The organism is uncultured Streptomyces sp. (assembly GCF_947488945.1).
Lineage (GTDB): Bacteria > Actinomycetota > Actinomycetes > Streptomycetales > Streptomycetaceae > Streptomyces.
In genome coordinates, this window is the sequence record NZ_CANLBS010000005.1 from 288,358 (window position 1) to 345,297 (window position 56,940).

At 73.4% G+C, this 56,940-nt stretch carries 50 protein-coding genes and 1 pseudogene (2 of these 51 cut by a window edge); 28 read left to right on the forward strand and 23 right to left on the reverse strand.

All coding sequences use genetic code 11. The features are described 5' to 3' along the window. A protein-coding gene (locus tag Q0994_RS10005; RefSeq protein ID WP_299531783.1) for an alkene reductase crosses the window boundary here: on the reverse strand, positions 1 to 778 show its 5' portion. The gene continues 326 nt to the left of window position 1, outside the view; 778 of the gene's 1,104 nt are visible here — the first part of the coding sequence; its start codon is at positions 776 to 778; the stop codon falls past the left edge of the window. A 118-nt stretch (positions 779 to 896) separates the two neighbouring features. On the opposite strand from Q0994_RS10005, the gene Q0994_RS10010 reads away from it, so the two are divergent. The 7 genes from Q0994_RS10010 (at position 897) to Q0994_RS10040 (ending at position 5,943) form a co-directional block, all read left to right on the forward strand. Further along, positions 897 to 1,277: a helix-turn-helix transcriptional regulator gene (locus tag Q0994_RS10010; protein ID WP_299531785.1), complete on the forward strand. Its 381-nt coding sequence runs from the start codon at positions 897 to 899 to the stop codon at positions 1,275 to 1,277. A 68-nt stretch (positions 1,278 to 1,345) separates the two neighbouring features. Then, entirely contained in the window at positions 1,346 to 2,110 is a 765-nt protein-coding gene (locus Q0994_RS10015) for a helix-turn-helix domain-containing protein (RefSeq protein ID WP_299531787.1), read from the forward strand. Positions 2,111 to 2,142: 32 nt separating this feature from the next. Next, complete coding sequence (locus tag Q0994_RS10020; protein WP_299531790.1) at positions 2,143 to 2,613, forward strand: DUF3291 domain-containing protein; 471 nt, start codon at positions 2,143 to 2,145, stop codon at positions 2,611 to 2,613. A 226-nt stretch (positions 2,614 to 2,839) separates the two neighbouring features. Continuing rightward, a complete protein-coding gene (locus tag Q0994_RS10025; protein WP_299531792.1) occupies positions 2,840 to 3,568 on the forward strand; it encodes a hypothetical protein in 729 nt (242 codons plus the stop codon). Between the two features lie 12 nt (positions 3,569 to 3,580). After that, a complete protein-coding gene (locus Q0994_RS10030; RefSeq protein WP_299531795.1) occupies positions 3,581 to 4,069 on the forward strand; it encodes a phage holin family protein in 489 nt (162 codons plus the stop codon). After that, entirely contained in the window at positions 4,045 to 4,731 is a 687-nt protein-coding gene (locus tag Q0994_RS10035) for a DUF3618 domain-containing protein (RefSeq protein WP_299531797.1), read from the forward strand. Before Q0994_RS10030 ends, Q0994_RS10035 begins: the two co-directional genes overlap by 25 nt. Before the next feature lie 117 nt (positions 4,732 to 4,848). Then, positions 4,849 to 5,943, forward strand: coding sequence for a YihY/virulence factor BrkB family protein (locus Q0994_RS10040; protein ID WP_299531799.1), 1,095 nt, complete (start codon positions 4,849 to 4,851; stop codon positions 5,941 to 5,943). Positions 5,944 to 6,044: 101 nt separating this feature from the next. On the opposite strand, the gene Q0994_RS10045 is transcribed toward Q0994_RS10040, so the two are convergent. The 4 genes from Q0994_RS10045 to Q0994_RS10060 form a co-directional block, all read right to left on the reverse strand. Continuing rightward, on the reverse strand, positions 6,045 to 7,220 hold the full coding sequence (locus Q0994_RS10045) for a spore photoproduct lyase family protein (RefSeq protein ID WP_299531802.1): 1,176 nt from the start codon (positions 7,218 to 7,220) through the stop codon (positions 6,045 to 6,047). 77 nt (positions 7,221 to 7,297) lie between these two features. Beyond that, the gene (locus Q0994_RS10050; protein ID WP_299531804.1) at positions 7,298 to 8,809 is read right to left on the reverse strand and encodes a cryptochrome/photolyase family protein; all 1,512 of its coding nucleotides are present in this window, start codon (positions 8,807 to 8,809) and stop codon (positions 7,298 to 7,300) included. 258 nt (positions 8,810 to 9,067) lie between these two features. After that, positions 9,068 to 10,108 (reverse strand): NAD(P)-dependent alcohol dehydrogenase, encoded by a 1,041-nt coding sequence (locus Q0994_RS10055; protein ID WP_299531806.1) that lies wholly within the window; start codon positions 10,106 to 10,108, stop codon positions 9,068 to 9,070. 80 nt (positions 10,109 to 10,188) lie between these two features. Further along, entirely contained in the window at positions 10,189 to 11,142 is a 954-nt protein-coding gene (locus Q0994_RS10060; RefSeq protein WP_299531808.1) for a TetR/AcrR family transcriptional regulator, read from the reverse strand. A gap of 215 nt (positions 11,143 to 11,357) precedes the next feature. On the opposite strand from Q0994_RS10060, the gene Q0994_RS10065 reads away from it, so the two are divergent. Next, on the forward strand, positions 11,358 to 12,398 hold the full coding sequence (locus tag Q0994_RS10065) for a hypothetical protein (protein WP_299531810.1): 1,041 nt from the start codon (positions 11,358 to 11,360) through the stop codon (positions 12,396 to 12,398). Between the two features lie 131 nt (positions 12,399 to 12,529). On the opposite strand, the gene Q0994_RS10070 is transcribed toward Q0994_RS10065, so the two are convergent. Then, positions 12,530 to 12,766 carry a hypothetical protein gene (locus tag Q0994_RS10070; protein WP_299531812.1) on the reverse strand — a complete coding sequence of 79 codons (237 nt, stop codon included), beginning with the start codon at positions 12,764 to 12,766 and terminating at the stop codon, positions 12,530 to 12,532. Between the two features lie 106 nt (positions 12,767 to 12,872). After that, complete coding sequence (locus Q0994_RS10075) at positions 12,873 to 13,508, reverse strand: class E sortase (RefSeq protein WP_299532141.1); 636 nt, start codon at positions 13,506 to 13,508, stop codon at positions 12,873 to 12,875. Between the two features lie 665 nt (positions 13,509 to 14,173). On the opposite strand from Q0994_RS10075, the gene modA reads away from it, so the two are divergent. The 6 genes from modA to Q0994_RS10105 all read left to right on the forward strand — a co-directional run bounded on the left by modA (position 14,174) and on the right by Q0994_RS10105 (position 20,999). Beyond that, entirely contained in the window at positions 14,174 to 14,998 is an 825-nt protein-coding gene (gene modA, locus Q0994_RS10080; RefSeq protein ID WP_299531814.1) for a molybdate ABC transporter substrate-binding protein, read from the forward strand. Further along, positions 14,995 to 15,855, forward strand: a complete 861-nt coding sequence (gene modB / locus Q0994_RS10085) for a molybdate ABC transporter permease subunit (protein ID WP_299531816.1) — start codon at positions 14,995 to 14,997, stop codon at positions 15,853 to 15,855. The genes modA and modB overlap by 4 nt, the downstream gene beginning before the upstream one ends. Further along, a complete protein-coding gene (locus Q0994_RS10090) occupies positions 15,852 to 17,018 on the forward strand; it encodes an ABC transporter ATP-binding protein (protein WP_299531818.1) in 1,167 nt (388 codons plus the stop codon). The genes modB and Q0994_RS10090 overlap by 4 nt, the downstream gene beginning before the upstream one ends. A gap of 477 nt (positions 17,019 to 17,495) precedes the next feature. Continuing rightward, positions 17,496 to 18,701: a hypothetical protein gene (locus Q0994_RS10095; protein WP_299531820.1), complete on the forward strand. Its 1,206-nt coding sequence runs from the start codon at positions 17,496 to 17,498 to the stop codon at positions 18,699 to 18,701. After that, positions 18,698 to 20,263, forward strand: a complete 1,566-nt coding sequence (locus tag Q0994_RS10100; RefSeq protein WP_299531822.1) for a VWA domain-containing protein — start codon at positions 18,698 to 18,700, stop codon at positions 20,261 to 20,263. The genes Q0994_RS10095 and Q0994_RS10100 overlap by 4 nt, the downstream gene beginning before the upstream one ends. Beyond that, complete coding sequence (locus tag Q0994_RS10105) at positions 20,250 to 20,999, forward strand: hypothetical protein (protein WP_299531824.1); 750 nt, start codon at positions 20,250 to 20,252, stop codon at positions 20,997 to 20,999. The genes Q0994_RS10100 and Q0994_RS10105 overlap by 14 nt, the downstream gene beginning before the upstream one ends. A 284-nt stretch (positions 21,000 to 21,283) precedes the next feature. Here the strand turns inward: Q0994_RS10105 and Q0994_RS10110 are convergent, their stop codons facing one another. After that, a complete protein-coding gene (locus Q0994_RS10110; protein ID WP_299531826.1) occupies positions 21,284 to 23,599 on the reverse strand; it encodes a glycoside hydrolase family 9 protein in 2,316 nt (771 codons plus the stop codon). A 1,134-nt stretch (positions 23,600 to 24,733) separates the two neighbouring features. On the opposite strand from Q0994_RS10110, the gene Q0994_RS10115 reads away from it, so the two are divergent. Beyond that, positions 24,734 to 26,860, forward strand: a complete 2,127-nt coding sequence (locus tag Q0994_RS10115) for a cellulose binding domain-containing protein (RefSeq protein ID WP_299531828.1) — start codon at positions 24,734 to 24,736, stop codon at positions 26,858 to 26,860. Between the two features lie 146 nt (positions 26,861 to 27,006). Here Q0994_RS10115 and Q0994_RS10120 read toward each other — a convergent pair whose 3' ends face one another. Continuing rightward, positions 27,007 to 28,446: an NAD(P)/FAD-dependent oxidoreductase gene (locus tag Q0994_RS10120; protein WP_299531830.1), complete on the reverse strand. Its 1,440-nt coding sequence runs from the start codon at positions 28,444 to 28,446 to the stop codon at positions 27,007 to 27,009. 128 nt (positions 28,447 to 28,574) lie between these two features. Here Q0994_RS10120 and trxA point away from each other — a divergent pair, with 128 nt between their 5' ends. Beyond that, positions 28,575 to 28,997: a thioredoxin gene (gene trxA, locus Q0994_RS10125; protein ID WP_299531832.1), complete on the forward strand. Its 423-nt coding sequence runs from the start codon at positions 28,575 to 28,577 to the stop codon at positions 28,995 to 28,997. A 389-nt stretch (positions 28,998 to 29,386) separates the two neighbouring features. Here the strand turns inward: trxA and Q0994_RS10130 are convergent. Further along, positions 29,387 to 29,641, reverse strand: a pseudogene (locus Q0994_RS10130) (hypothetical protein); the annotation flags it as partial. Positions 29,642 to 29,836: 195 nt separating this feature from the next. After that, entirely contained in the window at positions 29,837 to 30,859 is a 1,023-nt protein-coding gene (locus Q0994_RS10135; RefSeq protein ID WP_299531834.1) for a LacI family DNA-binding transcriptional regulator, read from the reverse strand. Between the two features lie 367 nt (positions 30,860 to 31,226). Here Q0994_RS10135 and Q0994_RS10140 point away from each other — a divergent pair, with 367 nt between their 5' ends. Then, positions 31,227 to 31,694, forward strand: coding sequence for a type II toxin-antitoxin system PemK/MazF family toxin (locus Q0994_RS10140; protein WP_299531836.1), 468 nt, complete (start codon positions 31,227 to 31,229; stop codon positions 31,692 to 31,694). On the opposite strand, the gene Q0994_RS10145 is transcribed toward Q0994_RS10140, so the two are convergent. Next, a complete protein-coding gene (locus tag Q0994_RS10145) occupies positions 31,679 to 32,551 on the reverse strand; it encodes a TIGR02452 family protein (RefSeq protein WP_299531838.1) in 873 nt (290 codons plus the stop codon). The genes Q0994_RS10140 and Q0994_RS10145 overlap by 16 nt on opposite strands. A 145-nt stretch (positions 32,552 to 32,696) precedes the next feature. Here Q0994_RS10145 and egtA point away from each other — a divergent pair, with 145 nt between their 5' ends. From egtA to egtD, 4 genes are all read left to right on the forward strand, one after another. Then, complete coding sequence (gene egtA / locus Q0994_RS10150) at positions 32,697 to 34,031, forward strand: ergothioneine biosynthesis glutamate--cysteine ligase EgtA (RefSeq protein WP_299531840.1); 1,335 nt, start codon at positions 32,697 to 32,699, stop codon at positions 34,029 to 34,031. Next, complete coding sequence (egtB, locus tag Q0994_RS10155) at positions 34,028 to 35,371, forward strand: ergothioneine biosynthesis protein EgtB (RefSeq protein WP_299531842.1); 1,344 nt, start codon at positions 34,028 to 34,030, stop codon at positions 35,369 to 35,371. Before egtA ends, egtB begins: the two co-directional genes overlap by 4 nt. Continuing rightward, the gene (gene egtC, locus Q0994_RS10160; RefSeq protein WP_299531844.1) at positions 35,371 to 36,129 is read left to right on the forward strand and encodes an ergothioneine biosynthesis protein EgtC; all 759 of its coding nucleotides are present in this window, start codon (positions 35,371 to 35,373) and stop codon (positions 36,127 to 36,129) included. The genes egtB and egtC overlap by 1 nt, the downstream gene beginning before the upstream one ends. Before the next feature lie 103 nt (positions 36,130 to 36,232). Further along, a complete protein-coding gene (egtD, locus tag Q0994_RS10165) occupies positions 36,233 to 37,213 on the forward strand; it encodes an L-histidine N(alpha)-methyltransferase (RefSeq protein ID WP_299531846.1) in 981 nt (326 codons plus the stop codon). Between the two features lie 198 nt (positions 37,214 to 37,411). On the opposite strand, the gene Q0994_RS10170 is transcribed toward egtD, so the two are convergent. From Q0994_RS10170 to Q0994_RS10190, 5 genes are all read right to left on the reverse strand, one after another. Then, positions 37,412 to 38,392, reverse strand: a complete 981-nt coding sequence (locus tag Q0994_RS10170; protein ID WP_299531848.1) for a 1-acyl-sn-glycerol-3-phosphate acyltransferase — start codon at positions 38,390 to 38,392, stop codon at positions 37,412 to 37,414. Beyond that, positions 38,389 to 39,219, reverse strand: coding sequence for a GNAT family N-acetyltransferase (locus Q0994_RS10175; protein WP_299531851.1), 831 nt, complete (start codon positions 39,217 to 39,219; stop codon positions 38,389 to 38,391). The genes Q0994_RS10170 and Q0994_RS10175 overlap by 4 nt, the downstream gene beginning before the upstream one ends. 182 nt (positions 39,220 to 39,401) lie before the next feature. After that, entirely contained in the window at positions 39,402 to 40,436 is a 1,035-nt protein-coding gene (locus Q0994_RS10180) for a HEAT repeat domain-containing protein (RefSeq protein WP_299531853.1), read from the reverse strand. A 3-nt stretch (positions 40,437 to 40,439) separates the two neighbouring features. After that, the gene (locus Q0994_RS10185) at positions 40,440 to 41,147 is read right to left on the reverse strand and encodes a HEAT repeat domain-containing protein (RefSeq protein ID WP_299531856.1); all 708 of its coding nucleotides are present in this window, start codon (positions 41,145 to 41,147) and stop codon (positions 40,440 to 40,442) included. Positions 41,148 to 41,253: 106 nt separating this feature from the next. Further along, a complete protein-coding gene (locus Q0994_RS10190) occupies positions 41,254 to 42,519 on the reverse strand; it encodes an extracellular solute-binding protein (RefSeq protein WP_299531858.1) in 1,266 nt (421 codons plus the stop codon). 204 nt (positions 42,520 to 42,723) lie between these two features. Between Q0994_RS10190 and Q0994_RS10195 the strand changes: the two genes are divergently transcribed. After that, positions 42,724 to 42,939 (forward strand): dodecin, encoded by a 216-nt coding sequence (locus Q0994_RS10195; protein WP_299531860.1) that lies wholly within the window; start codon positions 42,724 to 42,726, stop codon positions 42,937 to 42,939. 98 nt (positions 42,940 to 43,037) lie between these two features. On the opposite strand, the gene Q0994_RS10200 is transcribed toward Q0994_RS10195, so the two are convergent. Continuing rightward, complete coding sequence (locus tag Q0994_RS10200; RefSeq protein ID WP_299531862.1) at positions 43,038 to 43,526, reverse strand: hypothetical protein; 489 nt, start codon at positions 43,524 to 43,526, stop codon at positions 43,038 to 43,040. A gap of 104 nt (positions 43,527 to 43,630) precedes the next feature. On the opposite strand from Q0994_RS10200, the gene Q0994_RS10205 reads away from it, so the two are divergent. Both Q0994_RS10205 and Q0994_RS10210 read left to right on the forward strand, forming a co-directional pair. After that, positions 43,631 to 44,662, forward strand: coding sequence for an LLM class flavin-dependent oxidoreductase (locus tag Q0994_RS10205; RefSeq protein WP_299531864.1), 1,032 nt, complete (start codon positions 43,631 to 43,633; stop codon positions 44,660 to 44,662). A 235-nt stretch (positions 44,663 to 44,897) separates the two neighbouring features. Beyond that, on the forward strand, positions 44,898 to 47,279 hold the full coding sequence (locus Q0994_RS10210) for an excinuclease ABC subunit UvrA (RefSeq protein WP_299532143.1): 2,382 nt from the start codon (positions 44,898 to 44,900) through the stop codon (positions 47,277 to 47,279). Between the two features lie 43 nt (positions 47,280 to 47,322). Here the strand turns inward: Q0994_RS10210 and Q0994_RS10215 are convergent, their stop codons facing one another. From Q0994_RS10215 to Q0994_RS10225, 3 genes are read right to left on the reverse strand one after another with little or no spacing between them, the layout of a single operon-like run. Continuing rightward, positions 47,323 to 48,069 (reverse strand): succinate dehydrogenase/fumarate reductase iron-sulfur subunit, encoded by a 747-nt coding sequence (locus Q0994_RS10215; RefSeq protein WP_299531866.1) that lies wholly within the window; start codon positions 48,067 to 48,069, stop codon positions 47,323 to 47,325. Then, positions 48,066 to 50,015 (reverse strand): fumarate reductase/succinate dehydrogenase flavoprotein subunit, encoded by a 1,950-nt coding sequence (locus Q0994_RS10220; protein ID WP_299531868.1) that lies wholly within the window; start codon positions 50,013 to 50,015, stop codon positions 48,066 to 48,068. The genes Q0994_RS10215 and Q0994_RS10220 overlap by 4 nt, the downstream gene beginning before the upstream one ends. A gap of 1 nt (position 50,016) precedes the next feature. Then, positions 50,017 to 50,721 (reverse strand): succinate dehydrogenase, encoded by a 705-nt coding sequence (locus Q0994_RS10225; RefSeq protein WP_299531870.1) that lies wholly within the window; start codon positions 50,719 to 50,721, stop codon positions 50,017 to 50,019. Between the two features lie 94 nt (positions 50,722 to 50,815). On the opposite strand from Q0994_RS10225, the gene Q0994_RS10230 reads away from it, so the two are divergent. Further along, the gene (locus Q0994_RS10230) at positions 50,816 to 51,721 is read left to right on the forward strand and encodes a LysR family transcriptional regulator (RefSeq protein ID WP_299531872.1); all 906 of its coding nucleotides are present in this window, start codon (positions 50,816 to 50,818) and stop codon (positions 51,719 to 51,721) included. 33 nt (positions 51,722 to 51,754) lie between these two features. Here the strand turns inward: Q0994_RS10230 and Q0994_RS10235 are convergent, their stop codons facing one another. Both Q0994_RS10235 and Q0994_RS10240 read right to left on the reverse strand, forming a co-directional pair. Beyond that, on the reverse strand, positions 51,755 to 53,929 hold the full coding sequence (locus tag Q0994_RS10235) for a bifunctional diguanylate cyclase/phosphodiesterase (protein ID WP_299531875.1): 2,175 nt from the start codon (positions 53,927 to 53,929) through the stop codon (positions 51,755 to 51,757). Further along, entirely contained in the window at positions 53,926 to 54,741 is an 816-nt protein-coding gene (locus Q0994_RS10240) for an SAM-dependent methyltransferase (protein ID WP_299531877.1), read from the reverse strand. The genes Q0994_RS10235 and Q0994_RS10240 overlap by 4 nt, the downstream gene beginning before the upstream one ends. Before the next feature lie 578 nt (positions 54,742 to 55,319). Here Q0994_RS10240 and Q0994_RS10245 point away from each other — a divergent pair. The 3 genes from Q0994_RS10245 to Q0994_RS10255 all read left to right on the forward strand — a co-directional run. Next, positions 55,320 to 55,910, forward strand: coding sequence for a hypothetical protein (locus Q0994_RS10245; protein ID WP_299531879.1), 591 nt, complete (start codon positions 55,320 to 55,322; stop codon positions 55,908 to 55,910). Between the two features lie 27 nt (positions 55,911 to 55,937). Next, the gene (locus Q0994_RS10250) at positions 55,938 to 56,702 is read left to right on the forward strand and encodes a DUF4239 domain-containing protein (protein ID WP_299531882.1); all 765 of its coding nucleotides are present in this window, start codon (positions 55,938 to 55,940) and stop codon (positions 56,700 to 56,702) included. Between the two features lie 170 nt (positions 56,703 to 56,872). Beyond that, positions 56,873 to 56,940, forward strand: partial view of a hypothetical protein gene (locus Q0994_RS10255; protein ID WP_299531885.1) — the 5' end (the start) only. It continues 601 nt past the right edge of the window; only the first 68 of its 669 coding nucleotides appear in the window; it begins with the start codon at positions 56,873 to 56,875; its stop codon lies off the right edge, out of view.

The following is a 56,940-nucleotide window of genomic DNA, read 5'->3' on the forward strand; positions in this document are numbered from 1 at the left end:
CGAGCAGATGACCGTACGTGGCCAGGACGTCGTCCCGGTCGGTTTCGAGGGCGTCCTGGATGTTGTGCTCCGGCGAGAGCCGCAGTCCGACCCGCCCGGCGCCCACGGCCTCCGCCACGGCGGTGACCACCTCGACGAGGAGCCGGGCCCGGTTCTCCGGGGAGCCGCCGTACTCGTCGGTGCGCCGGTTGGCGGCCGGGGAGAGGAACTCGTGCAGCAGGTATCCGTTGGCGCCGTGGACCTCCACGCCGTCCAGCCCGGCGTCGATCGCGCGACGGGCGGCGGCGACGAAGTCGTCCACCACCTCCTGCGCTTCCTTGACGGTCAGCGCCTCCGGCACCGGGTAGGGCTGCTTGCCCTTCTCGGTGTGGATCTCGCCCTCGATGGCTATCGCGCTGGGGGCGACGACACGGCGGCCGCCGTTGACGTCGGGGTGGGTGACCCGGCCGCCGTGCATGACCTGGAGCACGATCCGGCCGCCCTCCGCGTGCACGGCCCCGGCCACCCGGCGCCAGCCCTCCGCCTGCGCGTCGGTGACGATGCCCGGCTGTCCGACGAACGCCTGCGACTCGAAGCTGGGGTAGGTGCCCTCGGCGACGATGAGGCCGACACCCGCGCGCTGCCGGTAGTGCTCGACCACCAGAGCGCCCGGAATCCCGTCGGCGCCCGACCGCATCCGGGTCAGCGGCGCCATGACGACACGGTTGGCGAGGTCGATGTCCCCCAGGGACACCGGATCGAACAGGGCGTTCCCGGAGACGGGCGACACGGCAGACACAGGCGTGATTCCTTCCGACGAGGGAGATACCGGGACAAGAGGCCCACGGCTCGCTGTTCACGGTAACCCATGTACACACCATCGCGAACATGGGGCGGGCGGGCGGTACCCTGACCCCATGGCCAGCCGTACATCCTCCCCGCTGATCCACCCGGACGAAGAGGACTTCGACCTCTTCAGGATCATGAGCGCACTCACGGACCCCGTGCGGCTCGGCATCGTCACCACCCTGGCCTCGCAACCCGGCCTGGCCTGCAGCGGCTTCTACCAGGACGTCGGCGCCCGGTCGGCCCTCACCCGCCACTTCCGGATCCTGCGCGAGAGCGGCCTGATCCGGCAGCACGACGTCGGAACCCGCCGCATCAACACCCTGCGCAAAGCGGAACTCGACCACCGCTTCCCCGGCCTGCTCGACCTGGTGATCCGCGAGGCGGCCGGACGGACGGCGCCCGCGGCGGACGCCCCCGCGGATCCGACGCCCGACCCGGCGGACGCCTGAGGGCACCGCACTCCCCCACCGCGACCGCCCGTCCCGGCATCCGCGGCCCCGGCTATAGAGTCGCAACCGTGAGCAGCGAGGATGCCGCCATCGAGGCGTTGGCCGTACTGGGCGATCCGGTGCGGCGAGGACTGTACCGGCACGTCAGCGGAGCCCCGGACGAGGTGGGGCGGGAGGCGGCCGCGGAGGCGGCCGGGATCTCCCGCCCGCTGGCCGCGTTCCATCTGGACAAGCTGGTCGAGGCCGGGCTGCTGGAGGTGCGCTTCCGCCGGCCCGCCGGTCGCGGCGGCCCGGGGGCCGGACGCCCCGCGAAGATGTACCGGCGCGCCGAGCGCGAGCACACGGTGTCCGTGCCGCCCCGTTCCTACGACGCGGCCGGCCGGCTGCTCGCCGAGGTGGTCGAGCGGGCCGGCCTCGACCACGAGCTGCAGGCGGCGGCGCGGGCGGCCTGGAAGGCCGAGGCCGGCACCGGCGACGGCCCGGACGGCGAAGCCGACCCGGTCGAGGCCCTGCGGTCACGCGGTTACGAGCCGTTCCGCGACGGCGACGGAACGCTGCGGCTGAACAACTGCCCCTTCCACACGCTGGCCGACCGGTTCCCCGCGCTGGTGTGCGGGATGAACCTCGCGGGGATCGAGGGGCTGCTGTCGGGGCTGCCCGAGGGCCGGAAGTGGCGGGCGGCCATGGACCCGCTCCCGCACGGCTGCTGCGTCGCCCTGACGGCCGCGCGGGACGGGACGGAGGAGGCGGGCAGGGCCGCAGAACCGGACCCGGAACACGAGCCCGACACCGGCTCCGACACCCATCGAGTCTCTAAAAATAAAATTCATTGACTTTAGAAGGCTCACCCGGGCATGCTGCCTCCGTGAACGCCTTCCACCTCGCCCAGGTCAACGTGGGCCGCCTCCTCGCCCCGCTCGACAGCCCCCTCGTCGCCGACTTCGTCGCACAGCTCCCGGAGATCAACGCCCTCGCGGACGCCGCCCCCGGCTTCGTCTGGCGGATGGTCGACGGGGGCGGCGCCGACTCCACCGGCCTGCGCCCCGAGCGCGACGACGACCTGATGCTGATCAACTGCTCGGTCTGGGAATCGGTCGAGGCCCTGCGGGACTACACCTACCGGAGCGAGCATCTGAAGGTGCTGGCGCGCCGCCGCGAGTGGTTCGAGCGTCTCGCGGACTATCACCACGCGCTCTGGTGGGTCCCGGCCGGACACCTCCCGACCGTCGAAGAGGCGATGGACCGCGTCGCACTGATCCGCCAAGTCGGCGAAGGGCCCGAGGCGTTCACCTTCCGGGCGCCCCACCCGCCACCGGCCGCGTCACTGGCGACCTGAGCCGCCCCCGCCCCCTGCCCGGCACCACCGGCCGGGGGCGCGCCGCTGCCCCCGGAACGCCTTCGCACCGTTGAAAGCGTAATAGGTGACGATTCATACGCATGACGCAAAAAGGCCCACGAATATGAGCATTTGATACATGCGGCACGCGCGCCCATAGTGGTGGTGATGCCCCGGTTCGCTCTACTGACGCATGTCCGGGGCGCGGGACGACCGAGGAGGAACATTGAGTGACTTCGACGGTGCCGCTCGTACGGATGACGACACAGCCGCAGCGGCGAAGCAGACAGCGAGGGACAAGGCCGGCGAAGGCGTCGGACTGACGGGTGAGAAAACGTCCGAGGTCACCGACACCACCAGGGAACGCGCGGGACAGGTGGCCGGCGAAGCCGCCGCCAAAGCCCGGGACGTGACCGCCGAACTGCGCGGGCAGGTGGAGGAGCAGGCCCGGACCCAGACGCAGCGACTGGCCCGGAGCGTGCGCCAACTCGCGGACGACATGGCCGACATGGGAGAGAACGGCCGCGACGGCTCGCCCGCCGCGCACACCGTCAGGCAGGTCGCCGATCGTGGCCGGGGCGTGGCGACCAGGCTGGAGGAACGGGGCCCGCAGGGACTCGTCAGCGACCTCCAGGACTTCGCGCGACGCCGCCCGGGCGTGTTTCTGGCAGGCGCCGCTCTGGCGGGCTTCGCGACCGCCCGGCTGGCCAAGGGCGCCAAGTCCGCGGAGGACGGAACGACGTCGGGCGGGCGTGCGGAGCGCCCGGGGGCCCGCGGCATCGACGGCGGCAGCCCCGCCGCGATCACCCGGGACCGGGAGTACGGAGCCGATGAGGCCCCCGAGGCCGCGGGGCGGCTGCGGCCCACGACGCCGTCCTACGGCGGTGCCGTCTCGCCCTCCGGTCCGCTGCCGGTGACGGACCCGTACCCCGACCCCGATCCGAAACCGCTGTAAGGGGGCCATGACGTGGCCATCACCTCTTCGCACGACGCCACCACCGCCAGCCGGGGCGACGACCGGCGCGGCGAGACCCGGTACGCCTCTCACGCCGGCGACCCGCGAACCACCCCCGCCCCGTCCGACCCCTCCGTCGGCGAACTGGTGGGAGAGATCAGCAACGACCTCACCCGGCTCGTCCGCGGCGAGATCGAGCTGGCGAAGGCCGAGATCAAGCAGGAGGCGACCAAGGCGGGCAAGGCCGCGGGCATGCTCGCGGGTGCCGGATACGCGGGCCACCTGTTCCTGCTGATGGGCAGCCTGGCAGCCGTCTTCGGACTGGCGCACTGGGTCGGCCTCGCCTGGGCCGCGCTCATCGTGACCGGCGTCTGGGCACTGGTGGGCGCCGTCCTGTTCGTGACCGGCCGCAAGCGACTGCGTGCCGTGCAGGTCACACCCGAACGCACCGCGGAAACCCTCAAGGAGGATGCCCGATGGGCACGGAACCGGACGAACTGAAGGCCGAGGTGGAGGGCACCCGGGCACGGCTGGCACACGACGTCGACCGTCTCGCGGACAAGGTCGCTCCCGGCAAAGTGGCCAGGCGCAAGGCGGGTGCGGCGCAGCACCGGTTGACGGGTCTCAAGGAACGGGTGATGGGCGTGACGGACGGCACTCCGACCGCACGGGCCGGGCAGAAGGCGCAGGATCTCGCGGGGAGCGCGGGCGACGCCGCCGGGCAGGCCGGTGACGCGGCCCGGCAGACGGCCGACCAGGTCGGACAGGCGGTGCGCGAGGCGCCGGCGCAGTTGACCCGCCAGACGCAGGGCAGCCCGCTGGCCGCCGGGGTCATCGCCTTCGGTGCCGGAATGCTGGCCGCCGCACTGCTGCCGGCGTCCGAGGCCGAAGAACGGGCCGGCGCCAAGCTGCGCGAGCACTCGGACGAACTGCTCGGACCGGCCAGGCAGACGGCGCAGGACGCCGCGCAGGAGATCAAGGAAGGCATGCGGGAGCCGGCCACGGACGCCGTGGAGTCGGTGAAGAGCACGGCGCAGGAAGCCGCCCGGGCCACCGGCCGGCAGGTGCAGGACTCCGGTCGTGACGCGGCTTCGGGCCTGCGTGACGTCGGCCGGGACGCCGTCCAGGAGACGCGCGATCAGGCGGGCAGCCGCCCGCGCTGATCCGCACACCCCCGGATCCGACGGGCCACGGGTCCCGGGTCCGGGGGCGCGCCGACTCTCCGGTGCCGTACGGCGGGGCGAGCCGCCCCGCGCAGTCTCACCCGTGTGAGGTGGCCGATGAACCAGCCGATCAACCAAGCCGACAAACCTCCCGACTCCCCCACCCGCATCAGCAAAAGCTCCTGGGCGCAGGTGCTGAAGCGGACCTTGAAGGAGTTCAAACGCGACGAACTGACGGACCGGGCGGCGGGGCTGACCTATTACGCCATCCTGGCCCTGTTTCCCGCGCTGCTGGTGCTGGTGGCGCTGCTGGGCATCGCGGGCGACTCGGCCACCCAGACGGTCCTGGACAACATCCAGAAGCTCGCGCCCGGTTCGGCCCGGGACGTGATCACCAACGCGGTGACGCAACTGCAGTCCAGCGGCGGGACCAGTTCCGTGCTCGCGATCGTCGGCCTGCTGGGTGCCCTGTGGTCCGCCTCCGGGTACATCGCCGCATTCATCCGCGCCTCGAACGTCGTCTACGACGTGCCGGAGGGCCGTCCGGCGTGGAAAGTCCTGCCGGTCCGGGTGGGCCTGACCCTGGCACTCATGATCATGGCGTGCGTGAGTGCGCTGATCGTCGTGCTCACGGGCGGCATCGCCCGGCAGGTGGGTACGGCCCTGGGCGTCGGCGACACCGCCATGACCGTCTGGTCCTACGCCAAGTGGCCCGTCCTGGTGGTACTGGTGGCCGCCATGCTGGCGCTCCTGTACTGGGCGGCGCCGAACGCCAAGGGGCGGGGATTCAAGTTCATCTCCCTCGGCAGTCTCCTGGCCCTGGTGATATGGCTGGTCGCGTCGGCCGCCTTCGCCTTCTACGTCGCCAACTTCGGTTCGTACAACAAGACGTACGGAACCCTCGCCGGGATCATCATCTTCCTGGTCTGGCTCTGGATCACCAATCTGGCGATCCTCCTGGGGCTGGAGTTCGACGCGGAGATGGAACGCGAACGAGCCGTCGTCAGCGGCCGTCCGCCGGACGAGGAGCCGTACGCGCAACCTCGTGACACCCGCAAGTGGACACAGGAGGAACGCCGCGCCGCCGGGTACGGTGACCCGCCCTCCGAACCCGGGGCCGGACCGGACGCTCCGGCCGACCGGGAGGCACCGCCCGGTGAGGGGCCGCCCGATGAGGCAGCGCCCGGTGAGGGGCCGCGGCGGGACGGCTGAGGAGCGCGGTGGCCCGGCTCCGCACACACCACAGCGGCTGTGCGCGGAGCCGGGCCGCCCCGTGCCACCGCGGCCGGCCGGTGGCGTCCGGCTCAGGACGCTCAGAACGCGTACCTGACCCGCAGCCAGGGGGCGTGGGCCGCCAGCAGCTCCCGCATGCGGGCCACGGACCGCTGCTTGACCTCCACGGCGTACCGGACGTTGAGGTCCCCGTTCCCGGAGCGCTTGGCCTCCTGGACGGCGGGCTGCCACAGCACCTCCTCGGCCCGGGGGTGCCAGCCGAGGTTCACCTCGTGGAGCCGCTCGTTGTGGGTGAGCATGATGATCTCGGCGGCCGCCTGCTCCTTCACCCGGGCGGGCAGCACGTCGTCGAGCCGGGTGAGCAGCCCGGCCCAGTCGTCCTGCCAGCCGGACCGCAGGACGACGGGCGAGAGATTGAAGTGGACCTCGTAGCCCGCGTCCAGGAAGTCGGCTGCCGCCGCGATCCGTTCGGCGACCGGGCTGGTGCGGATGTCGAGCAGCCGGGAGTCGTCGGCCGGCATCAGCGAGAAGCGCACCCGGGTGCGGCCCCGCGGGTCGAGGGCGAGCAGGTCGGGGTTGACGAACTTGGTGGCGAACGAGGCCTTGGCCGTCGGCATCCCCCGGAACGCGGCGATGAGATCGGCGGTGTTGTCGCAGATCAGCGCGTCGACGGAGCAGTCCCCGTTCTCACCGATGTCGTAGACCCAGGCCTGCGGATCGCACTGGTTGGGCTGGGTCTTGGGGCCCTGGGCGCGTACGTGGCGCCGGACGTGGGCCACGATCGCCTCGATGTTGGTGAAGAGGGTGATGGGGTTGGCGAAGCCCTTGCGGCGGGGAACGTAGCAGTAGACGCAGGCCATCGCGCAGCCATTGGACGGACCGGGGGCGATCCAGTCGGCCGACCGGCCGTTGGGGCGCGTGGTGAGGGTGTGCTTGACGCCGAGGACGAGCGTCTCCTTCTTGACCCGCACCCAGCGGTCGATGTTGCCGTCGTTGCCGTGCAGCGAGGGGATGCCCCAGTGGCTGGGAACCTCGGTCACCCGCGCCCCCGGCAGCCGGGCCATGATCTGCCGGCCGCGCGGCGAGTCCAGGGCCGCCGGTTCCGCGTACACCTCCCGCACGTCGAGCATCCGGCGCGCGGCCGGGCTGTCCCGGAACGGCTGGGGCGGGGTCGACGACGGCGGGTCGTCCGGCCACCCGAAAAGCGCCTGCTGCTCCGGCTCCCCGGAACCGGGGCCCGTGGCCCGCCTCTCCATGGTGTCTCCCGTCGTCGTCCGTCCCGTCCCGCGTACGCGGCGCGTGCCGGCACCCGCCGCCCGCCGCCCGCCGGCGTTCAGTCCTCCCGGTCGCGTTCCTGTTCCAGCAGTGCGTCGAGGTCGCGGAGCCGGTCCAGTCCTCGCACGGCTTGGGACATGCGCGCGTTGTGCGCGAAGCGGTCGCGGTGCCGGTGCAGCAGGTTCCAGTATCCGGCGGTGAAGGGGCAGGCGTCCTCGCCGACCCGTACGGAGGGCCGGTAGCGGCACGGGCGGCAGAAGTCGCTCATGCGGTCGATGTAGGCGCCGCCGGAGGTGTAGGGCTTGGTGGTCATCCGGCCCCCGTCGGCGTACTGGGACATGCCCACCACGTTCGGGACCATGACCCAGTCGTAGCCGTCGACGAAGCTGCGGTGGAACCAGTCGGTGACGGCGCGGGGGTCCCAGCCCCGTTGCAGGGCGAGGCTGCCGAGGAGCATCAGGCGGGGGATGTGGTGCGTCCAGCCGGTGGTCCTCACCTGGTCCAGGACGTGGGTCAGGCAGTTCGCCCCGGTCGGGTCCGGCGCCAGTTCGGTGAACCAGCCGGGCAGCGGGGCCCGGTGGTCCAGTGCGTTGCTCGCGCGGTACTCCTGACCGAAGTACCAGTAGACGTGCCAGACGTACTCGCGCCATCCGGCGATCTGCCGCACGAACCCCTCGGCGCTGTTGAGCGGCGCGTCGCCGGACCGCCACCGCGCCTGCGCCCGTTCGACGCACTCGGCGGGGTCCAGCAGGCCGAGGTTGAGCGACGAGGAGAGCAGGCTGTGGCTCATCGTGGCGTCGCCGGCGAGCATCGCGTCCTCGTACGCGCCGAACGTCGGGAGCCGGTGCTCGACGAAGCGCCGCAGCGCGGCGAGGGCCTCCCGGCGGGTGGCGGGGAAGGCCCGCGGCCCGTCCTCGCCGACGAACCGGACGTCGCCCTCCCGCGACCAGCGGTCCAGGTCCGCGCGCACCTCGTCGTCGATGGCGCTCTCCCGCGGCCGGTACGGGGCGGGTACGCCGAGGTCGCCGGCTCCGCGCGGCGGAGGCTGCCGGTTGTCGTGGTCGAGGTTCCACCGGCCGCCCGCGGGCAGGTCGCCCTCCATCAGCAGGTCGTGCGTCCGGCGGACCCAGCGGTAGAAGTCCTCCTGGCGCAGGTGGCCCGCGCCGTGTCCGTCCGCCCAGCGCCGGAAGTCGTCGTGGCCGACGAGGAATCCCCGGGCCGGCAGCACACGCACGGAGGGCAGGGCGTCCACGAAGGCACGGGCCGCGTGGGAGGTGGGATGGTGCACGGTGACCGGGGCGTCACCGACGGCCTCCCGCAGCCCGGCACGGTAGGTGTCGGCCTTGACGTACCGCACCCGGTCGCCGAGCTCGGCGGCCCGGTGGCGCATCGCCGACAGGATCAGATGGGCCTTGGCCCGGTGGAAGCGCCGCCGCCGGAAGACGTTCCGGGACTCGATCATCAGCAGCGGGGCGTCCCGGTGCGGGCCGCCGTGCGCCGGATCGACGAAGTGCGGGCCGAGCTGGTCGCCGAACAACCAGTGGACGGTGCCGGTTCCTTCCGCCGTCATACCGCGTGCTCCCTCGACGATCCACGGTCCGCTGCCCGGCCCGCCGGACCGGGGGCCGAGGCGTCCACCTCCGGATCAAAGCGCACGGGGATGCGGGCGGCGGACCGCACACGCCGGTGACCGGCCGGCTTCACGCCCGCGAGGGCACCCGCCGGTGGTTCCGGCGCATGCCCTCGCGGGCCCGTCCGAGGCGTCCGGGGAGGGAAGCAGGGCCGGCGGGCCGGCCGACGTCCCCCGTTCAGCGGGCCGGCCGGTTCGTCAGATCGTCGCCGTGTCGATCACGAAGCGGTACCGGACGTCGCTGTTCAGCACGCGCTCGTACGCCTCGTTGATCTCGGACGCGCCGATCAGCTCGATCTCCGCCCCGAACCCGTGCTCGGCGCAGAAGTCCAGCATCTCCTGGGTCTCCGCGATGCCGCCGATCGCGGACCCCGACAGGGACTTCCGTCCGCCGATCAGGGAGAAGAGGTTGACGGAGACGGGCTCCTCCGGGGCGCCGACGTTGACCAGCGCGCCGTCCGTCTTCAGCAGCGAGAGGTAGGCGCCGAGGTCCAGCGGCGCGGACACCGTGGAGAGGATGACGTCGAACGTGCCGCGCAGTTCCTCGAAGGTCTTCGGGTCGCTGGTGGCGAAGTAGTGGTCGGCGCCGAGCTTCAGGCCGTCCTCCCGCTTGCGCAGGGACTGGGACAGGACGGTCACCTCCGCGCCGAGCGCGTGCGCGATCTTGACGCCCACGTGCCCGAGGCCGCCCATGCCGAGCACGGCGACCTTCTTGCCCGGGCCGGCGTTCCAGCGCTTCAGCGGGGAGTACGTGGTGATGCCCGCGCAGAGCAGCGGGGCGGCGACGTCCAGCGCCAGGCCGTCGGGGATGCGCAGGGTGTACTTCTCGTCCACCACGATGTGGGTGGAGTAGCCGCCGTAGGTGGGCTCGCCGTTCTTGTCGAGCGCGTTGTACGTGCCGGTGTTGCCCCGGGTGCAGTACTGCTCCAGACCGGCCTCGCAGTTCTCGCACGCGCGGCACGAGTCGACCATGCAGCCGACGCCCACCCGGTCGCCGACGGTGAACGCGGTGACGCCGGGGCCGACCTCGGCGACGATCCCGGCTATCTCGTGGCCGGGCACCATCGGGAAGATGCCTTCGCCCCAGCCGTCGCGGGCCTGGTGGATGTCCGAGTGGCAGATGCCGGCGAACTTGATGTCGATGAGTACGTCGAACTCGCCGACCGCGCGGCGCTCGATGGTCGTGCGCTCCAGCGGAGCCTTGGCGGACGGGGCTGCGTACGCGGCGACAGTGGTCATGCGGAGAACTCCTCAGAAGTGGATCATGCCCGGCGGCTTTCGGTCCGGGCACCCCTCCAGGGTGCCCCACTCCGGAGCCTTCACCCGGGTCCGGGCCCCGCGTGCGTCCGCTCGCGGGCCGCCGGGCCGTCCGGGTCGACGGGACCGGGCAGGGCGACGGCGCGTACGAACGCGTCGGCGAAGACGTCGCAGACCTCCTCGACCGGGGGGAAGCCCATCCCGGGCACGTGTTCCGCGACCGGGCGGATCAGCAGGTGCATGATCAGCGGGCTGGTCATCTGGTGCATCAGCAGGAACGGCGGCAGGTCGCGGACGCGGTGCGCGTCGATCTCGGCGGTGAGCCACTGCGTGATGTCCGCGAACGGGCGGGTGTTGAGGTACTCCAGGAAAGGGCGCACCGACGCGTCCTTGGGCCGGGCGAGGACCTCGGCCATCAGCGCCGGCACGACCCGCGGTTCGCGGCCGAGCGCGGCGGCCATGCGGCGGTAGACCTCGCCGACCGTGGTCCGCAGGTCGGCCGGGCCCGCGGCCAGTACCTCCTTGATGTCCACGATCGGGGTGTACCGGTGGAAGATGGCGCGGAGCAGGCCGTCCCGGCCGCCGAAGACGGCGTAGAGGCTGTGCACGGAGCAGTCGGCGACGGCGGCGATGCGTTCGAGGGACACGGCCGCGATCCCGTCGTCGCTGATGAGGGCGGCCCCGGCGTCGACGGCCCGTTCGCGTACGGGCTTCTGCCCGCCCGGATCGACGCCCGCGGCGCGCACCGCTTCGTCGAGGGCGTGCCGCGTCCCGCCGAGGCGGCGCAGCAGGGTACTGCGCGAGATGCCGGCCTCCTGGGCGACGGCCTGCATCGGCACGTCACCCACCTCCGCGCCGCGCGTCCGGGCCACCCGCAGGGCCGCTCGGACCAGATCGTCCGGGACGCGGACGCCGCGACCGGTCCCCTCCCCCGCGGCCGCCTGCGCCGCTCCGGCCTCCGCCGCGGTCCCGGCCGCCTCGGTTGCCTCCGCCGCACCGGGCGCAGGCCCGTTCACCGTCGCGCCGTCCGCCACGGGACCTGGTTCCGGAACACCCTTGTTTGACACACGCATCAACCTACCCTTTACTCCTGTATCAAGTTCTACGGACCACCTGCCGCGACCGCCCCGTGGCGCCCCCGCGAGTGGGCCGTCCGCCACCACTCTGCCTTTCGGCGCCGCGGCCCTCCGGCACGGGTCCGCCGACCACGCAGCTCACCAGGAAGCCCACCATGTCTCCGCACACCCCTCCGCCCGAAACTGCCGCGCCCGAAGCCGCCGGGCCCGCGGGCCCGGCCCGCAAGCTCGTCGTCCTCGTCCTGGGCCTGGCCGCCGTCGTGGTCGCCATGCTCGGTGCGTTCGCCCTGCCCGCCGTGCACAGCGGCCCGCATTCCATACCCGTCGGCGTGACCGGCCCGGCGCAAGCCGTGTCGGCGGTCACCGAGGCCCTGTCGGGGGACGAGTGGGCCGTCACCGCCTACGACGACGAGCGGACGCTGAAGTCCGCCGTGGAGGACCGGGACGTCATGGGCGGCATCGCCCTGAGTCCGGGCCACGTCACCGCCTTCGCCGCCACGGCCGGGGGCGCACAGTCCACCGCGGCTCTCACGGGCGTCGCCCACGCACTCGCCGCCCAGCAGAGTGCCGAGGTGACCGTCACCGACCTCGCCCCGTTCCCCGCCGACGACCCCAAGGGCGCGGGCTTCGCCGCGGCGGCCCTCCCCATGGTCTTCGGCGGAATGTTCCCGGCGGTACTGCTCACCCGGCTCTTCCCGGGCCACGCGGGTCTGCGCCTGCGCCTGCTCGGCGGGCTCGCCTTCGCCCTGGTCGCGGGCTTCGCCGTCACCGCCTTCCTGCAGTTCGCGACCGGTTCGATCGACGGCGGCCACCTGCTCAGCGGGCTCGGGATGTCGCTCGGCATGGCCGCCCTCGTCCTGACGCTGCTGGGGCTGGAGGCCGTCCTCGGCATGCCCGGCTTCGGGCTCGGCGCCGCCGTGGTGATGCTCCTCGGCAACCCGCTCTCCGGCCTGGCGAGCGGCCCCCACTGGCTGCCCGACGGCTGGGCGGCGTTCGGACAGCTTCTGCCGCCCGGCGCGTCGGGGAGCCTGCTGCGCGCCAACGCGTTCTTCGACGGCACCGGGGCGGGCACGCCCGCCCTCGTACTGGGCTGCTGGGCGGTGTTCGGCATCGCACTGATGCTGGTCTCCGACCGGCTCGGCCGGAAGGCCGCCGCCGCGGAGTCGGAGCCACGGTCCCTGCCTCGGCCCGCCTGAGCCCCCGGGCGATGGCGCACGACGCGCGGGGGCGCTCGTGCCCCTTGGGCCCGGTCCGCCCACGCGTGTCCGGGCCCCGCCCGCCCGAGTCCCGGGCGGGGTCGCACGCCGTGCGGCCGGGGCCGGGGGCCTCAGTGGTGGACGGCCCCCGGCCGCCGCTCGGGCATCGCCCCGTGCGACGTGTCGAACGCGGCAGCGCCCGATCCCTCGCACCTCGGGCACCCGGCGGTGTGGCACGGGCCGGGGCCCCAGTGCGGGACGTAGATTCCCAAGGTCTTGTGCCGGTCGATCACGGTCTCGACGGGCTGTTCGCAGGCCGGACAGACATGGCCGCCCTGCCTCGTGCTTCGACGCTCGGTTCTGGCCATGGTTCCACGGTAGGCCCGCAGGGGACGCCGGCCGACTCCTCCGGTCCTCCGCCTCGCCGTTTCCCGCGGCGGTCGACAGGCGGTTCCCCGGCCGTGCGCCATGTGGTCAGGACGGGCGGGTCGACACCAGCACCCCGACCCGGTCGATGCGGTGCTCCGGGTTGTCCAGGCTGTCGCGCCAGTGGTTGCCCGCGGCGTCGTCCTCCGGGGTGGCGCAGGTGGAGAGAGTGATCATAGCGCGGGTCGGCTTCTCGCCCGGCTTCCCCGGCACCTCCGCCCGCTGCTGGGCGAGGGAGCGCTCGGAGCGGAACGAGGTCGTGCGGCTCTGCGTGATCCGGTACTCGTACACCGTGCCGCCCTCCGTGACGTACACGGGGTCGCCCTCGTCCAGGGCCGGCAGGTCGTACAGCGGGCCCCCGGCGGTGATCCGGTGGGCCGTGACCAGGTAGTTCCCGATGTCGCCCGGCCCGACGCCGCCGTCCTCGCCGTACGGACTGGCGGCCACGCCCCGGTCCTGGATACGGGTCCCGGGCGCGTCGTCCGTCGTTCCCTCGTAGGGAACCACGCGCAGATCGGTGACCCCGACGGTCGGGAGCGTGAGCGCGGCGGTCTCGGTGCGCGGGTCGGTCCGGTCGGCGGGCGGCGTCCGGTCCGCGGCCGGGCCGGCGGACGCGGCGGCGACGACCGCGGGCGGCGGCGCCTGCGCGGCCGCCACGGGGGCCCCGACGGTGAGCACGGCCAGCGCGGCGGCGGCGCAGAACCGGGCGGCGCGGCCGGACCCGTCCGGCGCCCGGGTGAGGCGGGCGGAACGGGTGGGGCGGGCGGGGCGAGAAGGGTGCACGGCGGAGTCCGGATCTGGCCGGTGACGACTGGTGGGTGCGGCGAGGGAACGTGGTGCGGGAGACGGAACGCCTCCCGCACCTCCAGTACAGCACCGGCGGCGCGCCCGCGCCCCTCCGACGAGGTGCGGCCGGACGACCGGGCCGACCGTGGGCTCCACGCCCGGCGCCGCGTGCTCGGGCCCGGTCCGGCCGCCGTGAACCGTTCAACCGGCTCTCCGCCGACCCGTACCCGTACCCGTACCCGTACCGATTTCGATACGGGTGTCTCTGCCGATCCCCTGCGGGAACCGTTCTCGTAGAAACACATATGCCAGCCGATACCCTCACCGTCGCATCTTGTGCGAAGCAACCATGGGTGTATTCCTTGCATCTGCGGCAGTATCATCAAGGGTCGTTCCGGGAGTGGCGCCGGACGGCCGTACGCCCGACCGCGGAACCGACGCGCGAGCACCGTGTGGTTGGCGGTGCCGCGGTCACGTCGGCCGACCGGGGCGGCGGGGAGCGAAGTCGGTCCGCCGGGGCCGCAGGTGACGCGTCCGCGAGGACGAGAGGGAGCAGACCCGTGATGACCCGTACCGCGAGGCGTACCCGCCGCACGCTCACGATGGCCGGTGCCGGAACCGCCGTACTGCTGGCCCTGAGCGCGTGTTCGTCGTCGTCCGACGACGCGTCCGAGGCGTCGGATCCCTCCGCTTCGGCGCCTTCGGGAGAGGTCTCGGGCCCGGTGACGGTGTTCGCGGCGGCATCCCTCAAGGAGAGTTTCACCGCGCTGGGCAAGGAGTTCGAGACCGAACACCCCGGCACCGAGGTCACCTTCAGCTTCGGCGGCAGCGACTCCCTCGCGGCGAGCATCACCGGCGGCGCCCCGGCCGACGTCTTCGCCTCGGCCAGCCCGAAGACGATGAAGATCGTCACCGATGCCGGGGACGCCTCCGGCACGCCCGTCACCTTCGTCCGCAACCAGTTGGAGATCGCCACCCTGCCGGGCAACCCCGACGAGATCTCTTCCCTCAGGGACCTCACCGGGCCGGACCTGAAGGTGGTGCTGTGCGACGCGGAGGTGCCGTGCGGCGCCGCGGCACAGAAGGCCCTGGACGCCGCCGGCCTGAAAGTCACCCCCGTCTCCTACGAACAGGACGTCAAGTCCGCACTGACGAAGGTAGAACTGAAGGAGGCCGACGCGGCCGTCGTCTACACGACCGATGTGCGCGCGGCGGATGGCAAGGTGGAGGGCGTGGACTTCCCCGAATCGGCCGACGCCGTCAACGACTACCCGATCGTCCGGCTCAAGGACACCCGGAACGCCGGGGCGGCCGAGGCGTTCATCGCCCTGGTGCGGTCCGACGCGGGTCAGAAGATCCTGACCGGGGCCGGGTTCCTCAAGCCGTGAGGAAGCTCGACCGGTCCCGTGCCGCGGCCGGCTCCCTCCGGGGCGGGCCGCGGCGCCGTCGCGCCCGGAGCGGCGTGGGCCGGGGCGTGCCGTTGCCGCTCCTGGTCCCCGCGTTGCTGGGCCTGGCCTTCCTCATCGTGCCGCTGGCCGCCCTGCTCGTCCGGGCCCCGTGGACCAACCTGCCCGAACTGCTGACCAGCGCCGAGGTCTGGCAGGCGCTGCGGCTCTCGCTGGTCTGCGCCACGGCCGCCACCGCGGTGAGCCTGGTCATCGGCGTGCCGCTGGCCTGGCTGCTCGCCCGGGTGGAGTTCCCCGGGCGCGGTCTCGTACGCGCCCTGGTCACCCTGCCGCTGGTGCTGCCGCCGGTGGTGGGGGGCGTGGCGCTGCTGATGGCGCTGGGCCGCAACGGGATCGTCGGGCGGTCCCTGGACGACTGGTTCGGGATCACGCTCCCGTTCACCACGGCGGGCGTGGTGGTCGCGGAGGCGTTCGTCGCGATGCCGTTCCTCGTCATCAGCGTCGAAGGGACCCTGCGCGCCGCCGACTCACGCTTCGAGGAGGCCGCCGCGACGCTCGGTGCCTCCCGCTTCACCGCGTTCCGGCGCGTCACACTGCCGCTGATCGCGCCGGGCATCGCCGCCGGCGCCGTACTCGCCTGGGCCCGCGCCCTCGGCGAGTTCGGGGCGACGATCACCTTCGCCGGAAACTTCCCGGGCCGTACCCAGACCATGCCGCTGGCCGTGTACCTGGCTCTGCAGAGCGACCCGGAGGCGGCCATCGCGCTCAGTCTCGTCCTGCTCGCGGTGTCCGTCGCGGTACTGGCGGGACTCCGCGACCGTTGGATGACAGCAGGATGATCCCCCGCACCCCCGGCTCCGGCCGGCCCGACGACGTCCCGCCGCACGAGCCGTCCGGCGCCACGACCCTGCCAGGCGCCACCGCCCCGTCCAGCGCCCTCACCTCGTCCGGCAGCACCGCCCCGGACGGCCTCGACGCCCGGCTCGTGGTCGAGCGCGGCACGTTCCGGCTCGACGTGGCACTGACCGTGGCTCCGGGCGAGGTGGTCGCCCTGCTCGGCCCCAACGGTGCCGGGAAGACCACGGCCTTGCGCGCCCTCGCCGGGCTGGCGCCGATGACCGCCGGCCATCTGCGGCTGGACGGCCGGGCGCTGGACGCCACGCCGCCGGAGGCCCGTTCGGTCGGTGTCGTCTTCCAGGACTATCTGCTCTTCCCGCACCTCAGCGCCCTGGACAACGTGGCCTTCGGCCCGCGGTGCCACGGCGCGACCAAGGCGGCGGCCCGCGCCGAGGCCGCCGAGTGGCTGGACCGGCTCGGGCTCACGGCGTACGCGGGCGCCAAACCGCGCAGGCTCTCCGGTGGGCAGGCCCAACGGGTCGCGCTGGCGCGCGCACTGGCCACCCACCCGCGCCTGCTGCTCCTGGACGAGCCGCTGGCGGCGCTGGACGCCCGCACCCGACTGGAGGTGCGCTCGCAACTCCGCCGTCACCTGGCCGAGTTCGAGGCCGTCGCGGTGCTCGTCACGCACGATCCGCTGGACGCGATGGTGCTGGCCGACCGCCTGGTGGTGGTCGAGGACGGGCGGGTCGTCCAGGTAGGGGTGCCGACCGACATCGCCCGGCATCCGCGTACGGACTACATCGCCCGGCTCGTCGGCCTGAACCTCTACCGCGGCACCGCCGACGGCCACCTCGCGCGCCTGGACGCGGGCCCGGCGGTGACCACGACGGAGGAGCTGTCCGGTCCGGTCTTCGTGGCCTTCCCCCCGGGCGCGGTCACCCTCCACCGCGACCGTCCCACCGGGACCAGCGCCCGCAACCTCTGGCGGTGCGAGATCGCCGGCGTGGAAACCCACGGCGACCAGATCCGCGCCGACCTCATCGGCGAACTCCCCCTCACCGCCGATCTGACCACGGTCGCCGCGGCCGAACTCGACCTGCGGCCGGGAGCAGCCGTCTGGGCGACGGTGAAGGCGGCCCAGACCCACGCCTACCCCGCCTGACCTCCGCCGCCGGTGACGCCTTCGGTGACGTCGCGGGCACCCGGGTCCGCCGGGTCACCAGTCGTCACCGATGTCGAAGTTGTGGGCGAGGGGCGTCCCGTCGCAGGAGGACACCACCACGAGGTGGCCGCTCACCGCGGTCAGCCCGATGGAGAGCCGTTCCGCCAACTCCGAACTCGATGTCGCACTCGAAGCGGCGCTTGCAGCCGTCGTACGTCGCGAATCCGAGTTCTGCCACGGACACCATGGTGCGGACGGGGCACAGGCCCGCACGACACCCCCCGCTGCGCATGATCGCCCCGCCCACCGCACCACACCCACCCGCGCGCCACTCGCCGTTCAACTTCCGTACAGGGGAAGGGCGTTCAGGGTGCACCCTGAACACCGACAATCCTGGCCCGGGCTCACGGGAGAACTCCGGTGCCATGAAGGGACACTCAGGTGCCAGCGACCAGACCCGCCACGGAAGAGCCGCGATTGGCGGTCACCAGCCCGCCGCGCGGGCGCCTGCGCAGACGGCTCGCGGCGGCACTGCCGGTGCCGGTCATCGGGCTGGCGCTGCTCGTGGGCTCCGGGAACCTGCTGCTGCCCTTGCGGCAGGTGGTGACGATCGAGGCGAAAATGGCCTCGAAGCGGGACTTCTTCCAGGATCCCGTGGTCGAACGGTTGTTGATGAAGCACGGATTCCGCGTGCACGTCACCAACATGGGATCGCGTGAGATCGCCCAGCAAAGCTACGCGGGCTACGACGTCGTCTTCCCCTCCGGCCAGCCGGCCGCCGACCTGATCAGCCGCGAACGGGCCCGCGCGAATCGTCCGGTGATGCTGTACCGCCCGTTCGTCAGCCCCATCGTCCTGGCGACCTACCGCAACTACGCGGAGACGCTCACGGCGGAGGGCGTCGCGGAGCGCCTGCCGGGCTCCGGCGACCGGCCGATGTACTACACCCTCGACATGCGGAAGTTCCTCGATCTCGCGCGCGGCAAGAGACGAGGCGTCCAACGGAACCCCGCGGACGGCTACCGCTGGGACGAGATCGACCGGGACGACCACGTGCGCAACGGCAACAAGATCCTGGCCCAGACCTCGGACATCTGCGAGTCCAACTCCGCCGGCACCTACCTCGGCCTGGTCGCCTTCGTCGAGCACGGCAACGACGCTCCGGACAACACGGCCGAGGCCGAGCGCCTCGCCCGGCAGATCAAGCCGCTCCTCGTCGAGCAGGGATTGCCGTCCTCCGAACGGGCCGAGACGTACCTGTCCCCCGAGGGACCGAGCATCGCGCCGGTCGTGGTGATCTACGAGCACCAGTTCCTCGCCCACCAGATCGAGCACGCGGCCGAGAAGGGGGCGCCCGACGACCAGCGCGTCCTGCTCTACCCCTCCACACGGTTCGTCACCGAACCGCAGCTCGTCGCCCTCACCGGCAACGGCGCCCGGCTCGGCGAGCTGATCAGCGAGGACCGCGAACTACAGGCCCGTGCCGTCGAGTTGGGATTCCGTCCGCGGAACGGCACGGACGGGACGGCGAGTGACGCGCTCACCCGGTTCCTCACCGAGCGGCAGGTGCCGGCGCCCACCACCTCCTCCGACGACACGCGTGCGATCCTGCCCACGCTGTCCTTGCTGGAGGACATGATCGAGATCGTCGGAGACTGCCGGGCCCGGACGGGCAGCCCGTGAAGCGCCGTACGGGTCTGCCCGCCCTCTGCCTCGCGCTCGTCACCACACTGCTCACCGCCTGCTCGGGCGGCGGGACCGACGACACGGTCCGGCTCCGGGTGCTCGCCGCTCCCGACCTCGCCGTGCTCGCCCCACTCCTGGACGACCTCCGGGACGAGACCGGCGTCGACCTGCGCCTGGAGCCCCGGGCCGACGCCGAAACGGCGCCCCTGGACCGTGACGCCTACGACCTCGCGTGGCTGTCCTCCGACCGCTATCTGCGGCTGACGGACAGAACCGCGACCCGGGGAATGCTGCGCACCCCCACCATGTCGTCCCCGGTGGTCGTCGGCATGGAGCCCGAGGTGGCACGGAAGCTTCGCGCCGGCGTGCCGGGAGGCCGGCTCAGCTGGGCGGACATCGCGGACGCCGCCGCCGGCGGCACCGTCCGTTTCGGCATGGCCGACCCGCGGCACGCCGGCAGCGGGCTCGCCGCCCTCGTGGGCGTCGCCACCGCCGCGGCCGGGACCGGAGCGGCGCTGCGCCCCGAGGACGTCTCCTGCGACCGGCTGCGCGGCTTCCGGTCCGGCCAGACCCTGACCGCCGAGACCGGACCTGCCCTCGTCGAGGCGTACGCCGACCACCGGGACGAGGCCGACGCCCTGATCACGTACGAGTCCGACCTGCTCACGCTGGACGCCGGCGACCGCCCCGACGAGGGACTGGAGATCGTCCGCCCCCAGGACGGCACGATCCTGGCGGACTTCCCGCTGCTCCTGCTCGACCCGGCGCACCGCTCCGCGTACGACAAGGTCACGCGGTGGCTGCGGCGCGACCCGGTCCAGCGGCGGATCATGGAGCAGACGCTGCGCCGTCCGGTGAACCCGGCGGTCGCCCGGAACGGGCGGTTGCGCGAGCCGGTCGGCAACGCGCTCTACTACCCCGAGCAACCCGCCGTCCTGACCGCACTGCTGGCGGACTACGGCGACCCCGGCCGCCGCAGCACGCACCAGGTGGTCTTCCTGCTGGACTTCTCCGGTTCGATGCGCGGCGCCCGGATGGCGGCCCTGCGCGAGGCGTTCGCCGGGCTCAGTGGAGCGGACCCTTCCGCCTCCGGCAAGTTCACGCGCTTCTACCGGGGCGAGCGGCTGACCGTCGTCCGGTTCGGCGGCCGCGTGCTGGAGGACACGTCCGTCACCGTCGCCGGCCCCGAGGACCTGGCCACCCTCGCCGAGGTCGTGGCCGAGGGCGGCTACGGCGACGCCACCGCCGTGTGGTCCGCCCTCGACCACGGTTACCGCACCGCGGCCCGCGAGCTGGCCGCCGACCCCGACCGCTCCGTCTCGTTGGTCCTGATGACGGACGGTGAGAACAACGCGGGTCTCACGTACCCGGAGTTCGCCCGGCGTCACGAGGCGCTGCCCGCGGCCGTGCGCACCGCGGTCCACACCTACCCGATCCATTTCGGCGAAGCCGACGCCGGGGAACTCGGGCGCGTCGCGGCGCGGACCGGCGGGCGGATGGTGGACGCCGCCGGCTCATCCCTTTCCGAGGCCTTCAAGGAGATCCGTGGCTGTCACTGACGCTTTGTGGTGGAGTCTCTGGTGGCCGTGGATGACGGTCTGGCTGGCGACCGCCGCCGGTTCGGTGGTGCTCGTGGCGGTCCTGGTGCGCCACGGCCGGGAGCGCCGCCGGTACATGCGGCGCTGGCAGTCGGCGTACAGCATGTGCCTGTACCTCGACGAGCAGGCGGTCATGGACCTGTACGAGCTGGGCAACTACCGGTCCGCGCTGGAGGAGGCCGTCGAGCTGCGGACGAAGGTCGACACGAGTGTCGGCCTCTGGAGCCGGATGCTGACCTGGGTCTTCCGCTTCCGGCTGAAGAGGGACGTCAGCCAGGAGACCTTCCGCAAGTTCGTGCGCAAGGACAAGCCGATCAACGTGATCGGAGTGGTCCTGGACGCCTTCGACCGGGCCGACGCCATCGTGCACGCCGACCTGATCACCCGCACGGTCGTGCCGAACCGCAATCTCGCCGACAACCTCGACGCGGGCCGCGCGGTGACCCTGAGCCGGGTCGGCGAGTTCGTCTCGGTCAAAGGCGTGTTCAGCCTGGTGCCGGGGGTCGCGGAGGGCTTCGTCCTGCGGGCCGACTACGGCGTCGAGGGACCTCCGGTGTACATGCGCGTGGTGGCCCCGGGCGACGCCCGCCGCGCCATCCCGGCCGGAACGTTCACGGCCCGTTGCCTCGGCAAGATGACCGGCTGGCGCGAGGACACCTCCGAAGTGACGCTGGAGGCGATCGCGATCTTCTGGTGAGCCCCGGCGCGCGGTCCGCGCGGTGGACATTCCCCGACCACCGATCCGACGGCCTCCACGGCCCCGGGCCCAGGGCCCAGGGCCCTGGGCCCAGGGGTGTCGTCGCGGCGGGGTCCTGCGCCGCGCAACGGCGGTGACAACCAGAGGTGGCAGGCCTGCAACGGTGGCTTGCGCGACCCGCCTCCGGCGTTCTTCGCAGGCCGCGGTCCATTACCTCGACACGCCCCCGGCCCCGACTCGGTCGAGCCGGGACCGGGGGCGTGCCCTGGAGGAGTCCCCTCTTTTCAGGTGCAGGGAACGCCGTTCAGGGCGAAAGCGGTGGGGGCCGCCCCGGGCACGCCGGAACCCTGGAATCCGAAGGACGTCGAACCGCCCGGCGGGATCGCCTTGTTGTGGCCGCCGTCGGTGGCGGTCACGGTCGCGCCGGTCTGGGTCGCGGTCGCGTTCCACGCGCTGGTCACCTTCTCGGCACCGGAGAAACTCCAGGCGAGGCGCCAACCGTTCACCGCGGTGGTGCCGGTGTTGCGGACGGTGACGTCGGCGGTGAAGCCACTGCCCCAGGAGGAGCCGACCTTGTAGACGACGGAGCAGGCGGCCCCCGGAAGGGGCGTCGGGGTCGCAGTGGGTGTCGGCGTCGGGCTCGGAGAGGGAGTCGGCGTGGGAGTCGGAGTGGGCGTAGGAGTCGGGGTGGGCGTCGGACCGGATCCGTCAGGCAGCGCTCCCCACTGACGTACGTCCCCGTCCAGCAGCACCAGGTTCGGCGCGTCCACCGGGGTGGCGCCCGGCGTGCTGGGCAGGCCCTGGACGGACCAGTCGTCGGACGGGTCCCAGGCGCCCCGGGAACTGATGCGGAACTGGACCTCCTTGCGGTACGCCGACTGCCCGGCCGGCGCGATCACCGTGTTCGAGCAGTCCACGCTCACGTAGTACACGTCGCCCGCGTACCGCACGGGGCCGCTCGCGGTGCCGCACTGGTTGTAGTTGGTGGTGACCGTGATGTCCGTCGGAGAGACTCCCGGTTCCAGCGTGAAGTAGTACCGCAGGGATGCCTTCGTCAGGGATCGGGCGGGCCAGGCCGACTTGTTCACCAGGTACGCCTTGATCTCGGTGAAGTTGCTCCCGGAGGCGTTCACCGACGCCTGCGCCAGCACCTGCGGCCCGTCCGGTTGATCGGCAGGCGGGAAGGCGGTGAGCGGGGCGCCGCCGTACTCGGCGTAGAGGCGGGCGAGAGCGCCGGTGAACGCGGCGTTGTAGTCGGTGGCGACCTCGTTGTTGGTGTAGTTCTGCCGGTCGTCGCTGTAGGCGTCGTCGGGTGCGCTCGGTCCGCCGACGAGGGCGCCGTAGAGGATGTGGCGGCTTTCGACGGGGCTGGTGATCTGGTCGGTCCACGAGCCGTGCGAGGTGCGGTGGTGCGGTTTGGTGGGAGGCGTGTTGCCGAAACCGACGACGTAGCTCGCCCTGCGCGGGTTGTCGCCGAGCGCGTAGTCGATCTGGCGCACAGCGAAGTCGTGGTAACGCGCCTTGCGGGTCGCGTCGCCCGTCAGCCAGTCGCTGTAGGAGAGCGCGGCGAACGCGGTGTTGGCCGCGTACCGCAGGGAGCCCCACGAGTCCAGCACGGCCTGGCCACCGGGAGAGTAACGGACCTTCGCGCCGTTCACCCCGGACGTCCACCAGTCCAGCCATCGGTTGGTGTCGTCGATGTACTTCTGCTTCCCGGTGAGCTTGGCGAGCAGCACGTAGGAGCCGTAGGAGGTGTCGTCCCAGGAGAGCGTCCACCGGTAGGAGCGGGTGGTGGTCTGCGGCTCGGTGGAGAGGCCGTCGTAGTACTGCTCGGCCTTGGCGAGATAGGTGGCGTCACCGGTGGCCCGGTAGAGCCAGACGGCACCCCACACCAGCTCGTCCTGGTACCCGCTCCAGGAGTTGTAGTACGACTTCGCGTCGGTGATGCAGTCGCTGTACTTGCCCCGGTAGGTGTCGGCGAACGTGTACAACTGCTTCGCGTGGGTGACCAGTTTCGCTGCGTAAGCCGGGTCGTCGTCGGAGAACAACATCGACGAGGCGGCCATCGCGGCGGCCGTCTGCCCGGCGAGGTCCGTGCCGGGGCAGGAGGCGTCGATCCGGTAGGCGGGCCGGGCCATCGGCATCACCTCGGCCGGACCCCACCACTTGTGGTCGTCGGCGCCGTTGCCCACCTGGCCGTACAGCACGTGGGGAGACGGGTGCGCCCTGACGAAGTAGTCGTTGACGAAGCGCAGGTTCCCCTTGAGGTACTCCAACTGCCCCGACGCGGCGTACGCGGCCTTCTGCTCCACGCCGCCCCAGGCCAGGACGGTGGCACTGTAGGCCATGGGGAGGCCGAACTTCACGTGGTCGCCGGCGTCGTACCAGCCGCCGGTCAGGTCCAGACCGACGTCCTTGCCGTCGTCCAGACCCGAGTCGCCGCGCCAGGAGACCCGGTTGTCGTCGGGCAGGCGGCCGGAGCGCTGGGCCTCGTAGAAGAAGAGCGACTTCTGCAGCGCCTCGCCGTAGGCGAACGCGGGGGCGGCCTCGGCCGGGGCGGCGGCGAGCGGTGTGAGGGTGGCGGCGAGCAGGGCGGTCACACCGGCGAGGACGACGCCCCAGCGGGAACGACGGGCGTGCGGGACGCGGCCCCGGGACGAGGGTGGGAGGTGTGTACGGGGCGGGTGCGAGAAAGCTGGTAGACGCAACGGATCGTCTTTCCATGGGTGGGCGGCGGGGTCTTCGTGGCTGAGCGGTGTACCGGGCGGTGCGGTGTACCGGGCGGTGCGGTGTACCGGGCGGTGCGGTGTACCGGGCGGTGCGGTGTACCGGGCGGTGCGGCCGGCGGCCCCGTCCTGCTCAGCCCGGGTCTCCCCCGGTTCTCCCCCGGTTCTCCCCCGGTCTCTTGGAGCGGTGCGGCTGCGCCGACAGGCCTCGCCCGTGGACCGGACGACCTCCTGCGGCGACGTCAGCTTCGGCTGCGCCCGCCGTCCGGCGGGCTGTCCCGCGGGGCCGGAAACACAGCGCTCCCGCCGAGCGTCGGACCGCGCCGTGGGCGCGCGTGATCCGTTTCATTGCATGAGCCTGACAAGCCATGATGTCGCCTTTCCCTGGAGAACGTAGGCCGTGGGCGCGGCGGCGTGCATCGCGATGGGAGCGCTCCCGCGCTTCAGATTGCCGCGCCGCGAAACGAAGCGGCAATGTGCGAACACGCCACTTCCGCCGTGTGGCTGAAAGTACGCGCTCGCCAGTAGGCCCCCTGCCCGGCGGCGCCGCGCGGTCGGCCGCCGAAGGGCCGGGGCGGGGCAGCCGGCGCCGCTCTTCTCCCCCGCGCCCGGTGGCCGCCCCGGCGCGGCCGGGCCTGCCCTTCGGGAATCCCCGGCCTCCCTCCGGTGGGCGCGCGAGGGCGACCGGGAGCGCCCGACCAGGGCTCGTGGGAGCCGGGCCGAGTCGTCGCAGGAAACCCGAAATCGCTTTTGCTGCACGGGCGTTGACAGCACGTTACGGTCCTCTCACTATGGGAGCGCTCCCACACGTCGGATCCAGCTGCCCACCCGCTTGTGCCTCGCCCGCAACGCGCTCACGTCTCGCCTTCCGCGCGGGCCCGCGCGGGACGTTCCGCCGCCCGGTCGACTCCTCGCCCGCCACGCCGGTCGTTCGCCTGCCCAGCTTCACGGCCCGACATCCACCGACCCGCCCCGCCCGTGACGACGGACCACCCAGTGAGGACTCCCATGCCAGCACCGCACGGACCCGGCCGCCCGGCCGCCACCGGCATACGCCCCTTCGCGCGGGGCGCGGCCGTTCTGGCCGTGGCCACAGCCCTGCTGACGTCGCTGGTCGGCGTTGCGCCCGCCGCGTCACCGACGACCGACGTCGCGGACGCGGAGGTGCAGGTCAACGCCCAGGCGTCGCTGGGCCGCCTGTCCGACACCGCCCGCGGCGTCAACACCGCCGTGTGGGACTCGCACATGAACGATCCCGAGGTCGCCGACCTGATGAAGGCGGCCGACGTGGGCGCGATGCGCTACCCGGGTGGGTCGTACGCGGACATCTACCACTGGGAGACGCACACGGCGCCCGGAGGCTATGTCGCCCCGGGTACCGGCTTCGACGCCTTCATGGGCACCGTCCGCGCCACCGGCGCACAGCCGATCCTCATCGCCAACTACGGGTCGGGCACGCCCGAGGAGGCGGCCGGCTGGGTCAGGTACGCGAACATCACCAAGGCGTACGGCGCGAAGTACTGGGAGATCGGCAACGAGATCTACGGCAACGGCCACTACGGCAGCGGCTGGGAGCACGACGACCACCAGGACAAGAGCCCTCGGGAGTACGCCCGCCAGGTGCGTGCCTACGCCGCGGCCATGAAGGCCGTCGACCCGACCGTCAAGATCGGCGCGGTCCTCACCTCTCCGGGCGAATGGCCGGACGGCGTGGTGGGCGAGGGGGACCCGGGTGACTGGAACAACACCGTGCTCCCCGCAGTGGCCGACGTCATCGACTTCGTGAGCGTCCACTGGTACGCGGGTGGATCCGACACCACCGCCGCGGACGCCTCGGCCAGACTGGCCAGGCTGCCCGGTGGACTGCGGGAGGTGCGCAGCCAGCTCGACCGGTACGCGGGCGCAGACTCACCGGACATCGGCATCGCCCTCACCGAGATCAACACCAACACGGGTGGCGCCCGGCTCACCGCCCGTCCCAACGGACTGTTCGCCGCCGACGCGTTCATGACGGCTCTGGAGAACGGCGTGTTCACCGTCGACTGGTGGAACACCCACAACGGCATCGACCGGATCACGACCGTCGACGGCGAGACGGACTACGGCGACATGGGGATGCTCTCCAGCGGCGCTTGCAGCGGTGACGTGTGCGAGCCGGCTCCGAACACGCCCTTCCACCCCTACTACGGCATGAAGATGACCAGCCGACTGGGCGTCGAGGGCGACACCATGGTCGCTGCCTCGTCCTCCGCGCAGGACGTCACGGCACACGCGGTGCTCCGTCGCGACGGGCGGCTGAGCCTCATGCTCATCAACAAGAACCCGGACGCCGCCCGGACCGTGGACCTCGCGTACGCGGGCTTCACGCCGTCCGCCACCACGCCCGAGGCCAGCCGCTACGCACGGGGCGACAGCGACATCACCGCGCTCGCCGCCGGGGAGGCGTCCGCCTCCCGGGTCACCGTGCCACCGTACGCACTGCTCACCCTCACCCTCGAACCGCGAGCCGGCACCGGTCCGGGTTCCTCGGCCGCCGGAACCCCGGGCACCCCGAGGCTGGACGGGGTGAGCGCCACCACCGCGCGCCTGTCCTGGACGAGCGCGACGGGCGCGGCCCGCTACCTCGTCCAGGAGCGCGACGGCTCGCACACCCGCCTGGTCGGCGAGGCCACCGGCACGTCCGTGACCCTGCGGAACCTGCCCCCGGGCAGCACCCACACGGTCCACGTGCTGGCGGCCGATGCCTCGGGGCGGCTCTCCGCCCCGTCCTCCCCCCTGACCTTCACCACCGGCGTTCCGTCGGACGCGGCCTGCACCGTGACGTACCGCCGGGACACGAGCTGGGGCAACGGTTTCGTGTCCACGGTCACCGTCCGGAACCTCTCCGACACGCCGATCACCGGCTGGACCGTCGACTGGGACTGGCCGACCGTGAGTCAGACGGTGTCCTCCGGCTGGAACGCCACGTTCCACCAAACCGGCTCACACGTGCGCGTGACCGCACCCGATGGCGCGGGGCCGCTGGCCCCGGGTGGTGGTTCGACGGCCTCCTTCGGATTCGTCGGCGCCAACGACGGGCCCAATCCGGACCCGACGGCCTTCCGCCTCAACGGCGCCGTCTGCTCGAGCGGCTGACGCCCGGTCCGCCGGGGACCGGGCCGCCGGGGCCACCCCCTCCCGGGCGAACCCCGGGAGGGCGAGCCGAGGGTTCCGTTCCCGCAGCCCTGACTGCGGTAAGCCTGACTGCGGTAAGCCTGACTGCGGTAGGGACGGTCGTGGCTTCAACCCCGGTAGGTCTCCAGCAACCGCAGCCACACCTCGCTGATGGTCGGGTAGGCCGGGACCGCGTGCCACAGGCGGGAGAGGGGGATCTCCGCGGCGATCGCCACGGTGGCCGAGTGCAGGAGTTCGCCGACGCCGGGGCCGACGAAGGTGACGCCGAGCACGGTCTCCCGGTCGAGGTCCACGACCATCCTCGCCCGGCCCTCGTAGCCGTCGGCGTACAGACCGGCCCCGGCCACCGAGGCGAGGTCGTAGTCGACGGCGCGGACGCGGCGGCCCGAACGCTCGGCCTCGGCGAGGGTCAGGCCGGCGGACGCGGCCTCCGGGTCGGTGAAGACGACCTGGGGGACGGCGTCGTGGTCGGCGGTGGCGGCGTGCGCGCCCCAGCGGTCGGTCTCCAGCAGGGGGACGCCCTGCGCGCGCGCGGCGATGGAGTCCCCGGCGATCCGGGCCTGGTACTTGCCCTGATGGGTGAGGAGAGCCCGGTGGTTGACGTCTCCGACCGCGTAGAGCCAGTCGCTGCCCTCGACGCGGAGGGTGTCGTCGACGGTGAGCCAGTCGCCGGGGGTGAGGCCGGCCGTCTCCAGGCCGAGGTCGTCGGTGCGCGGGGCCCGGCCGGTGGCGAAGAGGATCTCGTCGGCCTCGACGGGGTCGCCGTCGTCGAGTTCCACGGTGACCGGGGCGTCGGGCCCGGGGCGTCGGAGGCCGGTGACGTTCACGCCGTACCGGATGCGGGCGCCGGCCGCGGTGAGGGAGCGGGCGACCAGTTCACCGGCGAACGGTTCCATCTTCGGCAGCAGGCCCCCGCCCCGGACGAGGAGGGTGACCTCGGCCCCCAGGCCCTGCCAGGCGGTCGCCATCTCGACGCCGACCACGCCGCCGCCCACCACGACGAGCCGGCGCGGCACCTCCTTGGCGCTGGTGGCTTCCCGGCTGGTCCAGGGGCGGGCCGCGTCGATGCCGGGCAGGTCGGGGAGGACGGCCCGGCTGCCGGTGCACACGGCGACGGCGTGGCGGGCGGTGAGCCGGCGGACGGAGCCGTCGGGGGCGGTGACCGAGACCTCCCGCCGTCCGGTCAGCCGGCCGGTGCCGCGCAGCACGGCCGCGCCGATGCCCTCCAGCCACTCGACCTGGCCGTCGTCCTTCCAGTGGGCCGCTTCCTCGTCCCGCCGGGCGAGGACGGCGGCGGCGTCGAGCGGACCGCGGACCGCGTCCCCGAGTCCGGGCGTCCTGCGTGCGTCCGCACGGGCGACGACCGGGCGGAGCAGGGCCTTGCTGGGCATGCAGGCCCAGTAGGAGCATTCGCCGCCGACCAGCTCGGACTCCACCACGGCGGTGCTCAGCCCGGCGGCACGGGTCCGGTCCGCGACGTTCTCCCCGACGGGTCCCGCGCCGATCACCACGACGTCGTATTCGGCAGTGTTCACAGCTTCAGTCATGCGGACAGTCTCCTCGGGGGTATGGGACTCGGCCACCAGGGCAGGCGGAATACGGATCCCGCCGTCATGGTTGTGGCGGACAGGTTCGAACCGGCACGTCACACGGGTACGAGAAGAGGGAGCCGAGCATGAGCACCGTAGAGCTGACCAAGGACAACTTCGACCAGGTGGTCAGTGACAACGACTTCGTGCTGATCGATTTCTGGGCTTCCTGGTGCGGTCCGTGCCGGCAGTTCGCGCCGGTGTACGACTCGGCCTCCGAGCGCCACCCGGACCTCGTCTTCGCGAAGGTCGACACGGAGGCGCAGCAGGAGCTGGCGGCCGCGTTCGAGATCCGTTCCATCCCGACGCTGATGATCGTGCGCGACAACGTGGCGATCTTCTCACAGCCGGGGGCGCTCCCCGAGGCGGCCCTGGAAGACGTCATCGGCCAGGCGCGCAACCTCGACATGGACGAGGTGCGCAAGTCGGTCGAGGAGGAGCAGCGGAGCCGCCAGGCGCAGACTGAGCCGCAGGCCCAGGCCCAGGGTGAGGCGCCGGAGCAGCAGTAGCACCGCGCCGGTGAGTGGCGCGCCCGCGCGTACGGGCGCGTACGGAGACGGCCCCGGGTCCGAGTGATCGGACGACCGGGGCCGTTTTCGCGTGTCCGGGCGTGGGCGGTGAGCGCCGCTCAGCGGGCGGGACCGCTCCCGCCGGGGTCCGTGCCGGTGGAGCCGTCGGTTCCGGTGGAGGTGCCGTCGGCCTGCTCGACGGGGGTCTCGGCGCCCGGCGTCTCCGTGCGGTCCAGGGCACCGGGGCTGTGCACGCCCGTGCGGGAGTCCTTGTCGGGGGCCCCTCCCCCGGCCGTCGTCGGGGTGGTCGCGGCTGCGGCGGCTTCGGCCCGGTCCGCGGCGCCGGGGAGGATGTCGGTGGCGGGTCCGGGGCGGCCCGGCGCGCGCTCGGAGACGCGTACCGACAGGCCGTAGTCCAGTTCCGCGCCGTCGACGAGCAGCGCCTCGACCGTGTGGGTGGCCGGGTCGATGTCCGCCTCGACGCCCTCGCCGGCGTAACGGGGGTAGCCGGACGCCCCGGTGTCGCCGGTGGCGGCGACGACCGCCGAGCGGATGGCCCGGCCGGGCCCGTCGGCGCCACCGGTCTCCCCGCCGCCCGCGAACTCGGGCACCAGCAGGATCTCGTAGCTCTGCGGATGGCTCATGCTCCGACGCTAGACACCCCCGCGGTGCACCGCACGTCGTCGGCCGAGGGCCGCGGGCCCCGGCGTCACCGTCCGCGTCGCCGGGACTCCGTCCGCGTCGCTGCCGGGGGCTCCGGCGGCGCCCTCCGCGCCGGCCGTCGCCGGCGGGCTCCGGCGGGGAGGCCGGTTCGGGTTCGCTCGCCACCGGGGGCGCGATCAGCCGGATTCGCGGGGCACCACCCGGGCGCGGAGCAGGTCGTGGTGTTCCGGCGGGCCGCCGGGGCGGGTGACCAGCGCGTCGATGAGTTCGGCGAGCGGCTGCGCGGGGGCGATCTCGGCGCGGACCGTCGTGAGGCGCGGGCGCAGCAGCCGGCCGAGCATCAGGTCGTCGGCGCCGACGAGCGCCACCTCGCCGGGGACCTCGACACCGGCGTCCTGGAACGCCCGCAGCAGCAGCATCGCGTACTCGTCGTTGCAGGTGAAGACGGCGTCCAGGGCGCGGCGCCGCCAGTGGCGGGCCAGTTCGGCGGCGTCGTCCTCGTCGTACCGCAGCGGCAGCGGTTCGACGTGGGCCCCGGCCCGTTCGGCGGCACGGCGGGCGCCTTCGAGGCGGGGTGCGGCCGACGGGGCCATCACGGTGTCCGCCGGCGCCACGACGCCGATGCGGCGGCAGCCGCGGGCCAGCAGGTGGCGCACGGCGCACGCGCCGACCTCCCGCTGGTCCATGACCAGGGCGTGCGCGCCGTCCACGGGCTGGGCGCCGAGGGTGATCACGGCGCGGGCGCCGGAGCGGGTGAGGACCGCCCTGCCGTACGGGGTGAGGGAGAGCGCGGGCGGTACGACGACCGCGACCGGGCGCAGTTCGGCCCAGGCGCGCGCAGCCTCGTCGGGCGCGAGGCCGCCGCTGCCGTACTGGACCACGGTGTAGTCGAGGCGGCGCAGTCCGGCCTGGAGTTCCGAGACGACCTGCTGGTGGGGCGGGGCTTCGGGGACGGCTCCGACGGGCAGCAGCACCGTGCGCGTGCGCCCGGCGCGGAGGCTGCGGGCGGCGGCGTGCGGGACGTAACCGAGGTCGCGGGCGGCCTCCTTGACCCGGCGCCGGGTGGCCTCGCTGATCCGCATGGTGGTGTTGTTGTTGAGTACGTACGACACGGTGGCCCGGGACACGCCCGCCAGACGCGCCACGTCGGCGCTCGTCGGGACGGGGGCGGGGGTGGGCTGCTGGGGTAACTGGCTCATGGCGACCGGCAGTCTCGCAGACTCCCGCGGTGCCCCTGCTCCCGGGGCGCGCGGGACGGGCCGGTGGGAAGGGGCCGGGAGCCGGTACGCGACGGGGGCGGGTGGGACATGGCCGCGGACCGGCCGGACGTGCGGCCGACGCGGGCGCGACACGCCCGGCCTCACCCTGAGGTCGAGGGTGAGGGTTCGGTGCCGCGTAAAACACCTCACCGGAGCTGACGCACCGTCTGGAACAGGTGGTGCACGGCGGGTACGATCGCCCGGCCGGCGTTCCGGCAGGACCGCACGGGTGACCCGGCGCGCGGTCGGCGGTCCGGGGGCGCGGCCCCGCTCGGGGTGGCCGGGGGCGAGGTTCTACGGTGGGGGGATGACGTACCCCCACCGCGCCTCGGGCGCCGCCGGCTCCTTCGACCTCCCCGGCCGGGAGGGCCCCACCACCACCGAGCAGGCCGACCCGGACGCCGTCGGTCCCGTCCGCACCTCCTACGCCCCGGACCGCGACGGCGATCCCGACCCGGGCGAGATCGTGTGGACCTGGGTGCCCTTCGAGGAGGGGGACGGGAGGGGCAAGGACCGGCCGGTCCTCATCGTGGCGCGCGAGGCGGCGGGCACGCTGCTCGCGGTTCAACTGTCCAGCAAGCAGCACGACATGGACCGCGAGTGGGTGACGCTCGGCGCGGGCCCCTGGGACAGCTCCGGGCGGCCCTCCTGGGCGGACCTGGACCGGGTGCTGCGGGTCCACCCGGAAGGGATGCGGCGCGAGGCCTGCGCCCTGGACCGTGAGCGCTTCGACCGGGTCTCCGACCGGCTGCGGGAGCGCTACGGCTGGAGCTGAGTGGCGGCGCCGACCGCGCCGGGCGGGGACCCCGGTTCCCCGAAGGCGCGGGCGAAGGCCGCCCGGACCGGCGCGTCCGGGTTCCGCTCCAGCACGGCGAAGACGATCTGCTCGAAGTGGCCGGCGAACCGGCCCCGGCCGCGGAGCGGCGCGCGGAACGCCTCCGCGACCTCGTCAGGGTCGTTCCGGAAGACCCCGCAGCCCCACGCCCCGAGCACGAGCCGCCGGTAGCCGCGCACCGCCGCCACCTCCAGCACCCGCTCCGCACGGCCCGCGAGCACGGCCGGGACGCGGTGCGCGTTCTGCGGTTCCGCGCGGCGGACGACTCCGGCGTTGGGCGCCGGGCAGGTCAGGAACCCGACCTGGTAGGGGGCGTCGAGGAGCCTCTCCCGGTCGTCCCGGAAGACGGGCACGCCCGGCGAGTGGATGACCCGGTCGCTGTAAAGGGCGCTGCGGTGCGCGCGGTGGTGCGCGTAGTGCTCGGGGGCGCGCAGCAGGGTCGCGTGGAGCGCGGAGGCGCGGCACAGGTCCTCTTCCTGCGCGCGTGCGCCGTTGAGATACCCGCCGCCGGGGTTCCGGGCCGAGGCGAAGTTCAGCACCGCCACCTTGCCGGGTGCGGCGCCGGTCATCCGGGCGGCGGCCGCCAGGCTGCTCTCCCCCGTCACCTCGAACACCGTGACCCGGTCGGTGTCCAGCACCGCGACGGGTACCGGGTCGGGACCGTAGGCGCGGGTGCCGGACAGCGCGGCGGACACGGCGCGGGCCAGGGACACCTCGTGCCCGCCCGGCGCGCGGTAGCCGCCCGTGGCGACGATCGCCCCGTTCTCGCGCGCCAGGGCGCGCAGCCGGGCGCTCATGAGCACTCCCCCGTCTGACGCATACCGGACAGGGTGGACCGGCCGCAGGGCGCCGTGCAACGCGTTTTCACCGGGGCGGGGCGCTCTTGTGCGAACCATCGGTAGGGGTTTGGGTGGGTAGGAGGCACCGGAGGAGGAGGCTCGTATGCCGTCGAACAGCACACGCAGGTCCGCCGCGTCGGCGCACGGCGCACCTCTCGGCGAGGCCGAGGCCGAGGATTTACTGCACGGCGTCTGTTTCAAGACGGGCCCGCCGCGCACGGTGGGCGTGGAACTCGAATGGCTCATCCACGACCGTGAGCGTCCGGATCTGCGGGTCGACCCGGACCGGCTGGACGCGGCGGAGGCGGCCGTCCGCGCGCTGCCGCTGCGTTCGGCGCTCACCTACGAGCCGGGCGGGCAGCTCGAACTGAGCAGCCGCCCCGCGTCCTCCCTGTCGGCGTGCGTCGATGAGGTCGCCGCGGACCTGGCGGCGGTGCGCGGGGCGCTGACCGGCCTGCGGCTGGCTCCGGCCGGCCTCGGGGTCGATCCCTGGCACGCGCCGCGCAGACGGCTGCGGGAGCCCCGGTACGACGCCATGGAGCAGGCACTGGACCGGTCCGGTCCGGCCGGCCGCGCCATGATGTGCACCTCCGCCTCGGTCCAGGTGTGCCTGGACGCGGGCGAGGAGGAGCCGGGGCCGCTGGGCTACGGCCGCAGATGGCAACTGGTGCACCTGCTGGGCGCGGTGCTGGTCGCGGCGTTCGCCAACTCTCCGTACTCCCGGCGTGCCCCGACCGGCCGGCGGTCGACCCGCCAGGCGTTCTGGGCGGATCTGGACCCGGAGCGGACGCTCGCACCGCCCGCCCACCCTGCGCCCCGCGCGGCCTGGACCGCACACGTCCTGGACACCAGCGTGATGTGCATCCGGATGGACGAGGGACCGTGGCACGTGCCGGACGGCCTGACGTTCCGCGACTGGCTCCGGGGCGCGGGTCCCCGTCCGCCGGACCACTCCGATCTGGAGTACCACCTGACGACGTTCTTCCCGCCGGCCCGGCCGCGCGGTCACCTGGAGCTGCGGATGATCGACGCGCAGAGCGGCGCGGACGGCTGGATCGTGCCGCTGGCGGTCGCCACCGCGCTCTTCGACGACCCGGAGGCGGCCGAGACCGTCTACCGGGCGGTCAAGCCGCTGGCCGAGGTGGCGGGTGACGCCCCGGCGCCGCGCAATCCGCTCTGGACGGCCGCCGCCCGCGACGGACTGACCGACCCCGAGCTGGGGGCGGCCGCGGCCGTCTGCTTCGACGCGGCCCTGGAGGCGCTGCCCCGGCTGGGCGCGAGCACCGCCGTGCAGGACACGGTGGCGGCGTTCACGGACCGGTACGTGGCCCGCGGCCGCTGCCCGGCCGACGACCTTCCCCGGCTGCTGGGGCCGGGCGGGGCCGCGGACTGGGCCGATCTCTCCGTCGCACCTCTGGGAAGGGGAACCCACGCATGACCTCCGTACCGGATGACGACGCCACCGGCCGGGAGACGGACACCGAGGCGCTGCGGCGTCTCGCGCTGGACGCGCTGGTCACCGCCCGCGACCGCACCGCGCTGCTGACGGAGAGCGTGGACGACGGTGAACTGACGGCGCAGCACTCGCCGTTGATGTCGCCGCTGGTGTGGGATCTGGCCCACATCGGCAACCAGGAGGAGCAGTGGCTGCTGCGCGCCGTGGGCGGACGGGACGCGCTGCGGCCCGAGATCGACGGCCTGTACGACGCCTTCGAGCACCCGCGCTCGGCCCGCCCCTCGCTGCCGCTGCTGCCCCCGTCCCAGGCACGCGGGTACGCCTCGGACGTGCGCGGGCGGGTGCTGGAGATCCTGGAACGGACGCCGCTGCACGAGGGCGCCCGTCCGCTGGAGCGGTCGGGTTTCGCGTTCGGCATGATCGCGCAGCACGAGCAGCAGCACGACGAGACGATGCTCATCACCCACCAGTTGCGCACCGGCCCGGCCGCGCTGACCGCGGCCGACCCGCCGGACGCCCCGGACGCCGACGCGCTGCCCGCCGAAGTCCTGGTGCCGGGCGGCCCGTTCACGATGGGGACCTCCGCCGAGCCATGGGCGCTGGACAACGAGCGGCCCGCGCACCGGCGCGAGGTGGCCGCCTTCCACCTGGACACCGTCCCGGTCACCTGCGGGGCGTACCTGCGGTTCGTCGAGGACGGCGGATACACGCAGCAGCGCTGGTGGGAACCGGCCGGCTGGGAGATGGTGCGCACCCACGAGCTGACCGCACCGCTGTTCTGGCGGCGCGAGGGCGGGCAGTGGCTGCGGCGGCGGTTCGGGGTGACCGAGCCGGTGCCGGAACGGGAGCCGGTGCTCCACGTGAGCTGGTACGAGGCGGACGCGTACGCCCGCTGGGCGGGGCGCAGGCTGCCGACGGAGGCGGAGTGGGAGAAGGCGGCCCGGCACGACCCGCTGTCCGGGCGCTCCCTGCGCCACCCGTGGGGCGACGACGACCCGACGCCGGAGCGGGCCAATCTGGGCCAGCGCCATCTGCGGCCCGCGCCGGCCGGGGCGTATCCGCGGGGCGCCGCCCCGTCGGGGGCGCGGCAGCTGATCGGTGACGTGTGGGAGTGGACGGCGAGCGACTTCCTGCCGTATCCGGGGTTCGTGGCGTTCCCGTACCGGGAGTACTCGGAAGTGTTCTTCGGGCCGGCCCACAAGGTGCTGCGCGGGGGGTCGTTCGCGGTCGGCACGGTCGCCTGCCGCGGCACGTTCCGCAACTGGGACCTGCCGGTGCGGCGGCAGATCTTCGCGGGCTTCCGCACCGCGCGGGACGCCTGATGTGCCGTCATGTCGCCTACCTCGGGCCCCCGGTGGCGCTCGGGGAGGTGCTGGTGCGTCCGGTGCACGCCCTGGTGCGGCAGTCCTGGGAGCCGCGCCGGCAGCGGCACGGCACGGTGAACGCGGACGGTTTCGGCGTCGGCTGGTACGCGCAGGGCGACCCGGAGCCGGGCCGCTACCGGCGCGCGGGCCCGGTGTGGGGCGACGAGACGTTCGCCGACCTGGCGCGGGTGGTGCGGGCGCCGGCGTTCCTCGCGGCGGTCCGGGACGCCACCGAGGGCGCCGTGGACGGCGAGGCGGGGGCCGCGCCGTTCCGGGCGGGCCGGGTGCTCTTCAGCCACAACGGGGCGGTCCTCGGCTGGCCCGGCTCGATGGCTGCCCTGGCGGGCACCCTGCCACCCGCCGCGCTGCTGGGGCTGGCGGCCCGCAGCGACTCCGCGCTGCTGCTGGCGCTGGTGCGGCGCCGCACGGAACTGGGCGAGGCGCTGCCGCGCGCGGTGGCGGGCGTGGTGCGGTCCGTGGCGGCCGCCGCGCCCGGCTCCCGGCTGAACCTGCTGCTCACGGACGGGACGGCGGTCGTGGCGACCGCCTGGGGCGATTCGCTCTGGTACCTCCGAAGGCCCGGCCGCGGCACGGTGGTGGCCTCCGAGCCCTATGACGACGATCCGCACTGGCACGAGGCGCCCGACCGCACCCTGCTGACGGCCTCGGCCGACGACCTGCTGCTCACCCCCCTCACCGAGGAGCCCTCGACGTGACTCCTCCCCCCGCACCCCGACACACGCCGGCCGACGGCGCCGCCCGCGCGGGTCTTCCGCGCCCCGGGCGTCCCGACGCGCCGCCGGACGAAGAGAGGCACCCATGACCGGCACCCGCCCGTACGGCTACACCGACACGCTCGACGCCGCGCACTTCGCCACGGCGCTGCGCGCCGACATCCGGGAGGGCCTGGCGAGGACACCCAAGTCCACGGCGCCCATCTGGTTCTACGACGCCCGGGGAAGTGAGCTCTTCGAGGAGATCACCCAGCTGCCGGAGTATCCGCTGTGGCGGGCGGAGCTGGGACTGCTCCGGCTGCACGCGCGGGAGATCGCCGCGCTGACCGGCGCCCGCGGCCTGGTCGAGCTGGGCTCGGGAAGTTCGACGAAGACCACGCTGATCATCGAGGCGCTGGGCCCGGACGGTCTGCACTACGTCCCCGTGGACGTCAGCGCGGACGCGCTGCACGGGGCGGGCGCCCAGCTCGTCGCGGACTATCCGGGGATCCGGCTGCACGCCCTGCGCGCGGACTTCACCGCCCCGTTCGACCTGCCGGAGCTGCCGGAGGAGGCACCGCGGCTGCTCGCCTTCCTCGGCAGTACGCTGGGCAATTTCCTGCGACCCGCCCGGGGGCCGTTCCTGCGGGGACTGCGCGATCTTCTGCGTCCGCAGGACTTCCTCCTGATCGGCGGCGACCTGGTGAAGCCGGAGCGGGAGATGACCGTCGCGTACGACGACGCGCGGGGTGTCACCGCCGCGTTCGACAAGAACCTGCTGCACGTGCTGAACCGTGAACTGGACGCCGATTTCGACCCGGACTCCTTCGACCACGTCTCGGTGTGGGACGGCACGGCGGGCCACATCGAGATGAGGCTGCGCAGCCGGGTCGAGCAACGGGTGAAGATCCGGGACCTGGGGCTGGACGTGCACTTCGGCCGCGGCGAGGAGTGGATCACCGAGCGGAGCGCGAAGTTCACCGAGGCGGGGCTGGAGGAGGAGATGGCGGGCGCGGGTCTCGTCACCCGGCAGCTCTGGTCCGACCAGGAGGCGGGCTTCGCCCTGGTCCTGGCCACCGCCGGCTGACGGTTCCGCCGCCCCCGGCGGCCCGTCCCCGGCCGCGTCCCGCCTGCCCGGACGCTCCGACCCCCGTGTGCGCCGTACGCGCCGCGGGGGTCTTCGCCGTCCTGGCCCCTGTGGTGCTCCGCGCGCGGGCCTTGACGTGATCACCGACGCGGGCCGGCACGGGACCCGCTGAGCGGCTGACCGCCCGAACACCACCGGTCACCCGGCGCGCCGCCCCGCCCCCGCCCCCGTCGGCCTACGGGAACGGTCCCCGCGACGCCGCTGCGGGGGCACGCCCGGCACCGTCCCGTACCCGGTGGGGTGAGCTCGGGCATCGTCCGCGCGCTGCGCCGGGGCGTGGTCCGCCGGGCCGGACCGGGCCGGTTCCACGGCCTCGCCGAGGACGGCGGACCGGGCCAGGCGGGCGAGCGCGCGGCGGTCGGGCGCGGCTGCCGCAGGGACGGGTGCCGCCAGCGTGATCTCTGCGGTGACTCCCCCGGCCCGCACCACCCGCCACAGCGAGGCGCCCAACGGGTCGTCCCCGACGAACGCGACGGCGGTGGCCGTCCCCCGGTCTCCGCCGTCGGCCGGCAGGACGTAGCGGATGCGCACCGGCCGGACGGTCGCCCCGGCGTCGAGGGCCGCCTGGAACACCGCGGGCCGGAACACCCCGCCGGGGTCGCGCCCGCACCAGGTGCTGCCCTCGGGGAAGGCGACGACCCGCCCGCCGGACCGCAGCGCGCCGGCGACCGTGGCGACGGCCTCCGGCAGGGCGCGCAGCCGGTTCCTCTCGATGAACAGGGTGCCGCCCAGGGCGGCGAGGGGACCGAGCAGCGGCCAGCGGCGGATCTCGGCCTTGCCGAGCATCCGGCCCGGCAGGACGGCGGCCACCAGCGGCACGTCGAGCCAGGAGACGTGGTTGGCGACCACGAGTTCGCCGCCGGTGCGCGGTCCGGGCGCCCCCGTGACCCGTATCCGGACGCCGAAGGAGCGGACCACGGCCCGCGCCCAGAGCCGCACGAGCCGGTCGCGGGCGGCGGGTGCGAGCAGCAGGGCCGCGGGGACGCAGACCGCGCCGAGCAGGGCGAGCAGGCACCCGGCGGCGAGCAGGGCGGCGGCGGCCGCCGGGGACCGCACCGGCCCCCGGTGGCCGGCACAGGCCCGCGGTGTGCACGGGGCGACCGGAAGCCAGACGCTCATCGCAGCGGGGCGAGCGAGAGGAAGTGGCGCAGGTAGCGGGGGTCGGTGCGGCGCATCGACAGCAGGACGTAGAGGTCGGCGCAGTCGAAGTCGGGGTCGTGGGCCGGCGCTCCGCAGATCCAGGCGCCGAGGCGGAGGTAGCCGCGCAGCAGCGGGGGAAGGTCGTTGCGTGATCCGGCGGGGGCGGCGGGTCCGGTCCACAGGCGGTGGGGGGTGACCCGGTACTCCTCGGGGGCGAGGTGCTTGTCGCGCACGGCCGCCCAGCTCCGCGCGGCCTGGAGGCCGCCGTCGGAGAGCGGCACGGAACAGCAGCCGGCCAGCCATGCGTGGCCGGTGCGTTCCATGTAGCGGGCGAGCCCGGCCCAGACGAGCGCGATGACGGCGCCGTTGCGGTGGGCGGGGTGGACGCAGGAGCGGCCGACCTCCACCAGGTCGTCGCGGATCGGCGCGAGCCGGCCGAGGTCGAACTCGCTCTCGGCGTAGAGCCGTCCGGTGGCCCTGGCCCGGTCGGGGGGCAGCATCCGGTAGGTGGCGACGACGTCCCCGGTGGCGGTCTCGCGGACCAGGAGGTGGTCGCAGTACGCGTCGAACTCGTCGCCGTCCAGGCCGGGTTCGGGCCCGTCCAGCAGGGCGCCGAGCTCACCGGCGAAGACCTGGTGGCGCAGCCGCTGGGCCGCGCGGACGTCTGCCGGGCCGGCGGCGAGCATGACCCGGTAGGCGGGCGGGGCCCCGGCGGCTCCACCGTCCGGCGCAAGCCCGGTGCGGACGGGGGCCGAGGGTGCGGGGGCGGAGGAAGCGGGAGCGGGAGCGGTGGGCAGCACGGTCATGGCAGTCTCCGGAGCCGGTCGGCAAGGGCGGCCGCCGGACCCGTGCGGAGCGCGCGGACCCGGCCCCTTGTTTCTTCCGTGCCGGGCTGGATGTGACGTGACCGCCATGGGGAGCGGGGATGTGCGACGGCTGAAGTCCCGGGGTGGCGCGCGAGCGTGGCCCGCCGGTGGGACCGCCGGGATCAGGTGGCCTCGCGCAGCCGGAGGAGGTAGGCCGCCGTCATCGCGACGGCGGGGTCCTCGTCCCGTGACAGCTCCCGCAGGGCGCGGGCCGCGCCCGCCCCGGGGACGGAGCCGAGCGCCTGGGTCAGCCGTCCGCGGGCGGCGGCGTCGGTTTCGTGGGCGAGGCGCTCCACGAGCGTCGCCGCCGGACGGTCGGCCGCCGCATCGGCGCCGCAGTCCGGCGCGCCGTCGCCGTCCGGACCGGCCGGGCCCGCCAGCACGCCCAGCGCGTCGGCCGCGTCGATGTCGTTCTCACCCGCGGCGATCATGTCGACGAGCGCGGGCAGCGCCTCGACGACCCCGCGTGCGCCGAGCGCCGGGGCGGCGTACCGACGCACCGCGGGGTCGGTGTGTGCCAGGGCGTTGTGCAGCGCTCCGGCCGCGGCGGGGCCCGGCATCCCGGCGAGGGCCCGTACGGCGCGCTCGCGCACTACGGCCTCGGGCGAGTCGAGGCCCGCAGCCAGCAGGGCCGTGGGGTCGTCCCCGGACCGTGCCAGCGCCCATCGCAGGGCCCCGGCGACATGGGGGTCGGCCTCGGCCAGCACTGCCTCGACCAGCGCCTCCGCCGGCACCTCGTCGCCCGAGGAGAGCGCGGCACGCTGGCGTACGCCGGCGCTCGTCGACCTGAGCGCGTGGAGGAGCGCGACGACGTGGAGGGCGTCCTCCCAGCCGGCCGGGTCCGCGGCGGCGATCCGGCCGAGGCGGTGGAGCAGTTCGGTCTCGGCGGCGATCCGTTCTCGGGTCCGGTCGATGAGGTCGCCGACGAGGGCGGTGGGCGTGAAGCCGGGGTCGTCCAGCGCCCGCCCGATCTCACGGAGCGTCAGTCCCAGGGACCGCAGGCTCTCGATGTGGAAGATCCGCCGGATGTCCTCGCCGGAGTACTCCCGGTAGCCCGAGCCGGTACGTCCGGACGGACTGACCAGGCCGAGCGCCTCGTAGTGCCGGAGCATCCGGGCGCTGACCCCGGCCCGTCGCGCCACCTCGCCGATCAACACCTCCTATGCTCCCTCGCTCGCCGTCCCGCCGAGGGCCACGACACGCTTCGCCTCCTCGACGGCGGACTCGAATCCGGCGTCGGGGTCGCGCAGCAGCCGCTGCGTGGCCAGGGCGTGCGTACGTACCCGTGCGACGGGCGACTGCGAGGCCGTGTCCAGGGCGGGTCCGGCGGCCCCGCCGAGCGCGACCAGGGCGCGGCTGAGGCTCCGTTGCGTCTGCGGGCCGCCGCGCCCGAACTGGCCGGCCAGCGTCTCGGCCAGCGCGCGCCGCCCGCCCTCGGGCACGAGCACGGTCGCGGCCCGCCAAGCGGTCCGCGCCACCTCGTCGTCGGGGTCGTCCAGCAGCGCCCCGGTGATCGCCGGCCAGGCCCGCGGGTCCCCGATCTTGGACAGGGTGTGCAGTGCCTGGCTCCGGGCCTGTGCGCGCTCCGAGGAGAGCTCACCGAGCACCGCGGGCAGCGTCCGCACCACCGGGTGGCGGGTGAGCGCCCAGGTCAGCGTGTCGCGGACGTGGAACTCCGGCTCCACCGCGCACCGCTCGACCAGGGGGCCGACGAAGCGCGGGTCGGGTGCGGTGCCGGCCGCCATGGCCGCCCGCAGCCGCACGGCGGGGCGGCCGTCCTCCAGGCCGCGGAGCACCGGCTCCACCGACTCGGTTCCTGTGATCGTCATGTCGACCACCTCCTCGTCGGCCAGTGAAGACCTTGCCATCGTGTCAAGGTCAAGCCGCCCCTTCCGCCCCCGGCCGGAGCCGGTCCCCACGCGGGTGACCGCGGGCCCCCGGGGACCCGCCGGGCGGGGAGCCGTCCCGGCCGGGTCAGTCGGCGCCGCCGGTGCCGGCCAGGAGGGAGCTGATGCGCTCGGAGGCCGTGGCGGCCTCCTCGGCCGGGTCGCCGCCCTGGAGCACCGCCGTCATGTAGGGCTTGATGGGGTTCTCGGCCTCGACCTTCGCCCACTGGGCCGAGTTGGGGGTGGCGCGGCCCCGGGTGGCTCCCTTCGCCATGGCAGCGGTCCCCTCCTCGCCGACGACGGCCTCGGCCAGTTCCGGTTTGTTGGGCACGTAGCTCATCGCGCGGGCCAGTTCCGTCTGCCACTTCTCCCCGGCCAGTGCCTTGACGACCCCGATGCCCGCGCTGCGGTCGCCCGCGTTCTCGGGCACGATCAGTTCCGAGCCGCCGGTGAAGACGGATCCCGGGACGTCGGCGGTCTTGCCGGGGATGGGGAAGTAGCCGAGTTTTCCCTTGAGTTCGGGGTTCTTCTGCTCGATGAGCGCGGCGCTGCCGGGTGTCGAGATGATCTGGGCGACGTTGCCCCGCGCGAACACGTCGGTCTGCGGCGGCTGTTCCTCGTCGGCGTCGCGGGGACCGTCGCCGAGGGCCTGGAGCCGCTGGTAGAACTTCATGCCCCGCAGGGCCTTCGGGGAGTCCAGTGCGCCCTGCCAGTCCCCGCCGTTCTCCTCGGCGAGTTCGCCGCCCTCGTCCCAGATGAAGCCGGCCAGGACGTACCAGTTCTGTCCGGCCAGGTACATCCCCTGATTCCCGCCGGTGTCGAGCTGCTCGCTGACCTCGATCCACTCCTCGCGCGTCTCGGGCGGGGCGTCGATCCCGGCCTGCGCGAAGAGGTCCTTGTTGTAGATGACGACCCGGTTGGCGGCGTACCAGGGGATGCCGTACTGCACCCCGTCGATGCTGCCGGGCTCGGCGAGGCCGGGTATCCAGTCCTCGCTGCCGAGGTCGCGCATCGACTCCAGGGTGAGATTGCGCAGTCCGCCGGTCTCCGCGTACTGGGCGACCTGGGTGTTGCCGACCTCGATGACGTCGGGCGCCTCGTCCTCCTTCAGCGCCTTCAGCACCTTGGGGCCGATGCCGCCCCACTCCTGGACGGTGAACTTCAGCTTGACGGAAGGGTGTTCCGACTCGTACGACGTGGTGAAAGCGTCCAGGAACTCCGGCGAGACGCTGTCCTTCATCAGCCAGATGTCCACGGTCGTCTCCCCGGAGCCCCCGGACGGGAGGTACCCGCACCCGCCGAGGACGAGGGAGGAGACGAGCGCGACGGCTCCTGCGAGCACGCGGTTCTTCACAAGGCCACCTTCTGCGGAACGGCACGACGGACTCAACCCGGTGTGGGGGGTCGCGGGCGTCGCTCGCGCGGGTGTGTGGCTGGATTTTGGTATGGACCATTGCGGAAGGTCAAGGCCCGGCCGTCGCGGAAGCGGTCCGCGGGCGACGGATCGCGCGCCGGGGCGGGGTGGGGCAGGGTGGATGGGGGCGAAGGGAGACAGACGATGTCCCATCACACCTACCGGGTCACCGAGATCGTGGGGACCTCCGAGGAAAGCACCGACGCGGCGATCCGCAGCGGCGTGGCCCGCGCGGCGGAGACCCTGCGCAATCTCGACTGGTTCGAGGTCGTCGAGACGCGCGGGCACATCGAGAACGGCGCGGTCGGGCACTTCCAGGTCACGCTGAAGGTGGGGTTCCGGCTGGACGATCCCGCCTGAGCCTGTCGTCCGGGGCCGGGGCCCGAGGCGCTCACGCCCCGGCCCCGGACGAGCGGGTCCGCCCCCGAGCGCGGGCCGCCGGACCCCGGCGTCCCCGCTCAGGTACGTCCCTGCCGCTCCTGGGCGTCCTTCAGCGCGGCCGACTGCGCCGCCCAGTCCGCCCGGACCACGGTGAAGCCGGCCTCCTCCGCCGCGTCGCACACCAGCATGTCGTCGTCCACCAGCATCCGGACCTCCCGCCGGCGGCCGAGCCGTTTCAGGACCTCCAGCTTGGTCCGGCGGGCCGGGCGCCGGTCGTCGTTGCGCCGCATGTGCACCTCGCCCCCGGGCAGCCCGTGGCGGGCCAGCCAGTCGAGGGTGTCGCGGCGGCACCGCTCGGGCCGGCCGGTCAGATAGACCACCTCGCACTCCGGCGCGCTCTCCACCGCCCTGCGCACCCCCTCGGCGAGCGGCGGGTCGTCGGACGCCGCCGAGAAGAAGCCGTCCCAGTCGCGGCGCGCGCCCTCCAGGAAGTGCTGGCGGTGCGCGGTGTCCGCGAGCGTGCCGTCAAGGTCGAAAACGGCCAGCGGCCGGGTGTCGTCCGTCACGGGCACCAGCGTAGGCCCGGCCCCGCGATCACACCCGGCGCCGGCTCCGCGGACCGCACGGGACGCTGCGGGAATCCTGGGACGTTCCGGCTGTTGAACCGGTCGTGAGCATCTCCACCGCGGCGCCCCGCCTTTCGTTCCTCGACCGCTCCCGCACCCGGGAGGGCCACGACCCCGGCGAGGCGCTGCGGGACACCGTGCGCCTGGCCCAGGAGGTCGAGCGCCTCGGTTACCACCGGTTCTGGGTCTCCGAACACCACAGCGTGCCCGGGGTGGCGGGGTCGGCGCCCACGGTGCTCGCGGCGGCGGTCGCCGGGGCGACCTCCACCCTCCGGGTCGGCACCGGCGGCGTGATGCTGCCCAATCACCTGCCGTTCGTGGTGGCCGAGCAGTTCGGGGTGCTGGCCTCGCTCTTTCCCGGCCGGATCGACATGGGGCTGGGACGCTCGGTGGGGTTCACCGACGGTGTCCGCCGCGCCCTCGGGCGGGGGAAGGAAGCCGCCGACGACTTCGGCGCGCTGCTCGCCGAGCTGCTGGGCTGGCTGGACGGCACCCGGAGCGACCACCCCGGTGTCCACGCGTACCCGGCGGAGGGGGCCGCGGTCCCCGCCTTCGTCCTCGCGGTCAACGAGGGCGCCTCGATCGCGGCGGCGGCCGGTCTGCCCCTCGTCGTCGGGGATCTGCGGGGCCGGGAGCGGCTGCTGCGCACCGTGGAGACCTACCGGGACGGTTTCCGCCCGTCCGCGCGCGCCGCGCGCCCGTACGTGATCGTCTCCGGCACCGTCGCCGTGGCCAGGACCGAGGAGGCGGCGCACCGCCTCCTCGTCCCCGAGGCGTGGGCGATGGCCCGCGCCCGCACCACCGGTGCGTTCCCGCCGCTGCGTCCGGCCGGACGGATCGAGCCCGCGGCCATGTCCCCGAAGGAGCGCCGGCTGTACGAGGAGGGGCTCGCCGGCCACCTGTACGGCACCCCGGACCGGGTCGCGGACGAACTGGGCCGGGTGATCGGGGAGACGGGGGCGGACGAGGTGCTGGTGACCACCAGCACCTACGACCGGGAGGCGCTGCGGGAGTCGCTGCGGCTGCTGGCGGGGGCGGTGGGGCAGGCTCCGGTCGGGGCGGGCCCCGACCGCTGAAGGCGACGGCGGAGGCGTGAACGCCCGGCGCGGACCGCCCGGTCCGGACCGCCCTGTCCACCAGCGAGGCGACGGGCGCGGCGCCCGTGGCCGCCTGCCGCCGGGCCCCCGCACCCCCCGGCGCGTAGCATCGGATCATGTGAACCACCAGCCCCAGCAGCCCCCCGCCCCGCCCGTCGTCCTCACCCCGTCCGGGCCGCCGGACCGGCCCGGCGGCCATGATCCCTACGTACGGGTGCGCGGGGCGCGGGAGCACAATCTGCGGGACGTGGACGTCGACATCCCGCGCGACTCGCTGACGGTGTTCACCGGGGTCTCCGGTTCGGGCAAGTCGTCGCTGGCGTTCGGCACCGTCTACGCGGAGGCGCAGCGCCGGTACTTCGAGTCGGTGGCGCCGTACGCGCGGCGGCTGATCCACCAGGTCGGGGCGCCGGCCGTCGGGGAGATCACCGGGCTGCCGCCGGCCGTGTCGCTGGAGCAGCGGCGCTCGTCGGCGAACGAGCGCTCCTCGGTGGGCACCGTCACCACCCTGTCCAACTCGCTGCGCATGCTGTTCTCCCGGGCGGGCGACTATCCGCCGGGGGCCGAGCGGCTGGACTCGGACGCGTTCTCGCCGAACACCGCGGCCGGGGCGTGCCCGGAGTGCCACGGCCTCGGACGGATCCACCGGACGACGGAGAAGTCGCTGGTGCCCGACCCGTCGCTGTCCGTCCGGGAGGGAGCGATCGCCGCCTGGCCGGGAGCGTGGCAGGGGAAGAACCTGCGGGACGTGCTGGACGCGCTGGGGTACGACGTGGACCGGCCGTGGCGCGACCTGCCGGCCGGGGACCGCGAGTGGATCCTGTTCACCGACGAGCAGCCGGTGGTCACGGTCCATCCCGTACGGGACGCGGGCCGCATCCAACGCCCTTACCAGGGTACGTACATGAGCGCGCGCCGCTATGTGATGCACACCTTCGCCGACTCCCGGAGCGCGACGCTGCGGGCGCGCGCGGAACGGTTCCTGACCAGCGCCGCCTGCCCGGTCTGCGGGGGCGGCCGGCTGCGGCCGGAGGCGCTCGCGGTGACGTTCGCCGGGTACACCGTCGCCGAGCTGGCGGCGCTGCCGCTGTCCGCGCTGGCCGACGTGGTGCGCGGCGCGGACGGCGACACGACGGCGCGGGTGATGACGACGGACCTGCTGGCCCGGATCGCGACGGTGACGGAGCTGGGACTCGGCTATCTGGCCCTGGACCGCACGGCGCCGACGCTGTCCTCCGGCGAGCTGCAACGGCTGCGGCTGGCCACCCAGTTGCGCTCCGGGCTGTTCGGCGTGGTGTACGTGCTGGACGAGCCGTCGGCGGGGCTGCATCCGGCGGACACCGCGTCGCTGCTCGGGGTGCTGGGGCGGCTGAAGGCCGCGGGCAACACGGTGTTCGTGGTGGAGCACCAGTTGGACGTGGTGCGGGAGGCGGACTGGCTGGTCGACGTGGGTCCGCTGGCCGGGGAGCACGGCGGCCGGGTCCTGCACAGCGGGCCGCCGGCCGGGCTGGCGCACGTGCCGGAGTCGGAGACCCGCCGCTTCCTGTTCGGGCCGGCCGGACCGCCGGCCCGCGAGCCGCGTACGCCGTCGGGGTGGCTGCGGCTGCGCGGGGTGCGGCGGCACAACGTGCGGGGCGTGGACGCGGAGTTCCCGCTGGGGGTGTTCACCGCGGTCACGGGTGTGTCGGGGTCCGGCAAGTCGACGCTGGTGGGCCAGGTGCTGGCCGGCGCATTGGCGGACCGGGCGGCGGCCGGCCCGGAGCCGGAGGCCGCCCGGCGGGACTACGCGTCGGCCGAGGGCCTGGAGGCGGTGGACCGGCTGGTGCAGGTGGACCAGAAGCCCATCGGGCGTACGCCCCGGTCGAACCTGGCGACGTACACCGGGCTGTTCGACGTGGTGCGGAAGCTGTTCGCGCAGACCGACGCGGCGCGGGAGCGGGGGTACAAGGCCGGGCGGTTCTCGTTCAACGTGGCCGGCGGGCGGTGCGAGACCTGCCAGGGCGAGGGGTTCGTGCACGTGGAGCTGCTCTTCCTGCCCAGTACGTACTCGCCCTGCCCCGACTGCCACGGCGCCCGGTACAACCCGGAGACGCTGGAGGTCACCCTGCGCGGGCTCTCGGTGGCGCAGGTGCTGGATCTGACGGTCGAGGCGGCGCGGGAGTTCTTCGAAGGTGTTCCGGCGGCGCTGCGGAGCCTGCGCACGCTGGGCGACGTCGGGCTCGGCTATCTGCGTCTGGGGCAGCCCGCGACCGAGTTGTCCGGCGGCGAGGCGCAGCGGATCAAGCTGGCTGCCGAGCTCCAGCGCGCCCGGCGCGGCCACACGCTCTATCTGCTGGACGAGCCGACGACAGGGCTGCATCCGGCCGATGTCGAGGTGCTGATGCGGCAGTTGCACGGGCTGGTGGACGCGGGCAGCACGGTCGTGGTGGTGGAGCACGACATGGCGGTGGTGGCCGGCGCGGACCATGTGGTGGACCTGGGGCCGGGCGGCGGCGACGGGGGCGGCCGGATCGTGGCCGCCGGCACCCCGGCGGAGGTGGCGGCGGCCGGTGGCCGGACGGCGGAGTACCTGGCCCGCGCCCTGGGCGGGGGCTGACCGCTCCCCCGCCCGGATCGCGCGTCTCCGGCCGGGCGGGACCTCAGCGGCGCACCGTGCGGGTGGCGCGCAGCCACTCCTTGTTCATCGCGGCGATGGACGGCAGCGGAATGCCCTTGGGACAGGCGGTGGCGCACTCGCCGGTGAGGGTGCAGCCGCCGAACCCCTCCGCGTCCATGGCCGCGACCATGTCGAGGACGCGGGTCTCCCGTTCGGGGGCGCCCTGCGGGAGGACGTTGAGGTGGTTGACCTTGGCGGAGGTGAAGAGCATCGCGGAGCCGTTGGGGCAGGCGGCGACACAGGCGCCGCAGCCGATGCATTCGGCGTGTTCGAAGGCGAAGTCGGCGTCCGGCTTGGGCACGGGGGTGGCGTGTGCGTCGGGGGCGGTGCCGGTGGGGGCGGAGATGTAGCCGCCGGACTGGATGATCCGGTCGAAGGCGGAGCGGTCCACCACCAGGTCCTTGACGACCGGGAAGGCCGCGGCGCGCCAGGGTTCGACGTCGATCGTGTCGCCGTCCTGGAAGGCCCGCATGTGGAGCTGGCAGGCGGTGGTGCGCTCGGGGCCGTGGGCGTCGCCGTTGATGACGAGGCTGCACGCGCCGCAGATGCCCTCGCGGCAGTCGTGGTCGAAGGCGACGGGCTCGTCGCCGGCGAGGGTGAGTTCCTCGTTGAGGGTGTCGAGCATCTCCAGGAACGACATGTCGCGGGAGATCCCGTCGACTTCGTAGGTGGCCATGGCGCCGGGGGCGCCGGCGTCGCGCTGGCGCCAGACGCGCAGGGTGAGCTTCATGCGTAGCTCCGCTGGGTGGGGTGTACGTACTCGAACACGAGGTCCTCCTTGTGCAGGACGGGTGGTTCGCCGGTCGCGGTGAACTCCCAGGCTGCGGCGTAGGAGAACTCCTCGTCGCGGCGGGCGGCCTCGCCGTCGGGGGTCTGCGACTCCTCCCGGAAGTGGCCGCCGCAGGATTCGGCGCGGTGCAGGGCGTCGAGGCACATCAGCTCGGCGAGTTCCAGGTAGTCGACGATCCGGTTGGCCTTCTCCAGCGACTGGTTGAGCTGTTCGCCGGTGCCGGGGACCTTCACCCGCCGCCAGAACTCGTCGCGGATCCGGGGGATGCGGTCGAGCGCCTCGCGGAGCCCTTCCTCGGTGCGGGCCATCCCGCAGTACTCCCACATGAGGGCGCCGATCTCGCGGTGGAAGGAGTCCGGGGTGCGGTCGCCGTCGATGGCCGACAGCAGGCTCAGGCGGTCCTCGGTCTCGGCGACCGCCTCGGCGACGGCGGGGTGCGTGGCGTCGACCTTGTCGCGGTGCGGGTTGCGGGCGAGGTAGTCGTTGATGGTGGAGGGCAGGACGAAGTAGCCGTCGGCGAGTCCCTGCATCAGCGCGGAGGCGCCGAGCCGGTTGGCGCCGTGGTCGGAGAAGTTGGCCTCGCCGATGGCGAAGAGGCCGGGCACGGTGGTCTGGAGGTCGTAGTCGACCCAGAGGCCGCCCATCGTGTAGTGCACGGCGGGGTAGATCCGCATCGGGGTCTCGTACGGGTCCTCGGCGGTGATCCGCGCGTACATGTCGAAGAGGTTGCCGTACTTCTCCTCGACCCCGGCCCGGCCCATCCGGGCGATGGCGTCGGCGAAGTCGAGGTAGACGCCCTGCCCGCCGGGGCCGACGCCGCGTCCCTCGTCGCAGACGTTCTTGGCGGCGCGGGAGGCGATGTCGCGGGGGACGAGGTTGCCGAAGGAGGGGTAGATCCGCTCCAGGTAGTAGTCGCGCTCGTCCTCGGGGATCCGGTCGGCGGGACGGTCGTCGCCGGCGGCCTTCGGGACCCAGATGCGGCCGTCGTTGCGGAGCGACTCGCTCATCAGGGTGAGTTTGGACTGGTGGTCGCCGGTGCGCGGGATGCAGGTGGGGTGGATCTGGGTGAAGCAGGGGTTGGCGAACCGCGCGCCGCGCCGGTGGGCCCGCCAGATCGCGGTCGCGTTGGAGTTCATCGCGTTGGTGGACAGGTAGAAGACGTTGCCGTAGCCGCCGGTGGCGAGGACGACGGCGTCCGCGAAGTAGGTGTCGATCCGGCCGGTGACCAGGTCGCGGGCGACGATGCCGCGGGCCTTGCCGTCGACCACGATCAGGTCGAGCATCTCGGTGCGCGGGTGGAGTTCGACGGTGCCGGCGCCGATCTGCCGGGAGAGCGCCTGGTAGGCGCCGAGCAGGAGCTGCTGTCCGGTCTGGCCGCGCGCGTAGAAGGTGCGGGAGACCTGGACGCCGCCGAAGGAGCGGTTGTCGAGGAGTCCGCCGTATTCACGGGCGAACGGGACGCCCTGGGCGACGCACTGGTCGATGATCTCCACGGAGATCTGCGCGAGGCGGTGGACGTTGGACTCGCGGGCGCGGAAGTCGCCGCCCTTGACGGTGTCGTAGAACAGGCGGTGGACGGAGTCGCCGTCGTTGCGGTAGTTCTTCGCGGCGTTGATGCCGCCCTGGGCGGCGACCGAGTGGGCGCGCCGGGGCGAGTCCTGGAAGCAGAACTGGACGACGTGGTAGCCCTGTTCGGCGAGGGTGGCGCCGGCCGCGCCGCCCGCGAGGCCGGTGCCGACGACGATGACCGTGTGCTTGCGGCGGTTGGCGGGGTTGACCAGCTTCGCCTGGAAGCGGCGGGTGTCCCAGCGTTCGGCGACCGGCCCGGCGGGGGCCTTGGTGTCGGCGAGGGGTTCCCCGGTCGAGTAGTTCGCGTAGTGGCTCATGTCAGTTCACGACTCCGGTCATGACGGCGACGGGTACGGAGAGGAAGCCCGCGGTCAGCACGGCCGCGAGGCCGTTCGCCAGCGTTTTCAGGGCCCGGTCGCGGGCGGCGCTGCCGGCCCCGAGGGTCTGCGCGGCGCTCCAGAAGCCGTGCCGGACGTGCAGGCCGAGGGCGAGCATCGCGACGACGTAGACCGTGTTGCCGTACCAGGTGGAGAAGGTGTCGACGACGTTCTGGTAGGGGTGCCCGGCCTGGAAGCCGGGGTGGACGGTGCCGGTGGTGAGGTCGAGGAGGTGCCACACGATGAACAGGCCGAGGATGGTGCCGCCCCAGCGCATGGTCCGGGTGGCGTAGCTCGCGCGGGGCCGCTTGTGGACGTAGGCGGTCGGGCGGGCCCGGATGTCGCGCCGGCTGAGCTGGTACGCGCAGACGGCGTGCAGGACGACGGCCGCGACGAGGATCACCCGGACGATCCACAGGGCCCACTCGTGGTGGAGGAACGGCTCGCCGAGGGTGCGCAGCCAGTGGGCGTAGCCGTTGAACTCCCCGGCGCCGAAGAAGATCTTCAGATTGCCGAGCATGTGGACGACGAGGTAGCCCAGCATGATGAGGCCGCTGACGGCCATGATCGTCTTCTTGCCGACGGACGAGTCCCAGAGCGTACGCGTCATCGACGGCCGTCGGTCCGTCCGCGTTGCCAATGCCATGGACACGACGCTAGGACCAAGGCCCCGATCCGTCCAAGACATGAACCGGCTCATATCCATAGCCCAGAGCTATCGTTCGCCCTACCATGGGGGCATGCACTTCCAGCAGCTCGCCTATTTCGTGGCCGTAGCCGAGAGCCGGCACTTCACCCGTGCCGCCGAGGCGGTGCACGTGTCGCAGCCCTCGCTCTCCCAGCAGATCCGGGCGCTGGAGAAGGAACTGGGCGCGGAGCTGATCAGCCGGGCGCGCGGCAACATCGCGCTGACCGACGCGGGCGAGGCCCTGCTGCCGCTGGCCCGCCGCATCCTCGCGGACGCCGACACCGCCCGCCGCGAGGTGCAGGAGCTGGCCCAGCTGCGCCGCGGCCGGGTCCGGCTCGGGGCGACCCCCAGCATCTGCACCGGACTGCTGCCGGACGTGCTGCGGGCCTTCCACGACCTGCATCCGGGGATCGAGATCCTGCTGGAGGAGGGCGGCTCGCACGACCTCGTACGGCATCTGGCGCGCGGCGCGCTCGATCTCGCCCTGGTCGTCCTGCCCCTGCCCGCCGCCTCCCCCGCGCTGACCACGGTAGAGCTGCTGCAAGAGGACCTGGTGGTGGTCTCCTCCCCCGCCGCCCCGGCCCCGGGTCGGGACGGCCGGGTGCGGATCGCCGATCTGGAGGGCGCCGACCTGGTGATGTTCCGGCACGGCTACGACCTGCGCGAGCTGACCGTCGCAGCCTGCCGCGCGGAGGGGTTCGAGCCCGCGTTCACCGTGGAGGGCGGCGAGATGGACGCGGTGCTGGGCTTCGTCCGGGCCGGGCTGGGCGCGGCCGTGGTGCCGACCATGGTGGCGGGCCGCTCCGGCAGCGACCTGCGGACCACCCCGCTGGCCGCCCCCGGCCTGCGGCGGACCATCGCGCTGGCCCACCGCAGCGACGTGGACCCGCCGAGGGCGGCCCGCGAACTCCAGCGGATGCTGCTGGAGACGGTGGCGGAGCCCGGTGCACCGGACTGAGCCGTGGGGCCCGCCGCCGGCGGGCCCCCGCCGTCACACCGCGTCGGCCAGCAGCAGCGCGTGGATGCGGTCGGGCGCTCCGGGGCGGGCGTAGTACCACCCCTGGGCCGTGTCGCAGCCCAGTTCGCGCAGTTGCTCGGCCTGCGCGCCGGTCTCGACCCCCTCGACCGTGACCGCCAGATCCAGGCTGTGCGCCAGCGAGACGATCCCCTCGACGATCTTCATGTCGACGGGGTCGGCCGGGTGCTGCTGCATGCCCCGGGTGAAGGAACGGTCCAGCTTCAGGATGCTCACCGGCAGCCGGCGCAGGTTGGCCAGGTTCGAGTAGCCGGTGCCGAAGTCGTCGAGCGCGATGTCGACGCCCATCTCGGCGAGTTGCCGCAGCGGCTTGAGGAGATCGTCGTCCGCGCCGATCAGCGCGGACTCGGTGACCTCCAGGCAGAGCGCGCCCGCTTCCAGGCCCGAGCGCTCCAGCACGTCGACCGTCTCGGCCACCAGCCGGGGATGGTGCAACTGGGCGGGCGAGAGGTTGACGTTGATCCGCAGCGGCCCGCCGTCGGTGTGCCGCTCCTGCCAGAAGTTGGCCTGCCGGACCGACTCCTCCAGCACCCACCGCCCGAGCGGAACGATCAGCCCGGTGTGCTCGGCGAGCGGGATGAACCGGTCGGGGCCCAGCACCCCGTGCTGCGGATGGCACCACCGCACCAGCGCCTCCGCGCCGTGCACGCTGCCGTCGCCGAGGTGGACGAGCGGCTGGTACTCGATGAAGAACTCGCCCCGGTCCAGGGCCGCGGGGAGCGCGGTGGTCAGCCCGTGCCGGGTGATGGCCCGTGCGTCGGCCTCTTCGTCGGCACGCTCGAAGCGGTTGCCGCCCGCCGCCTTGGCCCGGTACATGGTGATGTCGGCGCTGCGCAGCACGTCGGCCGCGTTGCGTTCGCCGGCCGGCCCCTCGACGATCCCGATGGAGCCGCGCACGGTCAGCTCCCTGCCGTCGATGAGGATGGGGGTGGCGAGGACGTTGAGGATGCGGCAGGCCAGCTCGACGCTCCCCTCCTCGGTGTCCGGGCCGGTGGTGAGCGCGACGAACTCGTCGCCGCCGAGGCGGGCGACCATCTCGCCCGACCCGGTCGCGCAGCTCTGCAGCCGGTCGGCCACCTCCACCAGCAGCCGGTCGCCGGTGGCGTGCCCGAGGCTGTCGTTGATGGCTTTGAAGCCGTCGAGGTCCAGGTAACACAGGCCGAACCGGAGGCCGTTGCGGGCGGAGAGCGTTTTCTCCAGCCGCTCGTTGAAGAGCGTCCGGTTGGGCAGCCCGGTGAGCGCGTCGTGGGTCGCCTCGTACCGCAGCCGGAGGTTGAGCAGCCGGCGTTCGGTGGTGTCCTCCAGAAGCGCGAGCTGGTACTCCGGACGCCCCTCGGAGTCGCGCAGCAGCGAGACGGTGAGGTTGGTCCACAGCACGGTGCCGTCGTTGCGGTAGTACGGCTTCTCCACGCGGTAGTGGTCGCGTTCGCCGCGCACCAGCTCGTTGTAGTACTGCCAGACCTTGGGCGAGTCCTCGGGGTGCACCCACTCGGTGATCTTGTGGCTGCGGACATGGTGGTCGAGGCCGCCGAACATCCGGGTGAGGGTGTCGTTGATCTCCAGCACGTTGCCCTCGAGATCGGCGATGCCGATGCCGATGGCGGCCTCCTCGAAGACCGCCCGGAAGCGCGTCTGCGTCTCGTGCAGCACTTGTTCGGCCTGCGAGCGGGCGGCGAGCGCCGAGCGGGCGATCGCCTCCTGCTCCGACCGGGTCCGCTCGCGCAACGCCTGCGAGAAGCCGCCGGCCAGCGCGTGCTGGATGCGCGCGCAGCGGGCCCGGCCGTCCTCGGTGGACAACTCCACGGGGCCGTTGCCGCCGCAGTAGAGCACCAGGTACGAGTCGATGACCCCGAGGGTGGCGGTGAGCACCTCCGGGTCGGTGCAGTGGGCCTCGACGAGGGCGGTGCCCACGCGCTGGGCGGGTCCGGCGTCGAAGGGTCGGGCGTGCAGGATCTCGTTCAGTCCGCGGGCCAGCGGCAGCAGGTGCTGCTCGAATTCGGGGCGGGTCATGGAGGTGGCCGTGGAGGGGAAGATGGCCCGGCTCCATATCGTGGCGAACCGCCGGAGCCGTCCTTCCGGACCGTCCGGTTCCGCGTCCGGTTCGCCGGACGCCTGGGCGGGAATGCTCACGCCTTGCGTCCCACGCCCGCGAAGCCCGAATTGCCGAACGGGTCCTCCGCCTCGGTGCCCGGCGCGTCGGGGCGCCACCGTGGCATCGGGACGAGCCCCGGCTCCACCATCTCGTAGCCGTCGAAGAAGCGCCCGATCTCGTCGCTGGTCCGCATGATCAGCGGGTTGCGGATGTCGCGGTAGACCTCGACGGCGCCGCCCGCCTCGTCACGCGGCAGCGGGATGCCCTCGTACGAGGCGTGGGTGAGGATCAGCAGACTGCCGGGGGCGAGCGCGTCGCGCAGTGCCGCGACCGAGGCGTACGGGTCGTCGGAGTCCTCGATGAAGTGCAGGACGGCGACGAGGAGCAGGACGACCGGCCGGTCGAGGTCGAGCAGCCCGGTCACGTCCGGGTTCTTCAGGATCTCGTCGGGGCGGCGCAGGTCGGCGGCGGCGACGACGGCGCGGTCGTTGCCGGCCAGCACGGCCTGGCTGTGCGCGACGGCGACCGGGTCGTGGTCCACGTAGGCGACCTTGGCCTCCGGATCGGCGGCCTGGGCTATTTCGTGGACATTGCCGAAGGTAGGTATGCCGGAGCCGATGTCCAGGAACTGGTTGACCCCGCTGCCGACCGCGTAACGGACGGCACGGCGCATGAAGGCGCGATTCGCCTGCATGATCTTGGGAAGGGCCGGCATGAACTCCATGGCCTTGCGGGCCGCTTCCCTGTCCACCTCGAAATTGTGCGAGCCGCCCAGATAGAAGTCGTACATGCGGGACACGCTCGGCACCGAGATGTCAATGCCCTGCGGTGCCCAGGCGGGACGCTCCATCGATGTCTCCAACAAGTCGCACGGCGATCCGGCCATGTTCATGGTCAGTGTTGACCAGAGGCTACTGATCCACCGCCAGGAGGGCGAGAGGAAACGGAAATTCGCGGTCCGTTATTGGTCACACCCCGGCGGTGGGCGCGGACACCCTGAGTCGCCACCGGTGACCATGGAGCGACCAGCCGTTATCCCCGCGCCTTTCTTCCGGAGTGGATGCGGCCGGTTATCGCGCCGCCGTGCGCAACTGTATCCGGCGCAACGTCATGAGCCCTCATCCATAAGGGCGTTGATCATGAATCGCACTCCAGGAGCGCTCTCGCGGTGGCCGAAAAGAGTCGTTGAAGCGCCGCACTTGCCGGGAAAAGCGACAGATGCGCACTCCTTCCGGCGGCCACGCGCGGACCGAGAACGGCAAGGACCTGACGGCGGTCGGCTTCTCGCCCCAGTGGCCGGCAGTGCTCCTTTACGCGGGCTCCACACACCACCGGCCTTGTAAACCCGAACAGCCAATTGTCCCACCATCAGGGGAATCCCCGGCGACCTGCGCGTGTCCGCCGCCGCCGGGCATCATGCTCCGGATCGTGCACGGAACACGTATCGGGCGGTTCACCGCCGTCGCCGCCCTCGTCTGGCTGACCGCCGTCCCCACCCCCGCCACCGCGGACGCCTGCGCGGTGGCGGTCGTCGGCCCGGGGGACGGCAGTTGGCTGGTGTCCGTGGCGGGCGACTGCGAGCCGCCGCCCTCGCCGCCCCCCTCCCCGACGCCGCCGCCCCCGCCACCCCCGGAACCCTCGCCCACGCCCCCTCCGCCACCTCCACCACCACCGCCGGCACCGAAGCCGCCGGTTCCGGAACCCGCCCCGCAACCGCCCGAGCCTCCCGCCCCGCGCCCGCAGGCGCCCGCCCCGGAGCCGGCGCCCCGGGCCGTCCCGCCCGCTCCGGCTCCGGTGCCCGAACCCACGCCCACCCCGGAACCGCCGCCGCCCCCGCCGCCCGCACCCACGCCGTCCGCCCGCCCCGCTCCGCCGCCCAGCGCCGTGGCCATCCCCACCTACCGCAAGGCCGCCCGCAAACAACCGCGCGGCGGCCCCTCGCTGACCATGACCACCCTGCTCATCACCGCGCCCGCGGTCTTCGCCGTGGCCGTGCTCCGGCCCCGGTCGTCCCGCTGACCCGGCCGCTGAAACTGGAGACCCCTCTTGTCGGAATGGCTCGCTCTCACCATCGCGATGGCGTCGGTCTGCGCCGTCGTGCTCACCATCGCCGTCCTCAACCACCGGCGGGTGGGCGAGGACGACGACCCGTCCGAGACGCCCGACGTCATCGAGTACATGACGATGATGATCGGCGTGGTGTACGCGATCGTGCTCGGCCTCGCCATCGCCGGCGTCTGGGAGGGCCGCAGCGCCGCCCAGGAGTCCGTACGCCTCGAAGCCCAGGCACTGCACGAGGTTCGCGAACGCTCCTCGGTCTACCCCGCCGAGGTCCGCGACCGCATCCGCGCCGACGTCGACGCCTACGTGAGCTACGTCGTCGACGACGAGTGGCGGGCGATGTCCGACACCGGCGGCCTCACCGACCGCGGCGCCGAACTGCTCGGCCGGATCCGTGCCGACGTCACCGAGTACGTGCCCGCGAACGACCACGAGGCCCAGGCCTACCAGCCCCTGGTCGACCAGGTGGCCGCCGCCGACGACGCGCGGGGCTCCCGGGGCTCCAGCGCGGGCTCCACGATGCCCGGGGTGGTGTGGTTCGGTCTCATCATCGGAGCCCTGGTGACCGTGGGGATGATCTTCACTCTGCAGATCCGCAGAACCTTCAGGGAACTGCTGCTGGCCGGCCTCTTCAGCGTCCTGATCGCGTTCCTGCTGTTCCTGATCTGGGACTTCGACCAGCCCTTCGGGCGGGGCATCTCGGCGACCACCGGTCCGTTCCTCGACCTCTTCCCGCACGCCTCGGGGTGACCGCGGGCCCCCCGGCCGGGTCGGCCGGCCGGGGGACGGCACTGCCCCATTCGGTTGACCCCGATCGCGGGCGAAATGGAGCACTCCTAGCGTTTCCGGCATCGGGGTGCAGGTCCCTCGTCAGCGGACATCCGTTCCGCGCCTGCCCTCGGGACCCGGAGGCTCCATTCATGCGCGCGATACGTGTCGCACCTCTCGCCCTGTCCGGCGCCGCGGCGCTCCTCCTCGCGGCACCGGT

What these genes read in the sequence shown, in the direction of transcription:
- Q0994_RS10135 (WP_299531834.1), bottom strand. Translation starts at nt 30,859, where the DNA reads ATGAGCCAGTTACCCCAGCAGCCCACCCCCGCCCCCGTCCCGACGAGC.
- modA (WP_299531814.1), top strand. Translation starts at nt 14,174, where the DNA reads ATGACCCGTACCGCGAGGCGTACCCGCCGCACGCTCACGATGGCCGGT.
- Q0994_RS10115 (WP_299531828.1), top strand. Translation starts at nt 24,734, where the DNA reads ATGCCAGCACCGCACGGACCCGGCCGCCCGGCCGCCACCGGCATACGC.
- egtC (WP_299531844.1), top strand. Translation starts at nt 35,371, where the DNA reads ATGTGCCGTCATGTCGCCTACCTCGGGCCCCCGGTGGCGCTCGGGGAG.
- Q0994_RS10045 (WP_299531802.1), bottom strand. Translation starts at nt 7,220, where the DNA reads ATGGAGAGGCGGGCCACGGGCCCCGGTTCCGGGGAGCCGGAGCAGCAG.
- Q0994_RS10175 (WP_299531851.1), bottom strand. Translation starts at nt 39,219, where the DNA reads ATGACCGTGCTGCCCACCGCTCCCGCTCCCGCTTCCTCCGCCCCCGCA.
- Q0994_RS10040 (WP_299531799.1), top strand. Translation starts at nt 4,849, where the DNA reads ATGAACCAGCCGATCAACCAAGCCGACAAACCTCCCGACTCCCCCACC.
- Q0994_RS10145 (WP_299531838.1), bottom strand. Translation starts at nt 32,551, where the DNA reads ATGAGCGCCCGGCTGCGCGCCCTGGCGCGCGAGAACGGGGCGATCGTC.
- Q0994_RS10120 (WP_299531830.1), bottom strand. Translation starts at nt 28,446, where the DNA reads ATGACTGAAGCTGTGAACACTGCCGAATACGACGTCGTGGTGATCGGC.
- egtB (WP_299531842.1), top strand. Translation starts at nt 34,028, where the DNA reads ATGACCTCCGTACCGGATGACGACGCCACCGGCCGGGAGACGGACACC.
- Q0994_RS10240 (WP_299531877.1), bottom strand. Translation starts at nt 54,741, where the DNA reads ATGGAGCGTCCCGCCTGGGCACCGCAGGGCATTGACATCTCGGTGCCG.
- Q0994_RS10220 (WP_299531868.1), bottom strand. Translation starts at nt 50,015, where the DNA reads ATGAGCCACTACGCGAACTACTCGACCGGGGAACCCCTCGCCGACACC.
- Q0994_RS10195 (WP_299531860.1), top strand. Translation starts at nt 42,724, where the DNA reads ATGTCCCATCACACCTACCGGGTCACCGAGATCGTGGGGACCTCCGAG.
- egtA (WP_299531840.1), top strand. Translation starts at nt 32,697, where the DNA reads ATGCCGTCGAACAGCACACGCAGGTCCGCCGCGTCGGCGCACGGCGCA.
- Q0994_RS10050 (WP_299531804.1), bottom strand. Translation starts at nt 8,809, where the DNA reads ATGACGGCGGAAGGAACCGGCACCGTCCACTGGTTGTTCGGCGACCAG.
- Q0994_RS10010 (WP_299531785.1), top strand. Translation starts at nt 897, where the DNA reads ATGGCCAGCCGTACATCCTCCCCGCTGATCCACCCGGACGAAGAGGAC.
- trxA (WP_299531832.1), top strand. Translation starts at nt 28,575, where the DNA reads ATGAGCACCGTAGAGCTGACCAAGGACAACTTCGACCAGGTGGTCAGT.
- Q0994_RS10215 (WP_299531866.1), bottom strand. Translation starts at nt 48,069, where the DNA reads ATGAAGCTCACCCTGCGCGTCTGGCGCCAGCGCGACGCCGGCGCCCCC.
- Q0994_RS10185 (WP_299531856.1), bottom strand. Translation starts at nt 41,147, where the DNA reads ATGGCAAGGTCTTCACTGGCCGACGAGGAGGTGGTCGACATGACGATC.
- Q0994_RS10055 (WP_299531806.1), bottom strand. Translation starts at nt 10,108, where the DNA reads ATGACCACTGTCGCCGCGTACGCAGCCCCGTCCGCCAAGGCTCCGCTG.
- Q0994_RS10140 (WP_299531836.1), top strand. Translation starts at nt 31,227, where the DNA reads ATGACGTACCCCCACCGCGCCTCGGGCGCCGCCGGCTCCTTCGACCTC.
- Q0994_RS10070 (WP_299531812.1), bottom strand. Translation starts at nt 12,766, where the DNA reads ATGGCCAGAACCGAGCGTCGAAGCACGAGGCAGGGCGGCCATGTCTGT.
- Q0994_RS10225 (WP_299531870.1), bottom strand. Translation starts at nt 50,721, where the DNA reads ATGGCATTGGCAACGCGGACGGACCGACGGCCGTCGATGACGCGTACG.
- Q0994_RS10035 (WP_299531797.1), top strand. Translation starts at nt 4,045, where the DNA reads ATGGGCACGGAACCGGACGAACTGAAGGCCGAGGTGGAGGGCACCCGG.
- Q0994_RS10170 (WP_299531848.1), bottom strand. Translation starts at nt 38,392, where the DNA reads ATGAGCGTCTGGCTTCCGGTCGCCCCGTGCACACCGCGGGCCTGTGCC.
- Q0994_RS10230 (WP_299531872.1), top strand. Translation starts at nt 50,816, where the DNA reads ATGCACTTCCAGCAGCTCGCCTATTTCGTGGCCGTAGCCGAGAGCCGG.
- Q0994_RS10090 (WP_299531818.1), top strand. Translation starts at nt 15,852, where the DNA reads ATGATCCCCCGCACCCCCGGCTCCGGCCGGCCCGACGACGTCCCGCCG.
- egtD (WP_299531846.1), top strand. Translation starts at nt 36,233, where the DNA reads ATGACCGGCACCCGCCCGTACGGCTACACCGACACGCTCGACGCCGCG.
- Q0994_RS10065 (WP_299531810.1), top strand. Translation starts at nt 11,358, where the DNA reads ATGTCTCCGCACACCCCTCCGCCCGAAACTGCCGCGCCCGAAGCCGCC.